We start from the raw sequence: 55,609 nt of genomic DNA, 5'->3' as shown, positions 1-55,609 counted from the left end.
ACTGATAGAAGACTTCACTCACAGGACAACTCGTCTCAGGAGGCTCTCGTGCGCCACGTTTCCGCCGCCCACTCGCTCGCCCGTCTCGCCACGGTCGCGCTCATCCCTGCCCTCCTCGTTGGTTGCGGCTCCGATGACACCGCCGACACCCCGCCGGAGACCCCCGCCCCCGCCGCTCCTGCGTCCCCCACTGTGACCTCCACGTCGGCGTCGAGCACCTCGTCGCCCGCGGCGACGACCTCCGCGTCGACTTCCGCGACGTCTTCGGCATCTGAGTCCTTAGAGCCGTCTTCTTCCAGCGCCACCACGACGTCCTCGGCGTCGCGCTCCTCGCGCGCGGACTCCGTGGAAGATGTCGCGGACATCTTTGGCACGCTAGCGCCCCGCTCGTTCTTCAACGAGCTAGAGGAATGCGACAGCGCGGGACTCAAGGATTCCTACAACTGCTCAGGCCCCGAGGTCGGCCAGTTCCAGTTCTCTAAATCCGAGACCAAGGCCGCGCAGACGACGCAGCTGCTCGAGGAGCTCAAGTCCTCGCGCCTGCTCTACAACGATGACGTGCGCCTCGTGGGTTGGACGATGTTCGGCTCCACCGCCATCATCACGGTCGTCGACAATGACGAGGGCCTCGTCATGCAGCAGATGACGAGCACCGACGAGCAGGATCCCAAGGACAAGATCCGCGAGCTCGGCCTCCTCGACGGCGTCGACGCCGCGGAAGAATAACCGACCGCGCCATGAAAGTCGGCGGGTTAAGGCTGGCAGGTCTTTACCTCGCCGCCGTGGGCGAAGGCGTCCATAGCTGCGACGGAATCCGCGATGGTGTCCACTGACGCAATGACCATGTCGCCGGTATCGCGGCTCATGGCTTCCGCGCAATTGCTGCTGGGCGCAAGGAAGAGTTCCGCGCCCGCGTCGCGCGCCGCGCGCACCTTGTGCACGATGCCGCCGATGGGGCCCACCGTGCCATCCTCGGCGATGGTGCCGGTGCCCGCCACGAAGTGACCGCCGGTGAGGTCGCCGGGCGAAAGCTTGTCGATGACGGCGAGCGAGAACATCATGCCGGCCGAAGGTCCGCCAATGTCTTGCAGGTTGTAGGTGACCTCGACGTCGGTGACCGGCTGGGAGGACATGAGGATGCCAAGCAGGGCCTTCTTCTTGTCATTCGGGTTCTCGCCGAGCGTCACGGTCGCAGTCTGCTCCTTGGCGTCCTTGGCAGCGTCGGCCTTGTCATCCGGCTGCGCGGACTCATCCGCCGCGCGCTTGAAGCCGAGTTTTACCTCGTCGCCCGGCGCCTTGGCCTGGATGAGCTTCTGCGCTTCCTCCGGCTTGGAGACGGCCTGCCCGTCGACGGAGGTGAGGATATCGCCGGCTTCGAGGGCTCCTGCGGCCGCGGCGTCATCCATAACCTTGGCAACGACAATTTCCACGGGTTTGCCCAGGTAGTCCATCGCGGCGACGGTCGCGGCAGACTCGGACTGGGTGAACTGGGCCTCGTTGGCCTCAGTGACTTCTTCCTGCGTCATATCCTGCGGGATGATCTGCTCGACGGGGACGATGGTGTCATCCGTCGAGGCCCAGCGCGCGATGACCTGCGCGAGCGACATGTTGGTGCGCACCGAGACCGTCGTCATATTGAGCTGGCCCTTGGGCTGCTCGACCTCAGTCTTGCCTTCCGTCGACTCGACGTCGACGACCTGGACGCCCTCAACCTCGCCGAGCGTATCCACGGTGGGACCGGGGCCCTCGGCAGCATAAGGCACGGTGAGCGAGATATCCGTGCCGGGAACGTGGTCGAGGCTCACGGCCGCAGCGAGCACGAGAACAGGGATGGCTCCCCAGGTCACAGTCCGCAGGCGGCGCTTCGATGCTGAATTCACGAATGAACAGCCTACCCGTGATCGCTCAAAGCGTTGTATTTCGAGACTGCATGCGACCCATCTGCCGCGCCTGGGCCGGTACATTGGGAAGGCATGAGCAATGGATTCGGTTTTTCCTTCCCCAACAACAATGGCGACGACGACGATGACAACAACCGCCGCGGCGACAACCCGTTTGGTGCGTTTGGATTCGGCGGCCCTGGCGCCGGTGGCTTGGGCGACATGCTCAACCAGTTCGGCCAGATGCTCTCCGGCATGGGCTCGTCCATGAATAACCCGGAGAATTCCGGCCCCGTGAACTTCGAGATGGCGCAGCGCATCGCGCGCCAGCAGCTCGGCACCACGGCCAAGCCCTCGGACGCGGATGTCCGCGCCGTCGAGGAGGCCGTGCGCTTGGCGGAGCTCTGGCTTGACGATGCCACCGCGCTGCCCACCGCAGGAGGGCGCGTCGCCGCATGGAGCTCGGAGGACTGGCTCGAGAACACCATGCCCATCTGGCAGCGTCTCGTGACGCCGGTTGCGGAGCATATGAATGAGGCACAGCTCGAATCCATGCCGGAGGAAGCCCGCGAGATGATGGGCCCGATGGCGAATATGATGCGCCAGATGTCCGGCATGAACACCGGCATGCAGCTGGGTGGCTCGCTGGCCGAGCTCGCCAAGTCCGCCATCACGGGCGCAGACTTCGGCCTGCCGGTCTCCCCGGCTGGTGTGACGGCGCTACTGCCGAAGAATATCGAGGCCATCTCGCGCGATCTCACGGTCCCGGCGCAGGAAATCCTCGTCTACATCGCGGCCCGCGAGGCCGCCCGCCAGCGCTTGTTCACCCACGTGCCGTGGCTTGTCGAGCGTGTCGTCTCCGCCGTGGAGGAATACGCCGTGGGCCTGGTCATCGACACCTCGCACATCGAGGAAGCCACGCGTGAGCTCAACCTCGAGTCCGGCGACCCGCAGGCCATCCAGGACGCGATGGCCAAGCTGCAGGGAATGGACCTCACGCCACGCATCACCTCGCGCAACGCGTCCGCCACCACGCGCCTGGAAACCCTCCTCGCGCTCGTCGAGGGCTGGGTCGACGTCGTCGTCACCGAGGCGCTCACGGAGCGCATTCCGTCCGTGGCGACCATGAATTCCGCGTGGGCGCGCCGCATCGCCTCCGGCGGCTCGGCCGAGCACGCGCTGAGCAAGGTCGTGGGCATCGAGATCGGTGCCCCGCAGATTGCCAAGGCCGCCGAGCTGTGGCGCCGCTCCACCATCGCGGTGGGCTCCACCAAGCGCGATACGGCCTGGGACCACCCGGACTTCCTGCCGACTGCAGAAAACATCGAGAACCCGGCCGAGTTCATCGATACGCTGCTCGATGACGCCCCGGCAGATGACTTCGAGGCCGAGTTCGCGAAGCTCGAGGAGATGCTCCGCGGTGAGGGTGGCGCCGAAGAGAAGGACAAGGACCCCGAGGACGACGAGTAGTCGTACCTCTCCCCTGCCCCGGGCCGGATGGCTGAGCTAGCGCTCGCCGCCCGGCCCGAAGCGTTGGTAGGCCTCGAGAAAGCCTTTCGCACGCTCGGCACGCGGCGCGCGGTCCGCCCACTCCCAGAACTCGCGGCTGTGGTTGGGCACAAAGGTATGCGTGAGTTCGTGGACGAGCACCGCATCCAGCACATAATCGGGCACGTGCTGAAGCCGATCGCTCACACGAATCGCGCCCGTGGACGTTGTGCAGCTCGCCCAGCGCGTGGTCATATTCCCCACCCATCGGATAGACGTCCACTGCGCGTGGCCCTCGAGGATTTCGGCGTTGAGACGTGCGGCGCGGTCGCTAAGGGCGGCATCGGAAAGCGGGGCGACCTTGCGCTTCTTCATGGCGCGCGCCAGCATGTCCTCCACGGCGCGCTCCTCCTCGGCCTTGGATAGGCGCGCGGGGATGCGGACCTCCAGCACGCGGCCTTTAAACCGCGCCTCGATGGTGCGGCGGCGCCGGGCGGAGCGAATGACTTTGACCGGCGGACGTGCGCTTTCTTCCATAGCGGGCAGTCTACCGCTGGCTCAGCTAGACTCGCAGTCGCACTGTTTAAACGCTAGGGGGAAGTGTCATGGGGGTTCTGTATCGCCGCACGCCCGGGGTCCGCATTATTGTGCGCGATCCCGGCGCCATCCAGTTCGGTTTCGACGCGACGCGCGCGGGGCTTATCGAAGTCGCCGATGCCGCCGCCGTGGCCCGTGCGCTGCGCCAGCTCGATGGTTCGGTCTCGCGCGAGCGCTTCGTTTATCAGCTGCGCGCGGCAGGCGTGGGCGACGGCGCTCCAAGCCTCGTGGACGAGCTCGTGTCCTTTGGTCTGTGGCAGCCGCTACGTCCGCCGGACGCCATCTACGTGCTGGGTATGTCTCCGCTTGCTCTACAGGTCTGCGATGCGCTGCGCGCGGATGGCTTCCGCGTGCGTCGGCCACGATTAGGCGAGCTCACCGCACACTACGTGCAGCGCATCGACCCGGACGTGCCCGTCCTGTGCATCGACGAGGACCGCCACATGGCCATGCTCGCGCGGATTATCCGCTCGATGCCCAGCACGTGGCTGCCGGTCACGACCTTCGATACCCGCGTGTTGCTGGGTCCCTTCCACACGCACGGCAAGGGGCCTTGCCCGCTGTGCTTTAGCCTGCACCGCACGGACGCGGACCCGCACTGGGTCACGGTGACGGACCAGCGGCATCCCACAGACTCGCTTGACTCCCTCGTGGCGCTGGCCGGTGTCGCGCACATCGTGGCCGCCGCGCGCCACCTCGTGGGAAGGCCAGGCCTGCCCGGCGCGACACCGGTGCGCTGGATGCCCGGCGAGGTACGCGAGATTGACGTCTTTGGCCGCACGCACCAGCAGTTCCTTGAGCCGCATGCGCGCTGCCCGGCGTGCTTCCAGGCGGAAGCCTAAAACGCACAAACCCCGGCCTTGTGCGGCCGGGGCGGTGCGCGATGTATTAGGAACGGACGAGAGCCGCGTCCTCTGCATCCTCTGCGGACTCCGGGTCGAGGATGCCCGCAACGCCATCTTCGGCAGCGTCCCAGGTGTCCTTGTCCCAGATGCCGGCACGCTTGGCCACGATGGTGGCGGCGAGCGACTGGCCGGTGACGTTGACCGCGGTGCGGCCCATGTCGATGATGGGCTCGATGGCGAGCAGCAGGCCGACGCCGGCGAGCGGCAGGCCCAGGGTGGACAGCGTCAGGGTGAGCATGACGGTCGCGCCCGTCGTGCCAGCCGTAGCAGCCGAGCCAATGACGGAGACGAAGATGATGAGCAGGTACTGCGTGAGCGTCAGGTCAATGCCGTAGAACTGTGCCACGAAGATGGAGGCGACGGCCGGATAGACGGAGGCGCAGCCGTCCATCTTGGTCGTCGCACCCAGCGGGATGGCGAAGGAAGCGTACTCGCTGGGCACGCCCATGGCGCGCTCGGTGACGTGCTCCGTCACGGGCATGACCCCCATGGAGGAACGGGTCACGAAGCCCAGCGAGAAGACCGGCCACACGCGCTTGTAGAAACCAAAAACGGACAGGCCGTTGAGCTTGAGCACCGCCGGGTAGACGACGCCGAGGACGAGTGCCAGGCCGATGTACATAGCGAGCACGAACTTGCCCAGGGAGCCAAGGGCGTCCCAGCCGTAGGTCGCGACGGCCTTGCCGATAAGAGCCGCGGTGCCAATCGGCGCCAGGCGGATGATCCACCACAGGATGACCTGGATGACCTTGAGGAAGGACTCGGTAAAGCGCAAGAACGGGTCCGCGGCCTTGCCAGCCTTCACAGCAGCGATGCCGATGGCCAGGGAGATAACGAGCAGCTGCAGCGCGCCAAAGCTCAGGGAGACCTCGCCATCGCTAAAGGATGCACCCAAGCCGATGAGGTTGCTGGGCAGCATGGACTGCAGGAATGCGGTCCACGAGCCGACGTGCGACGGGTCGGCGGCGGTAGCTGCATCGACGGAGGTGCCCACACCTGGCTTGAGAACGACGGCGACCAGGATGCCGACGAGTACGGAGAAGAACGCCGTGATGGCGAACCACACGAGCGTGGAAATGGCGAGCGAGGCCGCGTTGGTGACCTTGCGCAGGTTCGCCACGGAGGTAACGACCGCGGCAAAGATGAGCGGCGGGACCATGACCTTGAGCAGCTGGACGTACGCCGAGCCGATGCCTGTGAGCGTCGTCGTCAGCCAACTGGCGTCGTCCTCGGCGCGGCCGGCGTCCATGCCGGATGCGATAAAGCCCAGAATGAGGCCGATGATAAGGCCCGCGATGACCTGCGCGCCGAAGCCGGTGGCCCAGCCCGGCAGTCCGCGCTTGGTCTCCTGCGGCTGCGCGTTCGCAGTGGTGGTGTTACTCATGAGGAGTTCCTTTAAACAGCTTTGTACATTATTGAACCGTCTCGGCTATAAATTTTAGACCGATCGGTTTATTTACTTTCGGTACAACAGCCTAACCCCTCGTGCGCATTCCACCAATGCGGAGCGATGTTCGTCACAGTCGCTCGCACGGCAGCTTCCCCCAAAAATCCCTCCAGCACATATAAGCCCCTCGCCACACCGGCGAAAGCGCCTCTATATGTGCTGGACGTAGATCTCATACTCCGCTAGCCGGTCGGACCGATGCGAGCGCCCCAAGGGTCGTCGTACTGACGGGTGAAATAGTGGTGCCATCGCGTCACCATGCGGTGAAGCCGGCCGGCTAGATTGGGAGACTTCGCCGTGGCGATTTGTTCCACGACATCGCCAAGATGGTGCGCGACGCACGTGCCTGTGTAGCGCAACGTGGTCCAACCGCGAAGGACAGCATCATTGTTCTTCCAATGGGCGCGCACGACGGCGTCGGGCTTGGAGTGAAACTCGAAACCGTTAATTTCGACCGCTACCTGCATGTCGGGGAGAACGATATCCCATAGATAATCACCGATAAAGAAATTGGTGTCCACTCGCATTCCCCGAGCCTTCAGTGCACGCGCGACCTTAGCTTCAGCCCCAGAGTCCGTGAACAAGGCAGCCTGCGTGAGCAACCCGTGGGTATGACGCGGAAGTCGCTCGAAGCCACTGCGGTGGCGTTCGAGCAGGCGCCGGCCGCGCGCGTGGGCATAGTGGTGCTCCAGCGCTGCGAGTGCGAGGTCTCGAGGAGTATCAGTGTCAAAAGCCAGCAGCGGATGATGCACGCGTAAGTCACCCACGATCACATGGGTGCGCTGTGAGCGTCGTTTGACTGTGTAGAAAGCTGACGGCCCCAATTTCTGCCCGTATGCAACGCTCAAAGGGAATTCGAGCTCCTGTCCGAGATAGAGATGCGCCGCGCTCGTCCCAGTAGCGACAAGGCCCGGATGGCGGCGCTGCAACTCGTGCAAGAGTTCTACAGGCGTCGGCGTACCCCACACGTGAAAACCACGCGTGATGGCGGTGATTGTGCCTGCAGCAAGGTGTGTGCGCAGCTGATGGCACGTGAGACCAGAAACGATCTTCATATCTCCCCCGAGTTGTGCATTGAGCGTTGTGCCGTTCATCCTAACCCGGGAAGCGCGCCAACGCGCGCTAGCGGAAGTTCGACAGGATCTGCAGCACCTCGGCGCCGTAGTTATCCAGCTTCGTCGCGCCCACACCGGACACGCTGAGCAGCCCCGGGAAATCAGAGGGCATGGCTTCGGCGATATTCATAAGCGTCGCGTCGCTGAAGATGATGTACGGCGGCACCTTGTCCTGGCGGGCTCGGTCTGAGCGCCAGGCGCGCAACGAAGAGAAGACGTCCTCACTCATTCCACCGTCGCAGTGCTCGTGGCGGCCCAAGGCCTTCTCGTGCGGGGTGTCCAAGGCAAGGCGGCATACGCGGCAGCGCTTGGCGCGGGAAGTCCGACGGTTGCCGCGGGACTCTTCCAGCTCCGGCACGATGCCGTCGAGGAAGCGCGTGCGATTGCGCGTGGGCGCGGAATCCGGGTTCTTCGCCAGGGACCAGGAACACTGCAAGTGAATGCGGGCACGGGTCACGCCAACGTAGAAGAGGCGGCGCTCTTCTTCTACTTGCTCGTCGCCCGCGCGGATGGCGTGGCGAATGGGCATGGAGCCTTCCTGCAGACCGACGAGGAACACGGCGTCCCACTCCAAGCCCTTGGCGGCGTGGATGGAGGACAGCGTGACACCCTCGACGGTGGGCGGCTGCTTATTGGCCTGGCGCTGCTGAAGCTCCACGCATACGCCTGGCAAGTCGATGCCCGGGGCGTCGTGGACGATCTGCTCCACAAGTCCCACGAGCGCGCGCAAGGACTGCCAGCGCTCGCGTGCCTGAGCGCCGTCCGGTTCCGCAGCGGATAGGCCCAGCGGAGCAAAGGCCGCGCGCGCGATTGCCACGGGGTCATTGGGCAGGTCCGTGCGGCGGGTAGCGCGGATGAGCTCGCCCACGGCCTCGCGGACCTCGGAGCGCTCGAAGAAGCCCTCGCCACCGCGAACCTGGTAGACCACGCCTGCATCCGCAAGCGCTTCTTCAAAGGCGACGGACTGTGCATTGGTGCGGTAGAGAATCGCGATTTCCGAGGCCTTCACCCCCTCGTTGAGCAGGGTAAGAATCTGGCCGGTGACCTCACGGGCCTCGGCCGGCTCGGACTCGTAGGCGTGGTACTGCGGCTCCGGACCCGCCGGACGCATACCGGTGAGTTGGAGACGCGTGCCCGCAATGCGGCCATGTGCCTTAGCGATGACCTCATTCGCGAGATCCGTGATCTGCGGCGTCGAGCGGTAGTCGCGCTGGAGCTTGACCACCGTGGCGTTTTCATATGTGCGCGAGAAGTCGAGCAGGAAGCCCGGAGTTGCGCCGGTGAACGAGTAAATCGTCTGGTTGGCGTCACCGACCACGGTGAGGTCGTCGCGCTCCCCCAGCCAAGCATTCAACACGCGCTGTTGGAGCGGCGTGACGTCCTGATACTCGTCCACGACGAAGGTGCGGTACTGCTCGCGGAACTGCTCGGCAACACCTTGCGAGTTCTCAATCGCGCCCGCGGTATGGATGAGCACGTCCGAGAAATCCAAGAGCATGCCTTCCGGCTGCGTCTTCATCTCCTCGTAGCGGCGATAGGCCTGCGCGACCTTCGCCGGGTCCGAGGGAGTCTTGCGCTGGTACTTCGCGGCGGCAGCCGGGTACGCGTCGGCCGAGACGAGGAAGGACTTCGCCCAGTCAATCTCGCCAATGATGTCGCGGATCATTTCCGTGGACGGCTCCAGCCCCGCCGAGCGCACGGCACGCGCGACCATCGGGAACTTGTTACTCAACAGCTTCCACGGCAGGTCGCCCACAATCTGCGGCCAGAAGTACTTGAGCTGGCGCATGGCCGCCGCGTGGAAGGTACGCGCCTGCACGCCGCCCACCCCCAGCTGGCGCAGACGGTCGCGCATCTCGCCCGCCGCGCGATTGGTAAAGGTCACGGCGAGCACGCGCTGGGGGCTCACCATACCTTCGTCGCAGAGGTGCGCGATGCGATAGGTAATCGTGCGGGTCTTACCAGTGCCCGCACCAGCTAGGATGCACACCGGGCCACGCGGCGCGAGGGCCGCTTTTAGCTGGTCCTCGTCGAGGACAGACAAATCAAGCGCCACTGTTGTACCACTCCATGATCATTCTGTGTGCGATCGAACCGGGCGCCGCAAGCGGGACGCGCGGCAGCTCTGCGCGGGTCACCCAGCGGATCTCCGTAAGCTCCCCGTCGGTCTCAGCGACGGGCTCAAGGTCATTCGTCTGGCCCCAGAAGCCGAGCATGATGCTTCCCGATGCCGCCCACGGCTGCGAGCCCCAATACCGGACGTCGTGCACGCGCCGCCCCGTTTCTTCGAGCACCTCGCGTATAAAGGCTTCCTCGAGGGTTTCCCCCACATCGACGTAGCCGGCAGGCAGAGAGAAGAAGCCGCTGCGTTGCGCGTTGCGACCGAGAAGCAGATACTCGCGGTGGGTAACGACGCCGATGACGGCGGGATCGAGACGCGGGAAGACCTCAAGGCCCGCGGGCGTGCGGCCCACGATATTGCCGGAGGTATAGGTGAGCTCCTCGCCCGTGGACGGGTGGAAGTTATTGAGCTTGCGGTTGCGCCACAGCGCTACGCCGCGAGTGACGACGCGGTCGTGGGCGAAGTCCACCGGACGCAGCGTTTCGTAACCGGGGTGGGCCTCGAGGAATTCCCCGGTGACCTCGACGACGTGGTAGCCAGGCACAATCTTCACGGCCGGGCCGACGGTGGCTGCGCCACCACCAGGCAGGGCCGGCAGCTCGGGTAGCCAGACGGCTTCACCGTCCGGTTGGGCGACCACGAGGCCGCGCGCGGTGACGAGCAGAAACATGCCTTCCCCCTGGCTAGTCATGGGTTTTAATCATCATCCTCGTCGTCTTCGTCATCGTCCGTGAGCGGATCGTTGACGCTCGGCAGGTCATGCTTGATGTAGAGCAAGCGGTCGCCGGGCTTGAGCGCGGCGGCATCGTTAGTGTCGACGCGGTGGACCTCGTTATTACGCAGGACGGCGAGCACGATATCGGCGAGGTGGCGCGGGTTGGAGCCCACCTCGAAGTCGCGGACGGGACGCTCGGCAACGGAGAAGCCCTCGTTCGGGGAGAGCAGGTCCTCCATCATCTCCACCACGTTTGGCGTGACGGTGGCCAGGCCAAGGAGGCGGCCGGCGGTCTCCGCAGAGGTCACCACGTTGTTCGCGCCCGACTGCAGCAGCAGGTGGCGGTTCTCCGACTCACGGACAGACGCCACGACATTGGCCCGCGGCGCAAGCTCGCGCACGGAGAGCGTGCACAGCACCGCGGTATCGTCCGTGGACGGTGTCACGACGATGGAGCCCGCGTGCTCGACGCCGGCGATCTTCAGCACATCTTGCTTGGTACCCGAGCCGTAGATGGTGACCAGGCCGTGGTGCTCCGCGTTGGCGAGTGCCGCACGGTTATTGTCGATGACCACGATCTGGTTGGATGGCACGCCGTCCGCCAGCAGTGCGGCGACCGCGCCGGCGCCCTTGGTGCCATAGCCGATGACGACGGTGTGGTTCTTCAAGTTTTTCCTCCAGCGCTGGATTTCAACGGTCTTGCGGGTCTTTTCCGTCAGTACCGACAACGCGGTACCGACCAATAAAACAAGGAAGATAAGGCGGGCAGGGGTGATGATGATGAGGTTAACCAGGCGCGCTCCGGCCGAGACCGGGACGATATCGCCGTAACCCACTGTGGTGAGCGAAACGGACGAGTAATACGCCGCGTCGAGCATGGACAGGTTTTCAGAGTAGCCGTCGCGGTCGAAGTAGACCACGAGCGTGACAAAGATGAGCAGTAATAACGCCCACCACAAACGTCGCGCCAGCAACTTCCACGGGCTGTCAGTATGCGCGTGCGGAACGGTGATGACGTCAAGCAGGCCGTGATCCGGAAGGTGGTTGAGCTCAACCTGCGCCTTGATGCGTCGCGAGAGACGCCGGCCCATGCGCCGGGTTCTTCCGTTAGCCACGCCGAGACACCTTCCTTGCACGAAGACAGAAAACCTATAAGAGACAGTAAACCAGCTACCCTACCCTAGTCGCGCCGCAACGATTCACCAACCTTCTCACTCCTTATTCAACACGGCTCATTACGCGCGACGGCCACGCTGCGGACGCCGAACCTCAAGCAGCGCGGCGAGCTCCGCCCCTTGCGGCAGGTCCTCCGGCTGGAACGTGTCGTTGTCCGCGACGTAGTGGAACGCCGCCGCGACGGGCTTGCCATCGCGAGCGAGGCGACGCCACGCCTCGGCGTAGACCGCAAGCTGGATCTCCGCGTCGTGCAGGTCCCGGCCGGTGGGACGCCGGCCGGTCTTCCAGTCCACGATGAGCCAGCTGCCGTCCGGCTGCGCAAAGACGGCGTCCATGCGCCCGCGCACCACGGCGTGGCCCACGGTGATTTCAAAGGCCTGCTCCACGTAGTTCGGCGTCCGGTCCGCCCACGCAGACTCGAGGAACGCGTCCTTGAGCTCCTCCAGTGTTTCTTCCGGCACCGGCTCGCCGATGCCCGGCAGCTCCTCTTCACCGATGAGCTCACCGCCGCCAAAGCGGTCCTCGAGCCACGCGTGGAACGCCGTGCCGCGCTTGGCATACGCATTCGGCTTAAACGGCACGGGGCGACGCTGGCGGCGCGCAAACATGAGCTGGTCCTTCGAAATCGCCACGAGGTCCGAGGCTGTTAGCTCCGTGGGGACCTCGACCTCCACGACGGGCTCCTGCAGCGCGGCGTATTCCTCGATGAGCGCAGAAGCCTCGGACTCCCATTGCTCATAGAGCTCACCGGCACGCGCTGGCGGAAGCTCCCCGTCCGCAGCGGCGTCCATGGCTGCGGCAACGCGCTCGGCGCCAGCGAGAACCTCCGCCCGCGGGGCGAGCGCGGGGAAACGTCCTTCAGCCACGCTGTCGTCGACGGCAGGCTCAACCGGATCCACCGGCACCTCCCAGTGCACGACGAGATCCGGGTGCGCCGCGTGGAGTCTCTCAAGGTACTCGTACGGGCCCTTCTTCGCCTTGCCCCTCGCGCGGTTGGTACCGGAACCGGTGATGGTGAGCGTCTCCTCCGTGCGCGTCATCGCGACGTAGAACAAACGCGCGGCCTCCTCGGCCTGGCCCTGACGGTCGGCCTCGATGAAGGCCTTGCATGCCTTTTCGAATTCGCCGCGGTGCGTCGCGTCCCCGGCGTCGATGACATCATCGTCGCCTGGGACCTTCTCCATGACGGTAAGGAACGTCGAGGCCTGCGCTTTATACGTCGTCGAATCCGCATGGAGGACGCACACGTGCTGGAACTCGAGGCCCTTGGCCTTGTGCGCGGTCATGATCTGCACACGGTCGTGGCGCACGGGGACCTCGCCAGGCTTCAAGCCCTTTTCGTGCTCGCGCGCAAGCGCCAGGTAGTCGAGCAGGCCGGTAAGGCTCGCGCCCGTGTAACCAGCGACGACGTCTGCAAAGCTGTCCAGGTGCGTCGTGCCGCCCGCCTTGCCGCGCGCAAGGACCTCAGTACGGATATTGAAAAGCGCCTCGATGTCGGCGAAGATATCGCCCAAGGTCTTGCCCAGCGAGTACGTGCGCAGGTGACGCAGCTTCGCGGCGAGCTCCTCAATGCGAGCCAGGCCCGCCGGGGTGTAGCGCTCGCGCTCGGCGAGGTCGGCCACCGCGTCGCCCAGGCCCGGCACCTGGTCGGGGCCCTCCTCGATGAGTTCAGCGAGCTCCGCGCGCAGGTGCTCCACGGGGTCCGAATCCGCGGACCAGCGCACGCGCTCGGACTGCAGGTCAGCGAGATTGCGCGCACGGCCTTCGAGCGCCAATAGATCCTCCAGCCCCAGCCCCACGAGAGGGCCGGCGAGGATGCGCAGCGCCGCCGCCGTATCCTGCGGTCGCACAAGCATGGTTGCCAGCGCCACGAGGTCCTGGATCTCCGGCTCCCAGAGAAGTCCGCCCAAGCCCACAATCTCGTTGGGCACGCCGCGCGCATCGAGCGCCTGCGCGATGGCGGCCGAATGCGCGTTGGCACGCACAAGCACGGCTGCGCGGAACTCGCCGCCGTCAGCTTCCTTGTACTTTGTGCGCAGGTGGTCCGCGACGAATGCGATCTCTTCTTCCTCCGTCGCGAAGTAGCCCAGCTGAATCTCGCCGGGCTCGGCGCCCGGGCGCGCGGAAAGCGGATCCACCGGGCGTGGGCCGGAGCCGAAGACGCCGGTCGCCACGTCATTGGCCAGATCAAGCACCCGCGAGGGGTTGCGCCACGACGTGGTGAGCTGGTCCTTGGGCGCGGGCGAGCCATCCGCCTGCGGGAAGTCCTCCACGAAGGCGGCGAGGTTCTCGCTCGTGGCACCACGCCAGCCGTAGATGGCCTGCATGGGGTCGCCCACGGCAGTCACCGACAGGCCCTCGTGATAGCCGCCGCCGTAGAGGCCGCGCAGGAGCACGCGCTGGGCATGCGAGGTGTCCTGGTACTCGTCGAGGAGGACCACGCGGTAGCGGGCACGCTGCTGCGCGCCCACCGCGGGGTGCTCCGTGGCGAGCTTGGCCGCGGCAGCCATCTGCTCGCTAAAGGTGGTCACGCGCAGCTCGGCCTGACGCTCCTTGAGCTGGCGCAGCAGCGGCAGGTATTGCACGCGCAGGCGCTGCTTGTGAAGATACTTCTCCAGGTTCTGGCTGTACTCATTCTTCGAGCGCGGGGACTTGTCCAGGCTCGCGAGCTCCAGACGGAAGGCGCGCTCGTGTTCCTCGATGTCCGCAGGGTTTGACAGCGCCGAGTCCATGGAGTTGGACAGCGCGAGCAGCGTCGCGACCACCGTGGAGACCGTCTCATGAGCGATGAGCTCCCCATCCCAGTTGGTGACCACTTCGTGGGCAATCGCGTAATGCTCCGCGTCCGTGATGATCCGCGCGGTGGGCTCGACCGGCACGAGCAGGCCGTACTCGCGCACAAGGTCGCCCGCGTACGAGTCGTACGTGGAGACATTCACGGCCACATTCTCCACGGCCTCATAAGCCGGGCTGCCCGGCACGAGGAGCCCTGAGCCACGCAGCGTGAGCAGCTGGCGGCGGATGCGCTGCTCGAGCTGCTGCGCCGCCTTGCGCGTAAACGTGAGGCCCAGAACCTGTTCGGGGCGCACCAGGCCGTTGGCCACGAGGTAGATAACGCGCGAGGCCATCGTTTCCGTCTTGCCCGCACCCGCGCCGGCGACGACGAGCTTGGGGCCGAGCGGCCCCTCGATAACCTTGGCCTGCTCCGCGGTGGGCGGGAACTTCTTGCCCAGGCCGCGCGCGAGTTCGATGGGATCAAACTGGATCTCGGAGTTAGTCGACATCGGTGACCATCCTTCCTTCCGGGCGCACCGGGCATAAGGTGCGCACCTGGCAGCTATCGCACGTGGGGTTAATCCGCGCGGTAACCTGTGGCCCGCGCATTTCCTGGACGAGGCCCGGCAAGTAATCCGCGAAGGCCTGCAGCTCCTCCGGCGCCCATGCGGCTTGCTCCCGCACGGTGACGTCCTTGGCCTCGCTCGCCGGGTAGAAGAGCACGCCGCCGCCACGCTCGAGTCCCTTGCCGTCAGCCACGCGGACCTCGCCGTTGCGTTCCGTGAGCGTGCCGTGGGCCAGGGCCAGCTGATACGTCGCCAGCTGCGCGTGGTCCTGGGCTTCGGGGCCCGTCACGGCGTGCTTGCCGGTCTTGAGATCCGCCACGTAATACGCCGGGTTGTCCGCGTGATCGCGTTCCAACCGGTCGATATAGCCGTGAATGGTCACGCCTTCGGCGACGGTGACGTGGACGGGCACCTCAACGCCCACGAGTTCGAAGGCGCCGCGCGTCTGCGCCACCCAGGCGCGGGTGCGTTCGAGAAGCCGGTCGAACTGGGCGAGCTCAAAGTCGCGCTTCCACGCGGGTACATCGAGGATTTCCGCGAACGCACCGCGCGTAAGCTCAGCGGCCTCCGCTGCGTTAACGCCGCGGCCGAGGGCCTCGAGGAAGGCGTGCGCCATGGAACCACGCAGCAGCGCCATGGGCGTGCCTTCCTCCTCGCCGACGTTGCCCAGCACCGCGTTGAGCGGACACGCCAGCAGAGATTCCACGCGCGAGGGCGAGACGGTGGGCGGAATGCGCAGCTCGCCTTCCGATGCCACCGCACGGGCGCCCCACCACTGCGCCGGGTCAGCACCTGGCACGCCAGCGTGGGCCAAGCGCGCGAGCTGGCGGGTGGCCTGCTCGCGCTGGGTCTCTTCGGCCTCGGGGTCACAGACGATCCGGCGCAGGTGCGAAACAAAGGACGGCACGGACAGCACAGAGGTGACGAGCGGATTGAGCTCGCCCGGTTCCTCGCCCGCGCCACCTTTGAGGACGAGGCGCGGCAGATCCACGCCGACCGCCATTCCAGCGCCCGGCGCGTCTGGCACGTTGAGCCCCAGCTCGCGCGCCACGGCCGTGCGGCGCAGGCGCTCGTTCGCCTCCCGACGCGCAAGGCGGCCGGGCAGGTCGAGTCCCTGACCGGCGAACTCCGCAATAAAGCGGGAGGGCTCGAAGACCGCGTCACCCTCGGGAGCATCGATGGCGGCGATGAGCAGGCGCGCGCGGTGTCGCGACGTCGCGACGTGGAAGAGGCGACGCTCCTCCTGCAGGCGCGCGGCGAGGTGGCTCACCGGGACGTCCGGCTCAATGCCCTCGTCGAGGTAGTCGATGAGGTCTTCCTGCCCGAAGAGGGAGCCGGTCTCCCCCAGCGACGGCCACGTTCCTTCCTGGGCGCCGATGACCACGACGGTATCCCACTCGCGCCCCACAGCGCCGTGAGCGGAGAGGACCTCCACGGCCTGTGGCGTGGCGGAACGGCGGTCGCGCACGCCGGTGGGCAGCTCTTGTTCCTCGATGCTGATGAGGAAGGACTCGAGTGGCGCGTGCGGGTAACGCTCCGCGTAGTCGCCTGCCGCGTCGAAGAGCGCCATCATGGCATCCAGGTCGCGGTCCGCCTGGGAACCCGTCGCACCACCGCGCAGCGCTGCGGCCTGGAGACGGTCCGAGAGTCCCGTCGCGGACCATACAGCCCACAGCACGTCCTCGATGCTGCCGTCCAGTGCCGCGCGTCCGGCGTCGAGCACGCCGCGTACGCGCTCGAGGATGGCCTGCTCGCGGCCGGTGAGCAGACCACCGAAGTCCGGCAGCTCGCCGTCCAAGACCTCGCGGAGCGAATCGATGCCGCGGACCGTGGGGCGCCAGCGGCGCAGGCCGCGAATGAGGCGGCGCAGCGTCACGGGATCCGCGCCACCCACAGGGCCGGTGATGAGTTCCTCGAGTCCCACGTTGTCGAGCGGATCCGTGAGCGCCCGGACAGCCTGCAGCACCGCGGAGACGAGGCGCTGCTCTGAGAGCACGACGTCCGTGGGGCTGATGTGAACGGGCACGCCCGCGGCGAGCAGCGTGCGGCGTACCTGGCCGATCTCTCCGCCGCCACGCACGATGACGGCGATGTCCCCCCACGCCACGCCGTCTTCAAGGTGGCGGCGGCGCACGGCGTCCGCGACGACGTAGCGCTGCGTCGCGCGCGAGTCCGCGATCGCGATGCACGCGGGCGCGGGACGCCGGCGCGGCTCGTCCAACACGAGCTCGTGGACGGTGGGAAGCGCCGTGGCAAAGTCATCGAGGAATTCCTCATTCGCGCCACGGAAGGCAAAGACCGCCTGGTCCGGGTCGCCGCCCACGACGGCGAGCTCGGCCGAGCGCGCGAGCTCCGTGACCATGGCGCCGGAGAGGGGATCGAGCAGCTGCGCGTCGTCAACGATGACGGTGTGCCAGCGGTGCTCCGCCGTGAGTTGCGGCTGCTCCGCGACGATCGCGACAAGCTCCGCGGCGGAAAGCGACTTGCGGCCCGAGAGCGCCATGACCTCTTCATATTCGTGCATGAACCGGCCAGCGGCCGCCCACATGGGGCGCCGCCACTGCGTGCCCAGTTCTTCCAGGCGCGCCGGCGAGAGCCCACGCTCGTGCGCGCGGAGCATGAAGTCACGCAGCTGACGGGCAAACCCCACCATGCCGAGCGCCGGGCGCACGCTCTCCGGCCAGTCCACGCCCCCCGCGTCGACGTGGCCAGCGAGCAGCTCGCGGATGACGGCGTCCTGCTCCGCACCGGTGATAAGCCGCAGCTCATCGTCCATGCCGCCGCGCAGCAGTGCGAAGGCGAGCGAGTGGACGGAGCGGACCATGGTCGACGCCGCCGCATAATCCTCGAGCCGGCGCGCGATCTCGCGGCGCAGCAGCGCGCCCGATTCCTTGGAGGGTGCGACGACGAGGATGCCCGACGGATCTGCACCGGCCTCGATGCGCGCGATGACGGTATCGATGAGCAGGCTCGACACCCCCGTGCCCGCGGCTCCCGTCACACGCCACGCGCCGCGCTCCGGCAGGTCAAAGCCCCATTCGCGGTCCGCCGTGGATCCCACGGCAGCGGGGATGAGCCGCACCTCCGGCGAGGGCGGCAGCAGCACGCCAGTGCGCACCGCGCCGGTTGGGTCATACGCGTTCATACGGGTCCCACCTTTCCCGCCCTGCGGACGCTCCGCGTGGCGGCTGACAATCTGAACTTAAGCCAGTGTGCCACTCACCCGCGACACGAAAAGATCCTCCACCTCCGAGATCTTCGCACGCGTGTTCGCGCTCGCGGCGGGGTGCAGGTTATTAACGTGCCGACGGTAGGCCGCCGCACGCAGGAGGAGATGGTCGAAGCCCGCGATATACGCGAAGCGATCGCAAATGCCCGGATCCACCGCGTCGTTGATGAGCCCGTCCACGCACACGAGCGCCGTCGTATAGCCCCGCGGGCGCGGCGCCGCGGTGGGCACGATGTCGACGATGGTGGGCGGATTGGCGCCAGCGAAGATGGTCGTGGCGAGCAGGTCGGCGTGGCCGACGCCGAGCACGGGGGCATCGGCAAGCTCGGCCTCGGTGGCGGAGTAGGCCTCACCAGTCTCCTCCCACGCGGCGAGCTCGGCGCGCGCGAAAACATCGTCGCGCTGGGCCGGCAGAATGAGCCCGCTGAACTGCACCATCGCCGTGGCGAGGGCCTCCTCGACGCGCAGTCCCAGCTGCGCGGTCTCGTCCACGCGGCGCGCGAGCTGGCCCTCGACGAATTTCGTGGCCTTCCAGCCACCCACCGTGTGGCGGCCATTCGTGGCGAGCACAGGCCGGGCCACGCGGGCGCCAGCCACGGCGAGACGCTCACGGACCTTCGCGGACCAGCTAGCATAGGGCCCGGCCTGTGAGTAGACAACATCGCCGTAGCGCCAGCCGTTATCCCAGGCATAGCCCATGTGCTCTGGGCGCGCGGCGTCCTTCACAGGCGCGCGGAAAGCATAGAGAACGAGGTCATCGGGCTGAGCCATGCGGGAATCCTTAGAAGTTGAGACTGAAGTTTTACGCGGGGGCGTGGACGTCGAGGTTGGACGGATTGGGGTACGGCCACGGGTTGGGATGGCAGGTATCCGGGTTGTCCGGGTAGACCTCACCCGGTTCCTTAGCGAAGAGATCCGAGTTCTTCAGGCTGATGGTCTGCTGCATCATGATCGGCGCGAGTGCCCCATCCGCACCGCAGGGCTGGTGGGCCGCGTATCCGATGGCGTGGCCGAACTCATGGTTGATGAGGTACTGGCGGTAATTGCCCAGGTCGCCCTCGTAAGGCAGGGCACCGCGGACCCAGCGAGCCTCGTTGATAATGACGGTCGACGGCCCCGTGATCGTCGTGTGGCACGAGGTCTCGGTCTCCAGCTGCGCGCCGCACAGCTCCGCGGTCGTGGTGAGCGAGGTGAGACGGATGATCGTGTCCGGATTATCATCCGCGGCGACGTGGATGAACTTGAACGCCTTGTCATTCGACCACGAGCGCGGGTCAGACAGGGTGGCGTCGACCATCGCAGCAAACGCGTCATCCCCGCCGTAAGGCGCAGAGTCGATACCGTCTTCGACCTCGATGGCGTAGCGCACCGTGCGCTCCGTGCCCTCGCCGAATTCCAGGCCCGGCGTTCCTACCTGGTGGTAGGTCTTCTTCCCTGTTTCCGTAAACGCGCCGCCGGCAGGCAGCTCGTCCTTGGCCTGCTGGACCGCCGCGGCGTGCGCGGGGTCTGGGCCCTCGGCTGGGCTTTCCGATGCCCCCTCAGTCGCCGGCGCGTAGGTCCCCTCGGCGATGGACGCCGTGGGCTCCGCGTCGGGACGGAACACGTCCACGAGGACCCAGACAGTAATAATGGCCATCACGGGGATGGCCACTACGCGCCACCAGCCGTAGTCCTGGGCGAAGCGCACGATGGGATGGGTACCGCGCGCCTCACGTGCCTGCGGCCGGTGTGTGTTCGTCATGAACACATACTTTAGACGGGCTTATGCGCCCGCAAAACCGACGGTGGTCGGCTTCGTCACGCCGATCTCCGCGTAGACGACGCGATCGGTGCGGATGATGTACTTGCGGCCCTTGTCGTCCGCGAGCTCCAGCACGGAGTTATCCGCGAGCGCACCGTTAATCTGCTGGCTCAGCTCTTCCTGCGTACCCTCGGAGCGAATCACGAGCTCGCGTGCGGTGTCAGCGAATCCAATGCGGATATCCATACCAATTCTCCTTATATGTTCATCATGAGGTTTGATGGCCCCACTATAGCCCCACCCGCTACTATCGAGGTGTGTCTGAAAAGCAGCCTCAAGCCTCCACCACGCCCACGTTCGCGGAGCTCGGTGTCGCCGCAGAGATCGTCGATGCCCTGGCCAGCCGCGGAATCACGCACACGTTTGCCATCCAGGAGCTCACGTTGCCGATCGCGCTCAGCGGACACGATCTCATCGGTCAAGCCCGCACCGGCATGGGCAAGACGTTGGGTTTCGGCGTCCCACTCCTCGACCGCGTCTTCGACGACGCGGACATCGAGGAACTTGACGGCACTCCGCGGGCGCTCGTCGTCGTGCCCACGCGCGAGCTCGCCGTCCAAGTGGGCGAGGACCTCACACAGGCCGCTCGGCACCTGCCTATCACCGTCGCCACCATCTACGGCGGCCGCCCGTACGAGGCTCAGAAGGAACTGCTCAAATCCGGAGTCGACGTCGTCGTGGGCACCCCGGGCCGCCTGCTCGACCTGCACTCTCAGAAGGCGCTACACCTCGACCACGTGGCCATCTTGGTGCTCGACGAGGCAGATGAGATGCTCGATCTCGGCTTCCTGCCGGATATCGAAAAGCTGCTCGAGGCGCTCCACGGCAATCCGCACCAGACCATGCTCTTCTCCGCGACCATGCCCGGGCCCATTGTGACGCTTGCGCGCACGTTCCTCACCAAGCCGGTGCACATCCGCGCCGAGGGTGCCGAGGAATCCTTCACGCACGAGCAGATTAAGAAGGTCACCTTCCAGGCCCACAAGATGGACAAAGGTGCCGTCCTCGCCAAGGCCCTCCAGGCCGAGGGCCGCGGCAAGACCATCATCTTCACCCGCACCAAGCGCACCGCCGCGGAGGTCTCCCACGATCTCGCCCAGCGCGGCTTTACCGTCGGCGCCGTCCACGGCGACCTCGACCAGAAGGCCCGCGAGCGCTCCCTCCAGGCCTTCCGCGACGGCGAGGTCGACATTCTCGTCGCCACGGACGTCGCCGCCCGCGGCATCGACATCGACGACGTCACACACGTCTTCAACTACCAGGTCCCGGATGACCCGATGACCTTTATCCACCGCATCGGCCGCACCGGCCGCGCGGGTCACTCCGGCACGGCCGTGACCCTCGTGGGCTACGACGAGCTACCCAAGTGGCAGATCATCAACGACGAATTCGATCTGGGTCTGCCTACCCCGCCGCAGTGGTTTAGCACCTCCCCCGAGCTCGCCGAGGCCCTCGCTATCCCCGAGGACGTTTCTGAGACCGTCGGCCCTGCCACTAAGGTTATCGGGGCACCGCGTAGCCGCTCTCAGCGTGACGGCGGCCGCGGTTCCGCCCGCGACTGCGCTCGCCGCTCCGGCTCACGCACGCGCACCCGCACTACCCGTTCTCGAAGCTCGAGGAGCCGCCGCCGATGAGCCGCACCCCCATCCTGTCCGCCAGCCGCAAGGACTGGATCGCCACCGGCGTCATCACGGCCGTGTGCGCTCTCGCGGTGGGCGGCGCGTATTTCACGTCTGATATCCGCAGCGCCGCGCTCACCACGGAAAACACCCCTGGCGACGTGGAGGTCCAGGTCCTCGCCGAGGCCCCCAATAAGCTCGCGGAAGCCTACACGCTCGATAACGCCGGTGTCCCCGGCGAGCACAAGCCGCTCGTCACCGCCGGGCTCGTCATCACCAACGACGCGCGCACGGTCCATGCCACCAATCAGGATGGCTCTGAGGCGTGGTCCTACTCGCGCAAGAACGACGACATCTGCTCGCTCGGCACCGCCTGGAACAAGGTCGTCGTCACCTACCGCACCGGTGTGGGCTGCGGCGACGTTGTCTCCATCGATGCCGCTACCGGTCAGTACGCCAACACGCGCAGCGCCATCAACTCCGAAGACGTCGTCTCCGTGACGTCCAATGACCGCATCGGCACCGTGTCCACAGATCGCATTGACCTCTGGCGCTCGGATCTTGTGCGCACCGTCGAATACGGCGACGTGGAGGCACCCCAAGAGCCCGACATGCAGCCCAACGCGGACTGCACGATCAGCTCCGCGCTCACGCGCACCGAAAACGTGGCACTCACCGAGTCCTGCCCCAACGAGTCTGGCACCTGGATGCGCCTGATGAAGGGCACCCCGGAAGACTCCCGCAAGCCGGAGGTCACCACCAACGTGCAGCTACCCGAGGACGGCGCGCGTCTCGTCGCCATCGGCCAGGAAGCCGCCACCGCCTACGTGCCTGGCCCCACGCCCGCCCTGCGCTCCTTCGATAAAACCGGCACGGAAACCGCCACCCGCACCGTAGCCGAATCCCCCGCAGTGACTGAAGGCACCACGCCCTTCGCCCCGGCCACTGCGGATCTTCCGCACCACATGACCTGGTTCGACGGCACTCGCCTGTATCTGTTTACGCCAACGGAGCTCAAGGTCGACCGCGTCTTCGAGGACGCCATCGGCACGCCCGTCGCCGTGGGCGAGCGCATGCTCATGCCCACCGACAAGGGCATCGCCGTCGTCGATTGGGCCACCGGCGAGACCGAACGCACCATCCCCGTCGACCGCGGCGGCTACTCCGGCCCTGTCTACCTCGCCATGGCCGGCACCACCATCGTCGAGTCCCGCGGCGCACAGACCGTCGTCCTCACCGCCTCTTAACTCTCCTACATACAGAAAACTCCCCACAATCTGGTTTCTGATTTCTCAGTCCGGATTATGGGGAGCAGTTCATCCTGGTGGGGAATTGTGGATTCTGCTCAGCGCGTAGCTCTCAATAGAGACCTCGGAGCGCTCTAGTAATGCGAGACGCGCTTTAGTAGTGCGAAGCCGCCCACTGCGTCGAGGCAGGCACGAGCATGAGCAACCACAGCGCCACCGCGGCCGAGAGAAGCACGAGCACGCCCAGCGCAATGGCACCGCCACTCATCATCTGGAACGAGCTCGCCGCGAGGATGAATTGTACGAGCACAATCGCGCCGCGCCCCCAGCGCTTACCCTTCACCATGGCCACGGCGCCGAAGATAACGAAGCCGAATACGATGAACAAGAATATCGCCGTTCCGGTGCCGACCCAGCCGCTGGCCGCGGCATCGGAGACCATCGACTCATTCTTCGCACCCGTGACGTCACGGATGATGAGCACAATGCCAAAGATGATCACGGCGATGGCCTGCACCACGGCGATGCCGGCGCCGATGAGCACAGGTTGCGGCGCACGTTCTTTTTCCGGCGCGGCAGGGCTTGGGACGGGACGCTTCTTCTCATTCACGCGGACTATCTTAGCCACCGCAACGGCGTGCGCCGCCCACCGACCAACAGTCCTTGTCTCACTGGTCGCGCGCCTGCGCACCTGCGCCCGCACGCACCGACACACCCACGCATGTATGAACGCGTCTCCACTTTCCTCGTTTCGTGTACGCGTCCACGAGTTTGCCCAGCTGGAACGAATGTAATTCATACGCAAGCCACCGTTTACCTATCCCAAACGCACATCACATCCTCAACCTAGGACGCAACGGGGGCAACGGTTAAATGACAGATTTGACCTCAGAGCACTCATCCCACTCACCCCACCACGACAAAAACCCAAGGTCACACGATTTTAGGTCAGCCTAATTCGGCCCAAATATGCTTTTGCCAACAAATGCTTAGGGGGTAAATCCAGTGACGTTTACCACAATTTACCCCCTGACCCTAGCCAAGCCTGAGTTTTCGTGCGATTATCTTCAAGTACCGCAAAACAGGGAACGGTTAACCGCCCCTTAACTGCAGATTAACCTCCGAGAGGAAGTTAGTCTTCACCGCGAATGTTGCCATGGCGGCGTCGACGCGGCCTGGGCCTCGGATTTCTCCGCGGCTTGCAGGCCCCACTGCTCGCAGACCGGCCATTCGCACCTTATCCACTACAACCCGAGGTTCGTTGGCGCGTCCGCGTCTCGCACCTTCATCACACCGCTGTCAAAATTTGTTAGGAGATTTCAATCATGGATTGGCGCCACGAAGCTGTTTGCCGCGACGAAGACCCCGAGCTGTTCTTCCCGGTCGGTAACTCCGGCCCTGCCCTTACCCAAATCGCAAAGGCCAAGCTGGTCTGCAACCGTTGCCCGGTTGCTTCCCAGTGCCTCAAGTGGGCGCTCGAGTCCGGCCAGGATGCCGGCGTCTGGGGCGGCATGTCTGAGGAGGAGCGCCGCGCTCTCAAGCGCCGCCGTAACCGCGGCCGTGGCCGCGCTCGCGTCACCGTCTAAAATCTCTTAACCCGCCGCGATTTCCCCACCGGCAGGTCCAAACACTAAAGTCTGTGGGTAAGTAATTATCCGCTCACCAAATTAAACAAGGAGGCCGCCCATGTCTAAGCGTGGTCGTAAGCGTAAGGACCGCCGTAAGAAGAGTGCAAACCACGGCAAGCGTCCTAGCGCATAAGCACAGCATGTAAAACAAGGGCCCGACCTTTTGGTCGGGCCCTTGCTGTATGTCAAGCCATGTGACTGAGGCGATTTCCTCCTCACACCTAGAGATACTTTGACGCCTCACGCACGGACAGCGGCGCCATCTCGGCGCGGTGCGCGTCGACGAAAGCACCCACCCAGTCGGGATTCGTCTTCGAGTAATCGCGCAAGGCCCAGCCAATCGCCTTATTGATGAAGAACTCGCTCGAACCGAAGTTGGCTTCGATGATCTCAGCGAGCAGCTCGGTGTCCGTGTGCGTCTTTCGGCCACGCTGGTGGTCGATGGCAATGCGCCGCAGCCAGAAGTCCTCATCGCGCGCCCAGGCCCGCAGCACGTCATTGACGGAAGGATCACGCAGCGCGATGTCCCCCGCTACTTTGTCGAGCACGTCGATGGAATCCCACCAGGCCTTGGACTGTGCCAACGCGCGCAGACGCGGCACGTCAGCAGCGGACAAGCGCCCGCGGACCGCCACGAGGTAATCCAACGCGACGTACTGATACTCGCGCTCGTCCGCGTCCCAGCAGGCGTCCACGAAGTCCCAGTCCACGCCAGATTGAGCGCGCAGTTCTGTGAATACCGGCTTCGCGGCCGCGCGCAGCGCCGGGCGCGGAATGCCCAAGAAGGCGAAGCGCCCCCGCATGTAGGAGGACATGGCAGGGGCACGGGTGGCATCGGCAAGCAATGCCAACGCCGCAGAGAGTGCGGCGAACGTTACTGAGTCCACCGGACCTCCGTGCGGGAGATCTCAATGGTGATCTTCTGGCGTAATTGCTCAGGGGCTTGGGCGCCGCCGCAACACTTGCGGACCATGGCACGCACGATCTCCTCGGCCGCGAGGCGCTCAGAGCATTCCTGGCACTGCGCGATGTGCTCACGGATTTCCAGGGTGCGGGCCCGGCTCGTGTTCTCATCGAGGAGCTCACAAAAGAGAGCCTGAACCTCCGGGGAGGTACACGCGCCGCAGTTATGTCCTTGTGCGTGTTCCATTATTTATCCTCCATATCCGGGTGGTGCAATCCAATGCCTTGTTCGCGTGCTACGTCCTTCAACGCGCCGCGCAGTAATTTTCTTCCACGATGGAGGCGCGACATGACAGTTCCCAGCGGAGTGCCCATCACTTCCGCGATTTCCTTGTACGCCAACCCCACGACATCCGCGTAGTAGACCACCATGCGGTAGTCCTCCGGAAGGTCATTCATCGCATCCGAAATCGCACCATCCGGCATGCCGCGCAGGGCCTCGACCTCAGCGGATTCCAGTCCAGACGAGTCGTGTCCAGACGTGGTGTAGAGCTGCGAATCCGTGAGCTCATCCGCGGAGGACTCGTGCGGACGTCGCTTCGCCTTGCGGTAGGAGTTGATGTACGTATTCGTCATAATGCGGTACATCCACGCCTTGAGGTTGGTGCCCCGCGTGTACGAGTCAAAGGAGTTATACGCCTTGAGATAGGTCTCCTGGACCAAATCCTCCGCGTCCTGCGGGTTGCGCGTCATGCGCAGCGCGCCGCCATAGAGCTGGTCGAGCAACGGCATGGCCTGTTCCTCGAAGCTCGGGCTCTTTTCTTGTGTAGCCACGAAGTAGCAGTCCTCCTTTTTCTACTTACGCTGTTAAACCTCTACCCTACTGTTATGGCTAAAAAGAAGCCGCATGCGGCTACCCCGGCACTGAAAATCCTCGAAGACGCGGGCGTCGCGCACTCCGTTTCGACGTTTGAGGGCGGCACCGATCATTTCGGTGATACCGCGGCCGAAGCGCTGGGCATCGACCCCGACCGCATCTTCAAAACCCTCGTCATCGACCTCACCGCGGGCAAAGGCCCCAAGCGCGAGCTCGCCGTATGCGTGCTGCCGGTGAGCCACCAGCTCTCCCTCAAAAAGGCCGCAGCCGCCTTCGGCGTCTCCAAGGCCACCATGGCCCAGCCTGCCGATGCCTCCAAATCCTCTGGGTATATCCCCGGCGGCATCTCCCCGCTCGGCCAGAAGCATGTGCTGCCCACGGCCATGGATGAGACGGCGCTGCTCTTCGACACGGTCTTCTTCTCTGGCGGCAAGCGGGGACTGGACATCGAGATGAACGCCGAAGACCTGCCGAAAGTCCTCGACCTGCAGTTCGTCGACCTCGAGGCCGAATAGCGCTCTTGGAATCCGGCGGCGCGCCAGCGCCGCCGCTAGAACAATTTCTTCTCCGCGGGCCCCTCGATGAGCTCCGCGTAGTCATTGCGTACATTGCCCACCGCCGGGTCCGCCGGACGTGTGTGGAATCCGCGTAGCCCGCTGGGCTGGAGCAAGTCCTCGCTCGTATCGCCCTCGAGCCACGGGCGAATCTCCTCGGGCAGGAGGAACTTGGGCAGGCGGCCGTGGAGCCACTCCATCTCCTCCGTCGCCGCCGTCGTCACCATCGTCGCCGACAGCTTATCCAGACCGGTGGCCCAGAGTCCGGCCGCCCACAGCTGACCTTCGGGTGCGGTGACGTAATACGGCTGCTTCTTTCCGTCTTCGCCCGTGTGCCACTCGTAGTAGCCGTCGAGCGGGATGATGCAGCGGTTCTTCTTGTACGCGTCGCGGAAAGACGGCTTGGTCGCCACGGTCTCCGCCCGCGCGTTGAACAGCGGCGGGCCCTGCTCATCCTTCTTCCAGTGCGGCAGCAAGCCCCAGCGTGCAGGCTCGATGGCGGCGAGCGTCTCCTTCACGCGAATGATGGGGATGGTCTGCGTGGGCGCAATGTTGTAGCGCGCCGGCGGCAGGCTCTGCGGCGCGTGGACTTCGCTCACGCCGGGCCACTGCCCCACGGCGTCGAGAAGGGACTCGGGTTGGAATAAGACAAAGCGTCCGCACATGCCCTCTATTATGGACTGCATGCCAGATTTATGGACAGCCCCAGTCGCCCCCAGCCCGCTCGATGCCACCGTGCGCGTGCCGGGTTCGAAGTCCATCACGAACCGCGCGTTCATCCTCGCGGCGCTCGCAGACGGCCCCTCGGTCCTGCGCGCCCCGCTCGTCTCGCGCGACACGGACCTCATGTCCGCGGCGTTGCGCGCCATGGGCGTGGGCGTCGAGCAGGCCACCGGCGCCGACGGCGTCCCCGAGGTGCGCCTCACCCCAGGCCCGCTCCACGGTGCCACCATCGACTGCGGCCTGGCCGGCACGGTCATGCGCTTCCTGCCGCCGCAGGCCGCGCTTGCCAGTGCCCCCGTCACCGTCGACGGTGATCCCCAAGCGCGTCTGCGCCCCATGGGCACCATTCTCCAGGCGCTGCGCGACCTCGGCGTCGAGGTCGAGGGCGACGCGCTGCCATTTACGGTAACCTCGCACGGCATTCCGGAAGGCGGCACCGTCACTGTGGACGCCTCGGGCTCCTCGCAGTTCGTCTCCGGCCTGCTGCTCTCCGCGCCGCGCTATGCGCAAGGCATCACGGTCGTCCACGAGGGCGGCACGCTACCGTCGCTGCCCCACATTGAGATGACGTGCGCCATGCTCCGCGAGGCAGGCATCACCGTCGAGGAACACGCTGACGAACCGCGTCCATCCTGGACCGTTCACCCCGGCCCCATCGCCGCGCGCACGTGGGAGATCGAACCGGATCTTTCCAACGCCACTCCGTTCCTCGCCGCGGCGGCCGTCGCCGGCGGCACGGTGCGCATCCCCGGCTGGCCGTCCGCGACGACGCAGCCAGGCGACGCCTTCCGCGGCATCCTCGCCGAGATGGGCGCCGACGTCGCGTTGTCTGACGGCGTACTCGCTGTCACGGGCCCCGCGGGCGGGCGTCTGCGCGGCATCGAGCGCGATATGGGCGACATCGGCGAGCTCACGCCCACTGTCGCGGCGCTATGCGCGCTCGCGAACACGCCGTCGCGGCTCACGGGCATCGCGCACCTGCGCGGCCACGAGACGGACCGTCTCAAGGCTCTCGCGACGGAAATCAACAACCTGGGCGGCCGCGTGACCGAGCTGTCCGATGGTCTCGCCATCGAACCGGCGCCACTGCACGGCGGTGAATGGCATTCCTACGCGGACCACCGCATGGCGACGGCAGGCGCGATCCTCGGGCTGCACGTGCCGGGCGTCGAGGTGGACAACATCGCGACGACCTCAAAGACGCTGCCGGGATTCGAGCACATGTGGGAGGACATGCTCCATGGGTAGAAACGCCCGCGGACGCTCCGCCCGCGACTACGACGAGTCCGACGTCCACATCCGCCCGGGCAAGGGATCGCGCCCACGCACGAAAGATCGCCCCAAGCACAAGGACGCGAAGTTCGGCATGGTCATCACCAAGGATCGCGGCCGCTGGGGCGTGGCCCTCGATGACGGCCCCGTGGTGGTCTCCATGCGCGCTCGCGAGCTCGGTCGCACGCCCGTCGAGGTCGGCGACCGCGTCGGCGTCGTGGGCGACACGACGGGCCGCAAGGACACCCTCGCGCGCATCGTAAAGCTCGCGGAGCGCACCTCGGTCCTGCGCCGCACGGCGGACGACACAGACCCGTATGAGCGCATCGTCGTCGCGAACGCGGACCAGATGCTCATCGTCACCGCCGTGGCCGACCCGCCGCCGCGCTCCGGTTTCGTCGAGCGCGCCCTCATCGCGGCCTTCGTGGGCAACGTCTCGCCCATTCTCTGCCTCACGAAGACCGACCTCACAGACCCCACCCCGTTCGCAGAGGAATTCGCGGACCTTAACGTGCCCGTCGTCTACGCCGGCGTCGAGGACGGCCTCGAGGCGGTCGAATCCGCCATCGATAACCACATCACCGCCCTCATCGGACATTCTGGCGTGGGCAAGTCCACGCTCGTCAATCGCATCGTTCCCGACGCCAACCGCGAGACCGGCGAGGTTTCCGCAGTGGGCAAAGGCCGCCACACCTCCACGCAGTCTGTCGCGCTGCGTCTGCCCGGCGCGCCTGGGCCTTCCGGCTGGATCATCGATACCCCGGGCATTCGCTCCTTCGGCCTGGCCCACGTCGACGCGGATACCGTTATCAACGTCTTCGAGGATCTCGCCGCCGCGACCGAGCAGTGCCCGCGTGGTTGCACGCACGCCGGTCCCCCAGCAGACCCCGAATGCGGACTCGACGATCCGGAGCTCGTCCCGCCCGAAACCGCCACGGCCCGCCGCCGCGACGCCGTACGCAAACTGCTCGCCGCGCTGCGCACCAACGTCGAGTGGGAGATGTAGCCAGGCGGCAGCCTCCCTGCCGCGAAAGCAAGAACGGACCGAGTGACTCGTGCTAAGCCAATCGGTCCGTATGCGTTCAGCGAGAGCCGGTTCTTAGAAGGGAAGCTTCACGTTGCCCAGGTTGATTCCACCGTGCGAGACAACGTACGCAACGCCAGTGAATGCCGCCGTGCCCAAGAGCCCCAACAAGGTGTAGAGCAACTCATCCGGCATCTGGGACGAGGTGTTGGCTGCGTCCTTGGAGTTGCCGGTGTCCGGCTTGGTCTCGACGCTGTCATCTTTGGACGAATCGTACGGTTTGCCGTTCGCGCAGGCGTCGAGGGCATTCTTGTACGCCTTCTCGTGCTTCTGGATCTGCTTGATGACGGCAACGTTGCCCTTGTAGAGCGGAATGTCATCCTCAGCGACAGTCTGCGCATCCAAAGCATCCTGCTGGTCCTGCATGAGGTACACAAGGCCCTGAGCGCCGTTGAGCTTTTCGTCAAAGCTCGACTTCGTCTTCTTCGCATCCTTGATGTCGACGGAGAACGGCATGACCGATTCCTCGTTGACGTTATTCTTCTGCTCGACCGCAGCGTCCCACTCCTCCTGTTCGGAGAAGTTGAGGTTGAACTTACACGTCTTCTGGGACACGGAGGTGTCCAGTGCGGTGGCCGGGGCGACGAACAAAGTCGCGGCCACAGCGACGGAAGCGAGAGACGCAACAATGCGAGAGCGATACATGAGAGGTTTCCTTTCGGGCGGTAGTCACTTTCACCCTATCAAGGACCCCTCTCCCTCCGCGGGGACTCCCCACATCTGTTGGGGCCACGGTGCCACTGTGTGCGGGGCACACAACGAACGAGAACAGACGGCTAGAACTTGATGCCCTTGATGAGGTTCTGCAGCGCCGGAATTTTTGAGCCGAACGTGTTGTATGCCGCAAGGAGCAGGCTTACAACAGCCAGGATAACGCCGAGGATCGGCGCAGCCTTCGACTTCGAGGACGCGTCGAGGATACGCAGCCACGGCGTCGTGTTCTTATCCTCAGTCATATCTCCCTCAGAGGAGCCACCGTTGTCCTTGGAATCATCCGCGCCGTCGGAGTCATCATCCTCAGAACCCTCATCCTGCGAGCCTTCGCTCTGGGAGTCCTCTCTGTTCTTCGAGTTCTCGGAGTCTTGGGATTCGTCGCCCCCAGCCTCGGTTGAGTCGCCACCGGTAGTGGCGGGAGCCGTCGCCGTGGTCTCTGATTCGGTAGTGACGTCCTCGGCCAAGGCCGGAGCAACGGCCAGCAGAGAGCAGCTCGCCGCAGCAACGAGGGCGGTGGACAAACGCAAAGAGGAACGCATGATATCTAACCTTCCGGAGATAAAAATGACCCACGAGGGAATGAAATCTGGAGCCAGACTATCCCCCGCATCACACCAGATCAAGAACGCGGACCTGCAGGTGCAGGTCCGCGAGGTAAATAAATCTTCGCGTCAGCGCGACTCGATTAGAGCAGTTCCACGAGGAAAGGCAGCTCCGACGGGTCGTAGAACGCCATGAAGTTGTCCAGGGCATCACCAACGGCGAGCTCGGCATCCTCGTCGCCGAGATCGGCGGCATCGATAAGCTCCACGGCTTTCTTCGTTGCTTCTTCGGACTCCTCAATATCGACGTGGATCGCGGCGAGCTGCTCCGGGGTAAAAATCGCGGGCTCGAGCTTGACCACGGCCTCGCCCATGTCCGGCTGCGGGTGCACACACTCGACGGGAACGTCGAGGGAGATGACCACGCGGCGGTGCGGGAAGTCCGTCTCATCACCGATGGCCAGCAGGCGCAGCGAGCTCATCGCCGCTTCCTGGTACGCGGAGTAGGCGATCTCTTCCTCGTCGCCCTCCGTGTAGAACTCCTGGAGCGCCGGCGTCACGGCGAAGCCCCAGCCGCTGCGCGCGGCGAGCTTGCCATTCTCTTTGAGCTCCGTAAGCATTCCAAACGTCGCAGGAACGTAGACGCGCTCGGTCTTCGCTGCCACTAGAATTCGCCCTCAATGTCGAAGACGGCCTGGATTTCCACCGAGGTGCGGTCAAAAACCGTGTAGAGCATGCCCACCATGCCGAAGTCCACGGCGGCGCGGACGTTGAGGATGGAGTCGTCCACCATGACGCAGTCGTTGAGCGGAAGAGCGATGGCGTCCGCCGCAGCCTGGAACGCACCGCGCTCCGGCTTATCTGCGCCGACCTCGCCGGAGAGAACAACGGCATCCACGAAGCCGCGGTATTCCCACTCGCGGATGTGCTCGGCACCGGCTCCACCCGGGTCGTTGGACAAGATGGCGGTGGCAACACCGTTCGACTTAGCAGCGGCGAGCAGGGTGCGCCAGCGCTTTACTTCTTCCTCAGCGCCGTCTAGGACGCCCACGAAATCAACGATGAGTCCGCGCATAGTTGTGAGTATTCCTCCCAAGAGATCTAAACGGTGCTACACGCCGCCGCGACCAGCCCATACCGTGGCACGGACCTGGCTCGCCGCATTCGGAGCACTTGACTACACGCAGTATAACGGACAAATCCCCTGCGCGCCGCCACCCCTTACAGGAAACAGCCAGCAAATATACAGCTACTGCGTGGACGGCAGTTTCATGGCATGATGTCGGTTAACCATCACGCATGTACTCGTCTCTTCCTTTCCCACCGATTTCCTCCCCGGATATCCCTGGAGAACGACATGTACGCCCCCATCCCCGGGTTCACACACCTGCGCGTCTACGTGCCACCCGACCCCGTGCACTATAACCGCGCGGCTCCTCCCGATGAGGACCGGACGCGTCGGCGCACCCTCGAATTGGTTCACATAGTCCTCGAGGCTGCCGCTGGCCTTCGCCCACTCACGCATCTCAACAATGACCGCTTCAGCGCCGCCGTGATGCTCCACATCCGCGCCTGGTCCCGCGGCCGCTCGCAGCGCGCCATCGGCTGCCAGCTACTCTCGCTCCACTGCCAGCCCAGTGGCGAGTACTTCGGCTCGGCCTCGATGGGCGGCAATCGGCATGCGTTTACGGGTCGCTACGACGGTGAGGCCCTCACATCGTTCCGGCTCATTTAAGCTGCCGATGCCGCCGTGCGCGCCCGCAGTCTAGCTCAGCGATGTTATGTCCATGAGGTTTTGAACTTGGAGTCCAAAACCTCATGGACATAACTGTTCTAGGGCCTCAGCCCCTTTTATTATTAAGCCCCTCACCAAACCCCAGACCACACGGCCTGGGGTGTGTGCGCTGGATCGGCGTGCGTGCTGCGCGTAAAGAAGCACCCCGCACGGATGTTCTTGGAACTCCGTGCGGGGTGTTGTGGGTGACTGGCGGCGCTCGCCAGCTATGCGCCTTAGGCCTGAACGGTACCGTCGCCCTCAGCGGCGGCCTGGGCCTGCTGCTGTGCAAACTGCTTGCGCAGCATAAACAGCTGGCGGACGGTCTCTTCCTTGACAGCGTCGTTCATGGCATTGAACATGTCGCCGCCTTCCTTCTGGTACTCAACGAGCGGATCGCGCTGGGCCATGGCACGCAGTCCAATGCCCTCCTTGAGGTAATCCATCTCGTAGAGGTGCTCGCGCCACTTCTGGTCGATGATCGGCAGGATGATCATGCGCTCGGTGTTGCGCATCTGCGACTCGCCGCCGATGGCGGTGATAGCCTCTTCGAGCTGGTCGTACTGGGCGTTTGCGTCGTCCACGAGAGCCTGGCGCAGCTGCTCAGCAGTGAGCTCGCCGGCGGAGCCGTACTCGGTGCCGTCGATGAGCGACTGGTAATCCATGGAGGGGCCGTAGAGGGACTCAAGGGCGTTCCACAGCTCTTCGAGGTTCCAGTCCTCGACGTAGCCGGTGGCGGTGGCACCAGCAACGTACGCGGAGATGGTCTCGTCGATCATCTTGCGGATATTGTCCTTGATGTCGCCCGCGTCGAGAATGCGGTAACGCTCACCGTAGACAACCTTGCGCTGCTCGTTGAGCACTTCGTCGTACTTGAGGACGTTCTTACGCATTTCGAAGTTCTGGTTCTCCACCTGCGCCTGTGCGCCCTTGATGGAGTTGGAGACCATCTTTGCCTCAATCGGAACGTCGTCTGGGACGTTAAGACGGTTCATCATGTTCTCCATGGACTGACCCACGAAGCGGACCATGAGCTCGTCGCGCATGGACAGGTAGAAACGGGTCTCGCCCGGGTCGCCCTGGCGGCCACAACGACCACGCAGCTGATTGTCGATACGGCGGGACTCGTGACGCTCCGTGCCAAGGACGTAGAGACCGCCGGCCTCACGCACCTCGTCGCCGAGGCGCTTGGAACGAGCCTTCTCTTCCTCGATCTCGGCGTCCCACGCTTCCTGGTAGCGCTCTGCATCCTCGAACGGGTCAAGTCCGCGCTCGCGTAGCTTGTCGTCGAGGATAACTTCCGGGTTACCACCCAGCACGATATCGGTACCGCGGCCGGCCATGTTGGTCGCGACAGTGACGGTGCCCGGGCGGCCAGCGCGGGCAACGATCTTGCCTTCTTCTTCGTGGTGCTTTGCGTTAAGAACGGAGTGCTCGATGCCGCGACGCTTGAGCAGTTGCGACAGGTACTCGGAACGCTCGACGGAGGTAGTACCGACGAGGACCGGCTGGCCGGCCTCGACGTGCTCGACGATGTCGTCGACGACGGCTGCGAACTTCGCTTCCTGTGTCTTGTAGATGCGGTCCGAGTGGTCAATACGCTGGTTCGGACGGTTGGTCGGCACCGGCACAACGTCGAGACCGTAGGTGGAATGCAGCTCGGCAGCCTCGGTCTCAGCGGTACCGGTCATGCCAGAGATCTTGTCGTAAAGACGGAAGTAGTTCTGCAGCGTGACGGTTGCGAGAGTCTGGTTCTCGTTCTTAATCTCGACGCCTTCCTTGGCCTCGATGGCCTGGTGCATGCCCTCGTTATAGCGACGGCCAGCCAGGACACGGCCGGTGAAGGAGTCAACAATGAGGACCTCGCCGTTGCGGACGATGTAGTCCTTGTCGCGCTCGAAGAGCTCCTTAGCCTTGAGCGCGTTGTTGAGGTAGGACACGAGCTGCGAGTGCTCCGGAGCGTAGAGGTTGTCGATACCGAGCTGATCCTCGACGAACTCGACGCCTTCCTCGAGCACACCCACGGTGCGCTTCTTGTGGTCGACCTCGTAGTGAATGCCTTCACGCATACGCGGCGTAAGCTGTGCGAAGACGTTAAAGAACTGGGAGTTCGTATCCGTCGGGCCAGAAATAATGAGCGGGGTACGCGCCTCATCGATCAGGATAGAGTCCACCTCATCGACGATGCAGAAGTTGTGGCCGCGCTGAACGATGTCGTTCTTCGTGCGAACCATGTTGTCGCGCAGGTAGTCGAAGCCCAGCTCGTTGTTCGTACCGTACGTGATGTCGCAAGCGTAGGCTTCCTTGCGCTCATTCGGGCGCATCTCAGAGAGGATGACACCCACGGACAGACCGAGCCAGCGGTGGACACGGCCCATCATTTCCGCGTCACGCTTAGCCAGGTAGTCGTTGACCGTGACGATGTGAACACCCTTACCCTCAAGTGCATTGAGGTAAGCCGGCAGCAGCGAGGTCAGGGTCTTGCCCTCACCGGTGCGCATCTCGGCGACGTTGCCGAAGTGCAGGGCGGCACCGCCCATGATCTGCACCTTGTAATGCTTCTGGTCGAGCACGCGCCAGGCAGCCTCACGCACGGTGGCGAAGGCGTCGAGGAGGATATCGTTGAGCTCCGCGCCGTCCGCCAGCTTCTGCTTGAACTCATCGGTCTTTGCCTTGAGCTCTTCATCGGTCAGTGCGGAGTACTGCTCATCAAGGTCCATGACCTGCTGTGCCATCTTGTCGAGACGCTTGACGGTGCGTCCTTCACCGGCGCGCAGCAGCTTGGAGAGTCCAAACACGTAAAAAGTCCTTCTTGTCGCGGCAAAAAATAGTTAACTTCCATGCGATTATACGCGCATGGAGTGCCGGCCCTGCGCGAGCGGTACGGTACGCCGCGGGGCCGTGGATCGCGGCGACCGGAACGGGCCGCAGCAAACAACGAAAACTAGACTACCGCCCGCCCCGGCGTGGTGCCGGAAACGGGCGGTAGGAATTGAAGGGTGACTTACTTGTCAGCCTCAACCTCGTCGCTCAGCGAGATGATGCCGTAGTCGTACGCGTGGCGGCGGTAGACGACGGACGGACGCTGGGTCTCTTCGTCGATGAAGAGGTAGAAGTCGTGGCCAACCAGCTCCATCTCGGACAGGGCATCGTCGACGCTCATCGGAACAGCGGCGTGCACCTTGGTACGAACGATCTGGCCCGGACGCTGCTCCTCAATGGTCTCAGCGTACGGATCGACGTAGCGATCCTGCTGTGCAGCCTTAGCGGCAGCTTCCTGCTCGGCAACGAACTCAGCTGCGAGCTCGCCGGTGCCCTTCTGAGCGCGGTGGCCGGACTTGACCTTCTCGCGGCGGACCTTGACCTTACGCAGGGAGCGCTCCATCTTTGCCAAAGCGGTCTCCAGCGCAGCGTAGAACGAGTCCTCCTTAGCCTCGGCGCGAGCCAAGTGGCCCTTGCCAGTCGCGGTGATCTGCAGGCGCTCTGCCTCGGCGTCGCGACGTGGGTTCGGCTCGTGCTGCAGCTCCACATGGAAGAAGGTCAGCGTGGGATCGAGGCGCTCAATCTTGGCCAGCTTGCTCTTCACGCGTTCTGCGAAGTGCTCAGGAACCTCGACGTTACGACCAGTGATGGTGACCTGTGCATTGGACTCGACCTGTGGGTTGGTCATTGACTTCCTCCCTAGTAGATGGGGACAAACTATGAACCACGAGACCTCCACCTGCGGCAAACGTCCCGGATGAGTACCGGAATTCCTGCACCAAGTTCTGTGACTCGGCCATTTAGGTGGAACTCTTTGTGACACCCCTCATTGTAGCAGTGGTCATAACATGGCTTTCACGGATCCCCCTATCGGGTGCCACCATTCGGTGCTTTCAGGCGTCTGCCAGCGTCAGCCCTGCCCGAACGAGGGCCCCCGCGCCACGCACAGCGCTTGCCGATGCCGCCAACGTCGCACCCGTTGTCACGACATCGTCGACCAGCACGACGTGCGCCCCGCGCAGCTGCGCGCGGCTGCTCGGACGCAGCTCGATGGCATGGGCCATATTCTCCCAGCGCGCATCCGCGTCAAGACGGGACTGATCCGCGGCCGAGGAGCGAATACGCAGGCACGCCAGCACCTGCACGCGTAGCCCGGCACCCGGCGCCTCGGCGAGCGTACGCGCAGCATGCTCGCACATATGGAGCACCGGGTCGCCGCCGCGCTGGCGTGCAGAGCGCACGCGTGTGGGCGCGGGAACGAGCACGAGCTCGTGGGGAATCTCACCTCGTGCGTGAAGGTACCGAAGAGCGGCCGCCAGCACGGCACCCACGTAGGCACGCACCGTCTGATTGTTGTATTCCTTCATCGCCACGATGAGTGACCGGCGCATGCGGTCGTACGGCCCCAACGCGAAGACCGGCATACCTAGGGTACGAGGACGGTGACTGATAAGCCGCGGCGTGGCGCGCAGCTTCTCCCGACACGGTCCGCACAACACATCGCCCGCCGCACCGCAGCCCGCGCACGAGCGCGGGATGACCAACTCCCCCAGCCCCGAAAGAAGATTCCCCAGCACCAATCATCACCCCATGATCCTTCACCCCATGAATTCTTCTGCTGCCCGCAAGACTAGGCCAAAAGCCCACCATGCGCGCGCTGAACGCATGGGAGCCGCAGCCAGGGTTTCGGGGTGCCCGAGCGCGACGAAGCGCTACTTCGCGACAATGGGCGCCGAGCGCATGCCTTGGAGGCCGGGGACCTCGCGCCAGAAGGCGGAGGTGGAATCTTCCGCGGAGACCTGCAGCGTGGCGTGTGCATCCGTGGCGAAGATGGTCGTCTGCGTCGCGGCGACGGAGACGACCGGCGCCGTGATATTGCCGCTGGGCAACGTGGACACAGCGGAGCCGTCCTGCTCGACGCGCCACACCGGAGTGTCGGGGCTCGAGGTGCCCACGACGAGGGAGCCATCCGGCTGCCAGTCGAGGGACAGGGCCATGCCGCGCAACTCGCTGGCGATTTCCGTGACGTTCGCAATGCGGTGGGCGCCGCCGTCCTCGCGCACGGTCACGCCGGTGTAGATCTTGCCGCCGATGATGAGCGCGACGCGCGCACCTGAGGTAGACAGACGCAACACGGAGATTTCGCCGTCGATATCGTCGAGCGCCGATGTATCGACTTCGGTTTCGACGATGCGGCCCGTAGCGGAGGACTGCACGAAGCGCGAGACACGTTTGCCGTCGACGACGGCCCAGGCGGCCTCGCCGCTGTTTTCGAAGGACGGCCGCGAGATGGTGTCCGCTTCCACGGAACGCTGCGGCGTGCCATCGAGATCGCCCATCAGCAGCTGCGACTTACCGTCGCCGAGCTGCGTGACAGCCGCGACGGTGCCCTCCGTCGAGATTTCCGCAGATTCGAGTCGGCCGCTGCGCCCCATTAAGCCGCCCACCGGAGTGGCGATGGTGCCGGTAACGCTCAAAATATTGCCGCCGTTGAGGGCGTAAAGGTTGCTAGCCTCGGTCGCCGCTGCGCGCGGGTTGTACTCGGCAAAGTCATCCGTGGTCATCTCGACCATGCCCGGGACGAGGGCGGCGCCATCGGCGATGACCTTGTACGGGCCCGCGACGCCCGCGTTAGACAGCGTCCACACGAGCTCCGCGGCAAAGTGCACGCGCTCTTCTTCATCGAGACCGCTCAGGCCAGTAAAGCGGTAAGCACCGTCCTCGATGCCGGCGAAGGCCGCGTCGTTGCCCGTGAGCGTGGTCACGGCGGGCGCGAGCGTAGCAGACGGGCCTTGCATGAGCAGCGTGATGAGCTGCGAGTCCAAGGCGTCGCTGCCGGAGAATACCCAACGGCGGTCCGAGATGAGCGAGCGCTGGTCGCGGTCGAAGAAGTAAAGGCTTTCGGGTTGGTACTGATTGCGCAGCTCGTTGCGTTCGATGACGACGCCGGCGGGGAGATCGGAGATACGCCATTGCCCATCCACCATCTTCATCTTCACCGTCGCCTCATAGGCGCCATTTTCCGCGCGGTAGGCGCCGCCGTCCTCAAGTGACCCGATGACGTTGCCACGCACGGCGAAGGCGCGCTCCTCGGTGTCGGCTTCGGCTGCCGCAGACGCGGAGTTCAAGTCGATGGCGTCAACGAGAAGCACCGAGCCCCGGGGATCCCAGGACTGCGTGGCATCATCCGTGAGGAAGGCGCGTGCCGCGGCATAGTCGCCACTGGGGATGGCCGAGGCACGATAGAAGTCACGAAGCAGCAGGTCCGGCTCCTGGTCCGGCTGCGGACCAACCACGGGCACGGCTTCTTGCTGAGGGGCAAAAGAACGCAGCACCTGCGGCGCGGTATTCGACGGCAGCGTCGAGCAGCCAGCAAGGGCCACGACGCTAGCCACTGCCAACACGGTGCGTGCCGGACGGTAAAGCGACGTGCGGTGGCGCGGGTTGGGGAACACTATCATTCGCTCTCCTCCTCGGATCGGGTCGCCTTCTCCGCCAGCGTTTCCGGCTTCCGCATCTGGCCGGGAGACTCGGGCTCCTCGTCGTCGAGGTCGGCGCTGGCTGAGGCGGCTGACGCCGTGGCCTGCAGCGTGGAGCCCTCGGCCGAGCCGTCGGAGGGGGCATCGGCAAGCTCGGCCTGCACAGACGGCAGCTCGAGGGCGATGGGATCATGGTCAATCTCGGCGCTTGGGGTACGCGGCAGGATAAGGCGGAAGCGGGAGCCGACGCCGAAGATGCCCGTGGCATCGAGCGAGCCACCATGGAGGACGGCGTCCTCGCGCGCGATGGCAAGGCCCAAGCCCGTGCCGCCGGAGTGGCGCACGCGCGAGGCATCGGCACGCCAGAAGCGATTGAAGACGAGCTCTTCTTGGCCGTCCTTGAGACCCACGCCGTGGTCCGTGACGGCGATGCCCACGGCGTCCTCGGTCTCCGCGATATCGACGTCAACGGGGTTGCCCTCCGAGTGGTCGATGGCGTTGGCGAGCAGGTTGCGCAGGATGCGCTCGATGCGGCGCGAGTCGCCCTCGACCGTGACCGGGTCGTCTGGGACGTGGAAGCGCACCTCGACGCCGAGTTCCTCGGCCAGATGCGAGGTCTGCTGCCAGGCGGAGTCGACGCAGCTGCGGGCGTCGAGCTGGGCCTTAGACAGATCCGCGACGCCAGCGTCGTGGCGGGAAATCTCCAGGAGGTCCGCGAGCAGCGCCTCGAAGCGGTCAAGCTCGCGGGTCATAAGCTCCGTCGCACGGCGCGTGTGCGGCTCGAGCGAGTCAGCGTCCGCCGCAATGAGGTCCGCGGCCATGCGCACCGTGGTGAGCGGCGTACGCAGCTCGTGCGAGACGTCCGAGGTGAACTGGCGTTGCAGGTTGCCGTACTCCTCAAGCTGCGTAATTTGTTTGGACAGCTTCTCGGCCATGTCGTTGAAGGACGACGCAAGGCGGCCCATCTCATCCTCGCCCTCAACGACCATGCGCTCCCGCAGGTGGCCGGCGGCAAGGCGCTGGGCAATGCGCGAGGCCGAGCGCACCGGCGCGATGACTTGCTGGGTGGCCAGCCAGGCAATGCCGACGAGGAGGACGACGACCACGACGGCGGCGGCAGACAGAAGGCCGCGCATGAGCGCCATCGTGGATTCCTCGGACTCCATGGACAGCACGATGTAGACCTGCGTGCCGGGGATATCCGCGTGTGCCGGGGTACCCATGACGAGCGCGTTGTAGTTGCCACCGTTGGCCTGATCGATATTCGTGAATTGATACGCGATCTGGTCCTGGGCGACGAGGCTGCGCAAGTTATCTGGGATGCGGTACCCCTCGGGCGAGGTGGTCTGCGTGCCGTCCGAGTTCTGGACAACGATGACGGGCTCGAAGGCCGCGTGGGACTCGCCATCCGAGCCAAGCTGGGTGAGCGACGCGCGCGCCGAATTGATGCGCACCTGCACGGAATTGCCGGTTCCGGTGGCGCTGATCTGCTGCTCGACCGTGATGCGGGCGCGATCGATTTCCTGCTCTGCCGCGGACAGCTTCTGGTCGATGAGCCGCTGTGTGAGGACGGAAATGAGCGCGTAGGCAAGAATGAGCATGACCACCGAGGAGGCGGCCAAAATCATGCCAATGAAGCGCACCTGCAGGGAGGAGCGCCACGAGTCGAGGAACCGGTCCTTGATCCGGCTTAAGCGAGTGAGAATGATTTACTCCCCAGCTGCACCGGCACCGACCTTGCCGGTCTTATAGCCCACGCCGCGCACGGTGAGGACGATCTGCGGGTCTTCCGGATCGTGCTCGATCTTGGCGCGCAGGCGCTGGACGTGGACGTTGACAAGGCGCGTGTCCGAAGCATGGCGGTAGCCCCACACGGACTCGAGCAGTTCCTCGCGGGTGTGAACCTGGCCGGGCTTGCGGGCCATCTCAAGGAGCAGATCGAACTCGAGCGGCGTAAGCGAGATTTCCTCCCCATCGACGCGGCGGACGGTGTGCTCCGGGACGTCGATGATGAGGTCGCCGACCTCGATGAGCTCCTGGGAGGTCGACTCCGTGCGGCGCAGGCGGGCGCGGATACGGGCGACGAGCTCCTTCGGCTTGAAGGGCTTGGTGATGTAGTCATCCGCGCCGGACTCAAGGCCCAGCACGACGTCGACGGTGTCCGTCTTCGCGGTAAGCATGACGATCGGCACTGAGGAGGTGCGGCGGATGGCGCGGCAGATATCCACGCCATTCATGCCGGGGAGCATAAGGTCGAGCAAAATGAGGTCCGGCTGGTGCTCCTCAAAGGCCGGTACGGCCTGCGCGCCGTCGGTCACGGCAATGGGCTCAAGCCCCTCCGATTCCAGGACGATAGTGAGCATTTCCGAGATTGCCGGATCATCGTCGACGACCAAAATCTTAGGGGCCACAGTAAACCTCGTCTCCTTCTCAAATGTGGCGCTGCCTGCACAGCGCCTCTATCCCGCACTGCCCACCCACAGTGGCACGCGACCTCCCGCCAACCGGCGTGGTCGCACACTGAGGGCATGCAGCGTTTCCTACCCAGTATGTCGGATCGGAGCGCCCCGCGCGATGAGCGGCGCGCGTGCCTTCCCCATGCTGGGACTTTCAGGGCCGCCTAGATCGCGTCCTCGCTGCCAGCGCCGAAAAGCGCGCGCACGGCCTCGATGACGCGGTCGGCATCGCTGGTCACAAGCCACGGCCCGCCCCACTCTGCGGCGGCCAGGCGCCGGTAGGCTGCGGCCGTATGCGCCTGCAGCGCGTCGTCTTTTTCGTATTCGTCCTTAGCGCGCGTCGCGTCCTGTGCGGCGCGACCCGCGGCACGCTCGGCTGCGAGAGCCACGTCCGTGTCCAAGAAGATCTGCAGGTCCGGGTGCGGAAGCTTCAAGCGGCCGAACTCCAGATCGTAGACCCACTGCACGACTTCAGGGTTGCCTTCGGCGCCGCCCAGGCGCGCGGAGGAGTACGCAGCGTTCGACGCGACGTAGCGGTCGAGTATGACCAGCTCCCCGTCGCGCGGCGCGATGTCGTCGCGCGCGCCACAGCGGTCGAGCGCAAAAAGCGTCGCCATGGCGTACGGCGACTGTGTCATATCCCCCATGCGCCCATAGAGCGCCTCACGTGCGAGCTGCGCATGAATGGACACCTCGTAGCGCGGGAAGGCGATGACGCGCACCGGCACGTCGAGTGCCTCACGTAGGCGACCGACGAGAGTGTTCTTGCCCGCTCCGTCGATTCCCTCGATGGCGACAATCATGGCGTTCCTTTCCCTGTTGTCCTGCACAGCTTTCCTGCACAGCTTTCCTGCACAGCTTTCGTGCGGATTCGTGCGCGCGGCATTTTCAGCGTGCGCGCGATATCCTCCCCGCACTATACGGCGCAACGACACCGCGTACAGCGATAGCCTCGAGCCACAGAGGGGTAGCTCGCGAGAGACGTTGACACCCCCATGCGTTCAGCCTTCTGCCCTGCATACAGCGGTGTAATCCCCGCTCCGGCGCACTCCGAGCGACTATTCGCCCTCGCGCGCCGTGTCACGGCGGTCCCTAGGACAAAGCCTCGGTGAAGGGCTCGAGATCCACCTCATCCTCAACGGATTCCAGCAGCTCCGCAGCCTTTTCATGTAGTTCCTCGTCGCCAGAACCGGCGAGCGAACGAATGAACGGGTATTCGGTAATGATCTCCCCCGCCGTAAAAGGCGCGCCGGCCCAAATGGCGGCGATCGTCGCCGCAGCAAGGCCGTTGCTTTCCTCGTCACCAGAGGCATCGCCGCTGGCAGCAAGCATAACGGCGTCACGCACGGCCTCCACGATATCCTCATCTTCGAGGTCGGCCAGCTCATCGAGGAAGTCTGTATTCACGTCAGAGCTGAGGATGTGCTCATCCCAGGTACTCATATTCTCTCCTTTATCAAAGGTCTAGGCCAGACGGCGACCATGGTATTGTCGTTACCAACTTGTTACCACAGTCATGTCACGAGAGGAATACCGCAGGTGAAAGCCGATACGCGCCGCGCGCTCATCTTCATCGTTGTCGGTGTGCTTCTTGCCGCCGGCATCGGTGCAGTTGTGTGGCGCCTCGGGACCCCAGGGTCCTCTTCCTCTGATCCTGCCATGAATGAGGCCGTCGGCGCCGGTGACATAGACCTACGCAGCACCCAAGCTGCGGGTGACGATGTGCACGACCACGTCTACGCCACGGAAACCGGTGATAGCAGCAAGTCTGGCCGCAACGTGGCACCGCTGGCGGATGACCCTTTCTTGGCACCAAACGCCGTGTTCAACACGAAGAAGCTGGATGCCAACCCCACCACGTATTACCGCCCGGGCAATATCAGCGACGGCACCGTCCTGCCCACGTCAACCCGCGGCCCCTCGGCACGGACGCAGATTCCCGCCACCATGGCGCCTGGTGCGACTGCGGCCCCCACGACTGTCATCACCGCGGTGACGGGCGACCTGCACCCGGGCGCGCCGACTTCCATTGGTACCTTGCCCACCAATGCGCCGGCCCCCGCGCCTAGCCCACGCGACTCCACGTCCAGGTCTGATGACCCGGCTCCGGCGCCCACCCATGCGCCCACGTCACAGCAGCCGACGCCGCGGCCCACCATTGAGATCCCCACGGATAAGCCGGCAGAAGGCCCCACGCGTGACGAGGACACGCCTGCTACCTCGACGGACGAGACCACTCCGGTCGAGCCCACGGAGACCACAAGCACGCAAGACACGCCGACGACCGCCACGAACGGCCACACCTCGCCGGCGAACGAACCCACGAGCGCCGACTCGCCACAGCCCACGGCTGACTCCCCCACCGCTGAGACCACCGGCGTGCACACGACCACGCAGGCGGATCCGCAAGAGCCCACGGAGCTGGCCAACTAGCGCGCACCAAGAACGCATTCGGCCCCGCTGTCTCCTTCGTTGTCAACGAAGGAAAGGCAGCGGGGCCATGGGCGTGTGCGGCGCCGTACGCGACCGGAACGAGGCGCGAACTAGGCGCGCGCGACGAAGAGCTGTGCCGGGGCGGCGGCAGCGGAGTCAACGGTGACCGTGACGGGACCGTCCGTAACGGGCAGCCAAGCGGCCTCGCCCGGAGCCAGAGAGGTCTCACCCAGCGTCACGGTGCCGTGCGTGCACAGCGCGATGGCCGGGCCGGTGGGGTTGAGCGTGCCCGTGGCACCAGCCGGCAACTCGTAGCGGTCGACGGTGAACTCGTCGGCCGGGGTGATGTATTCCTCGGCCACCGTGGCGGCCACAGAAAGGCCATCGCCCAGCTGTTGCGGGTGCACACGCGGCTCCTCGAGCGCGGCGAATTTGAGGACCTTGACGAGCTCGGGCACATCGACGTACTTGGGCGTCAAACCGCCACGCAGCACGTTATCCGAGTTCGCCATGACCTCCACGCCGAGGCCGTGGACGTAGGCGTGGAGCTGGCCTGCGTCGAGATAGACAGCCTCGCCCGGCGCGAGCTCGATGTGGTTGAGCAACAGCGCGCCCAGCACGCCGATATCGCCCGGGTACTGCTCGTTGATGTGGAGGACCGTATCCATGACGCGCGACATCCAGCCTTCCGGCACGCGCGGGGCCGCAGCGACGATGGCGTCGATGAGCTCGCGGCGTGCGGCAGAGGGAATGGTAATCCACGTCGTAAACAGCGCACGCAGGTTACCTTCCTCCGCGTCCGGGGTCTCCTCCGGCGAAAGCATGGACTGGTAGCGGTCGAGCTCCAGGCACTCGAGAGCAGCGAAGAGCTCGCGCGTGCGCGCCAGCGGGCGGAAGCCCGCCATGGCGTAGAAGGGGCTGAGCGCAATGATGATCTCCGGCTTGTGGGAGCCGTCCTTGTAGTTGCGCTTCGCGTCATCGAGCGCGATGCCCAACGCATTCTCACGGGCAAAGCCTTCCGCGGCCTGCTCCGGTGAGGGGTGCGCCTGCAAGGACAAGACGTCGTCTGCTGCCAAAATCTTCATGAGGAACGGCAGGCCGCCGGCCCACGGTGCGACACTGCGCGGGTCCGCGTCGATGACCTCGTCAAGGCGCGCGCCCGTCTCCGCGATCGTCGAGGGATCCCCAGGGTGGGCGCCGTACCACAGCTCGGCGAGGGGCTGGCCCGAAGGCTCAGAGCCCACGAGCTCGGGGATGAGCGTCCGTGAGCCCCAGGAATAGCGGCGTGCGGCAGGGACAATCTTGTCCATGAAGTCTCCTCTCAATCCGAGCTAGTGCTCGGAGGCATGAAAAGCTGTCGCGGCTAGGGCGCGCACAAGCAACTGCAAGGGATGTGCTGCGGCCGTAGAAGCCGTGACTGCGATATACGTGGGCGGCGTCGTTGATGCGCTGGAACCGGAATATTCAGCGGAATCCGGTTCTTCAACCGACGCCATAGGATAATCCTGACTCGGGGCACCCGCCAAGCCCTGCGGGCTCTCGGGTGCGCCATCCCAGATAAGCACCTTTGACAGTACCATTGGCGGACCGTCAAGGAAGGGATCGTAGAACGGGTCGGCGCGATCCGCGCCCTGTCCCGTGCTCTCCGCGGCGCGGCGCTCGAGCACCGACGGGACCAGCTCCGGCTCGACGTAGGTGCCGCCCAATCCGCCTGCTGCCCACAGCGCCGCGGCGACCTGCGCCACGGCACCGCCAGTGTGGATAACGTGCGTTCCTTCCACGGCGTTGCGCAGCGCACGCGCAGGGTTGACCGCCGCGTCACGCTCCGGGGAGAGCATCTCCAGTTCCTGGTCGAGCTCGTCCGCCAGCCCCACGAGGTACTCCGTGGTCACCGTCGCCGGCTGATGGAAGGCATGGAAGATAGCCTCCAGTCCCGCGATATAGCGCGCGGGCGAGGTTCCTTCGGCCGTGGGCAGGGCCTCGATGATAAGCGTGCCCTCTGCGTCTCGAGCGTCCTCGGCCAGCGGGCCGCGCGCAGGGCCCAAGTACACGGTCTGCGCACCGCGCCGCGCGGCGGTGAGCAGCGCCTGCGAGGCCCAGTCACAGGAGCCTCGCTCGCCCAGCACGACCACTGTGTCGAGTGCTCCCACGAAGGCGGGCAGCTGTTGCGTCACCACAACGGGAACACCGGTCTGCTGGTCCGCCACACATTGCGCGCACGCGCGCGCCACAGCGTCCGTGGGCAGCAGGACGACGGCGCGCGGTGTCGCACCAAAGAGCAAGGATTCCAGGGCGGAGGTTGCCCCCGACAAGACGCGTACCTGGGCGCCTTCGTGCGCGACGTCGAAGAAGCGGACGGTTTCCGGGTCATAGTCGCTGGAACCAGACCAGTATCCCGGCTCCGCAGCCTCGTGAGAACCGTCACCGCCCAGCTCGGGGCGGTCCTCCCAGTTCGAAGTGTTCATGGTCCCCCACCCTATACTGATCTCCCATGACATATCCTGTGATTTTGGTAGGCGGCGGCCCCGGCACATGGGACCTCATCACCGTCCGTGGCCTGCGCGCGCTCGAGCAAGCAGAGGTCATCCTCGCCGATCACCTCGGGCCTGCCGCACAGCTCGAGGATTTCCTCGATACCTCCGATAAAGAGATCATCGATGTTTCCAAGCTCCCCTATAGGAAATCCATCTCGCAGGAGAAGATCAACGAGCTGCTCATCGAGCACGCTCGCGCCGGCAAGCGCGTCGTGCGTCTCAAGGGCGGCGATCCTTATGTCTTCGGCCGCGGCTTCGAGGAGCTGCAGGCGCTCACGAACGCAGGCCTTGCCTGCGAGGTCGTCCCCGGCGTCACCTCCGCGATTTCCGTCCCGGCGCTCGCAGGCGTGCCCGTCACCCAGCGCGGCGTCGTCCACGCCTTCACGGTCGTCTCCGGCCACCTCGCCCCCGGCCATCCCAAGTCCCTCGTGGACTGGGAGGCGCTCGCCCGATCCGGCGCCACGCTCAGCGTCATCATGGGAGTGAAGAACGCCGGGAAAATCGCCGAGGCCCTCCTGGCTGGCGGTCGTCCCGGGTCTACCCCGGTCGCCGTCATTCAGGAGGGCACCATGTCGGGTGAGCGCACCTTCCGCACCACGCTCGAGGGCCTGGGCGCGCTCATGGAGGGCGAGGCCATCGCCCCGCCCGCCGTTTACGTCATCGGCGAGGTCGCCGGACTGTAGGCATACTCCCGCGCGCTTGCCGATGCCCCCTCACGCGCAGCGTCGTCTTCTCCCTCGCGCGCAGCGTCGTCTTCTCCCTCGTCCGCCGCAGGCTCCACGGTCGCACCGTGGAGATCCGCGGTATCCGCTTCCTTGCGCGCCGCCCGGTAGGCCAGCGTGCCGCGGACGGTGAGCGTCACACCCACCACGCCGAGGACCACGAGGACCCACGCCGGCGCATCGACGACCTTGGGCACGTTGAGCACGACAATGGCCGTGCCCACCACCCCGCCCAGCGCGACCGGGTTAATACGCGAGATAAGCCACGCTGCGATAGGCGCCGCGATAACGCCACCCACGAGCAAAGCCGCGACGGCCGCAGCGTGCGCGACGATCTCGTCCCACAGTCCCAGCACGAAGCCGAGCGTCGCACCCAAGGTCACGAGGAACTCCGAGGCGCTCACCGTGCCCACAATACGACGGGGCTGCTCGCGGCCGATCGCCATGAGTGTCGACGTGGACACCGGGCCCCAGCCGCCGCCACCAGTGGCGTCGACGAAGCCACCCACGCTGCCCAGCCCAATGAGGAAGGGCGTCGAATGCATGCGTCCGGCCTGAGGGTCGCGGCGCACGCGGCCGCGCGAGAAGCGCCACACGAGGTTGCAGCCAATCGCAGTGAGGATGGCCCCGGTCACCGGCGCCGCCGCATCCGTGGAGATCCGCGACAGGACCGTCGCTCCCAGGAATCCGGCAATGCCGCCGGGCACGCCAAGGCGCACCACCGTGGGCCAGTGCACGTTGCCAAAGCGCCAATGGGAGGCACCGGAGACCAACGTGGTGCCCAACTCTGCCGCATGCACGATGGCGGACGCCTGTGCAGGGCCAAGGCCCGCGAGCAACAGCACCGTCGTGGACGTGACGCCAAAGCCCATACCAATGCCACCGTCGACCAGTTGCGCGGCGAAGCCCGCCAGTGCAATAAGAATAAGCGTGCGCATATTAATTCCTTACTGTGACAGAGGTAGCGTGGCCCCGCAACGGGAAGCGCACGGGGGCGACTTGTCCGCTGTGACGGGCATGGACCACCCCGGGGGCGCCACCGCGCGCACGGGCCGCGACAATGGGCGCAAGTGCCGCGCCGAGGGGCTCAGGAACGCCGCCGTCGTAGGTCTTTCCAATGCGATGCACGCCGCGCGGCTCGAGCAGGTCAAGTAACAGGCCCGGCGCGACGAAGAGCGGGAGCACCTCGGCGCTGCCATGCGTCGCACACTGGGCATCCACGCCGGCCAGGCCATACGGGGTGCCCGCCGCCTTCGTGGCGAAGATGCACGAGGTCGACTGCCCCGTGAGATCCCCCACGCGCACCGCGAGCCGCTCGACAGCGGCGTTGGCCTGCGCATTCGAGGAACCCACGGAATAGATCACGAGGTGCGCGCTCGGATCGTGCACGCGAGCTGCAAGCAGTGCCGCGATATCGGAACCCGTGCCCAGCACGGGCGCGACGCGCAAGTCCACGCCGGTGAGCTCAGAGGCTTCCGCCGCAACCGTGGGCACGTCCACGCGGGCGTGGTAGCCCTCAGTAAAGAGCAAGGGCACGACCGTTGCCTGCGTCTCGCCGGCCAAGGCGAGCGTGAGGGCGGCATCGGCAAGCGTGGGCGCGGTGAAGTCCAAGTACGCGGCGCGGGTGACCTCGCCGGTGAGATCTTCGGTAGCCCGGGCGAGCTCCTCTACTGCACCGGCCGCGGCAGGGTGCCGCGAACCGTGGGATAAGACGATGATCGCCATGACGGGGAATCCTTTATGACTGGGGACGGGCGGAATGTCCGTGCCGGCGCAGGGAGTCCTGCAGGGCTTGGGCAGCGGACGGGGTGGCGGACGCCGCCACGGGGGCGTCGTCTTGGCCGTGGAACATGACGGAGAAGACGCGCAGGCACGCGCTGCAGCGCCACGCGAAATCGCCTTCCTCATCCGGGAAGAGCGACTCGGACGCGCAGTACGGGCAGTACGCCGGGTGGTTGCGGTTCGGGTTGGGCTCGCGGCGGAAACGCATTACTTCAGCAGCTCCTCGTCGGCGCGCACGACCCAGTCACGGAACTGCTCGCCGGGCTCGCTGTTCTCCTTGAAGTTCGTGACGACGCGGGTGACGTACTCGCCCACCTCATCCGCGATGACCTTGTGGCCGCGCAGCTTGCGACCCCAGGCCTCCTCGCCCAAGCCGAGCGCGCCGCCCAAGTGCACCTGGAAGCCCTCAACGCGGTTGCCCTCGTCGTCCGTGACGGTCTGGCCCTTGAATCCGATATCGGAGACCTGCGAGCGAGCGCACGCGTTAGGGCAGCCGTTGAGCGAGATGGAAATCGGCACGTCGAGGTCGCCCACACGCTCCTCGAGCTCATCGACGAGCTGGATGGCGCGCGCCTTCGTCGTCGCGTGCGCGAGCTTGCAGAACTCCAGGCCGGTGCAGGAGATGATGCCGCGGCGGAACTCGGAGGGTTCCGGGTACAGGCCGGTCTCATTAAGCGCAGCCTTGAGCGGCTCGATTACTTCTTCCTTGATATCGAGGAAGAGCAATTCCTTCATGGGCGTGGTGCGGATGCGCTCGACGCCGAAGCGGTCTGCGACGTCCGCGATGGCGATGAGCTGCTCACCCGTCGCGTGGCCGACCGTCGGCTTGACACCCACGTAGTAGTTGCCGTCCTGTTGCTTGTGGACACCGAGGTGGTCGCGATTGCCCAGGTGCGGGGCGACCGGCTCCGCGCGCTCGAGCGGCGCGTCAAGGTACTCGGTTTCGAGCACCTCGCGGAACTTGTCGATGCCCCACTCGGCGACGAGGAACTTGAGGCGCGCGCGGTTACGCAGACGGCGGAAGCCATAGTCACGGAAGATGCTCACCACACCGTGCCAGACCTCCGGCACGCGCTCAAGCGGGACGAAGACGCCGAGCGAGCGCGCGAGCATGGGGTTGGTGGACAAGCCGCCGCCCACGAAGCAGTCGAAGCCCTTGCCGAGCTCGGGGTGCTCGCGACCGACGAAGGCGATGTCCTGAATCTCGTGCGTCACGTCCTGACGGGCGTTGCCGGAAATCGCGGTCTTAAACTTGCGGGGCAGGTTCTGCACGTCGTCGGAGAGCAGGTACTTCTCCGTAATCTGGTCGATAGCCCAGGTGCCGTCGATAATCTCGTCTTCCGCGACGCCGGCGACGGGCGAGCCGAGGATGACGCGCGGGACGTCACCGCAGCCCATGAGCGTGGACAGGCCCACCTTCTCCAGCTTCTCCCAGATAGTGGGGACGTCCTCGATCTGAATCCAGTGCAGCTGAATATTCTGGCGGTCCGTAAAGTCCGCGGTCGAGCGGGCGTAGTCGCGCGAAATCTCGCCCACGGTGCGCAGCTGCTCCGGGGTGACGCGGCCGCCATCGAAGCGCACGCGCATCATGAAGTACTCGTCCTGCAGCTCGGTATTGCTCAGCGTGGAAGTGAGCTCGCCGCCTAGGTTCTGCTTGCGCTGGGTATAGAGGCCTAGCCACTTAAAGCGTGGCGCCAGGTCTTCGGCCGGGATGGAGCTAAAGCCCTCCTTGGAGTAAATGTCGATGACGCGCTGGCGCGCGGACAGGCCCGGGTCCTCCTGCTTAATGACCTCGTCCTGGTTCAGCGGCTCGGTGCCGTCAATCTTCCACTGGCCTTCCGGCTTCTTTTTCCTTGTGCGGGGCGTGCGCTCGCGGGTCGCGGTCGTCATGGGGTGCTGTCTCCTGAATGCTCATCGATGCCGCCGTGTGCGAGTGGCGGTCACGTGCGTTGTGCTGTGTTTTTGTCGTTCCGGCGGCGCGGGATATATGGCCCACACCACAACTGGATTGGCAACCACGCTAGTGAAACAACATGGTTCAAACAATATAGACAGCTTGGTCTTTAAAATTCATACCGTATTACCTGCCACTTTGGGACGAATGAAATTGGGGGACTTGCCCACCCACGCAAAGATGAGTTCAATAGGACGCGCATACCGTATGCCCCTAGCCTGGGCATTCGGCACTATGATGGATATATTTATGAACAGATACGTCTAGTTGCGCACCGAAGCACTAGACACGAGACCACTGTGGAAAGGGATCTTTCATGACTTCACCCCTGCGCGTCGCCGTCATTGGCGCTGGCCCTGCCGGAATTTACGCCTCCGACATCCTCGTCAAGAAACTCTCCGGCAACGTCCAGATTGACCTCATCGAGCAGATGCCGGCCCCCTTCGGCCTCATCCGCTACGGCGTGGCTCCGGACCACCCGCGCATCAAGGGCATTATCAAGTCCCTCCACCGCGTCATGGAAACCGAGCAGATCCGTCTGCTCACCAATATCCACGTCGGCCGCGACGTGACTGTCGAGGAACTCCAGGACTACTACGACGCTATCGTCTTCGCGACGGGCGCCGTGGGCGACCGCCACCTCAACATCCCAGGCGTCGACCTCGAAGGCGTCCACGGCGCCGGCGAGTTCGTGGGCTTCTACGACGGCAACCCGCGCTTCAAGCGTGACTGGGACCTCTCCGCTACCGAGGTCGCCGTCGTCGGCGTGGGCAACGTTGGCCTCGACGTCGCCCGCATCCTCGCGAAGACGGGCGACGAGCTCCACGTCACCGAGATCGCGGACAACGTGTACGAGTCCCTGAAGAAGAACAAGGCAGAGACTGTCCGCGTCTTCGGCCGCCGCGGCCCAGCCCAGGCAAAGTTCACCCCGCAGGAGCTCAAAGAGCTCGACCACTCCCCGACTATCAACGTCGTTGTCGACCCAGAAGACATCGACTACGACGAGGCCTCGCTGGAAGCTCGCTCTAACTCCAAGTCCCAGGACCTCGTGTGCCAGGTGCTCGAGCAGTACGCCATCCGCGAGCCTAAGGAGGCTCCGCACACGCTGCAGATTCATCTCTTCGAGCAGCCCGTGGAAATCCTGGGCGAAAACGGCAAGGTGACCGGCATCAAGACCGAGCGCACCGCCCTCAACGGCGACGGTTCCGTCTCCGGCACCGGAAAGTTCACCGAGTGGCCGGTCCAGGCCGTCTACCTCGCCGTCGGCTACCGTTCGGACCCGATCGAGTCCGTGCCGTTCAACGATGACCGCCACGTCATCAACAACGACGGCGGCCACGTCACCTCCCTCGACGGCGAGGTCGTCCCTGGCCTCTACGCCACCGGCTGGGTCAAGCGCGGCCCCGTGGGCCTTATCGGCAACACCAAGTCCGACGCCACCGAGACCATCGGCATGCTCGTCGCCGACTATGAGGCAGGCAAGCTCTCCCACTCCCACGGCGAGGACTTCACCGAGCTGCTCAAGGATAAGAGCGTGGACTACCTCACCTGGGACGGCTGGAAGAACCTCGATGCCGCCGAGCGCGCCGCAGGCGAGGCCGAAGGCCGCGAGCGCAAGAAGTTCGTCGAGTGGGAAGACATGGTCTCCCAGTCGCACAACTACCAGATCTAGGCTTTCCAGCCCCGACACCACCGCCGCCCCGCGGTCCGCTTCGTGCGGACGGCGGGGCGGCGCGGTATTTTCTGCACCCCGGTCGAGTGCACGGGGGTCGTCTTTGGGTTGTATGGCTTCAGGCCGGCAGCGAGGGCCTGAGATGATAAAAACTCACAGTACACAAAACCGCCGGCCTGGAAACCAGGACGGCGGCGAGCGGCGCGAAGCGAGCTACGCGCGAATGATGGCGAGGACCTCGTCAACGATTGCTTGGACTTCCTCGGCGGTCTTGGCCTCGACGTTGAGGCGCAGGAGCGGCTCGGTGTTGGAGGCGCGCACGTTGAACCAGGCCTCGGTATCCTTGAGCTGCACGGTCACGCCATCGAGCTCGTCAACGGACTCGATCTTGTCAGCCAGCGCGTCGAGCACGGCCTGCGTCGCTGCCTTCTGGTCGGCGACGGTGGAGTTGATCTCACCGGAGGCCTCGTAGCGAGAGTAGTCCGCCATGAGCTCGGAGAGCGGCTTGTCGGACTCGCCCAGGGCCGCCAGGACGTGCATCGCGGCGAGCATGCCGGAGTCCGCGTTCCAGAACTCCTGGAAGTAGTAGTGCGCGGAGTGCTCGCCACCGAAGACGGCCTTCTCCTTGGCCATCTGAGCCTTGATGAAGGAGTGGCCCACACGCGTGCGCACGGCCTTGCCGCCGTTCTCCGCGATCATCTCCGGCACCGTCTTCGAGGTGATGAGGTTGTGGATGATCGTCGCACCCGGGAATTTCTTGAGGTAGCGCTCTGCAACGAGCGCGCAGATAGCCGAGGGGCTCACCGGGTGGCCCTTCTCGTCCACGACGAAGCAGCGGTCCGCGTCACCGTCGAAGGCCAGTCCGATATCGGCGCCTTGCTCGACGACGAACTTCTGCAGGTCGACGAGATTCTTCGGATCCAGTGGGTTGGCCTCGTGGTGAGGGAACGTGCCGTCGAGCTCGAAGTAGAGCGGGCGCAGGTCGAAGGGCAGGCCCTCGAATACCTCGGGGACGGTGTGGCCACCCATGCCATTGGCGGCATCGGCAGCAATGACGAGCGGACGGGACGCCTCGAGCGGCACCAGGCCGCGCAGGAACTCCGCGTAGTCCGGCAGGACCTCGCGCTCGGTGATGGTGCCAGGCGCACCGTCGAAAGCGGGCACGCCCTCGACGAGCATGTCCTTGATGGTCTCCAGACCGGTCTCCTGGCCCACCGGCACGGCGCCAGCGCGGCAGAGCTTAATGCCGTTGTACTTGGCCGGATTGTGGGAGGCGGTGAACATCGCGCCCGCGTGGTTCAGGGAACCTGCCGCGAAGTACAGCTCGTCGGTGGACGTGAGATTCAGCTTGATGACGTCGAGGCCTTGGGAGACGACGCCCTCCGCAAAAGCCTGGGACAGCGCCGGCGAGGACGGGCGCATGTCGTGGCCGATGGCGACGGTGGTCTCACCCTCGCCGCGCAGGATGGACGCGTACGCCGCACCCGTGTCCCGAACGAGGTCTTCGTCGATATCCTCGCCCACGACGCCACGCACGTCATAAGCCTTAATCACTGCATTGAGCTGTTCACGAGTTCGCATAAGCCCCAAGTGTAGCCCCCATTTTCGGCGAACCGAACACGCGACGGCCCGGCGTCACACTTAGCCAGCGTCTTTATGGCGAGCTTTCAGCTATTCCCCAGGCTGTCCAGGCTCCCGAGCGTCGCTCGCGTCCGCGTCGTCCGCATCCGGGACGACGTGGAGATGCGCGCGCCGCGCCGCCCGCACGTCAGCCACGCGCCGCATGCGGAAGACCGGGTGATTAGACCGCGCCGGATCCGCACCATCAAAGGTGGGCTCGTAGTCGATGGGATCGCGCGCGCCCTCATCGTTTACTTCATCCGTGACGCGTCCGCCGGCGCCGACGGCCTCGGCTAACGCTAGGAGATCATCGTCATCATCGAGCTCCACGCGGTCCACGCGTACGAGTTCCCAGCCATGCGGCGCAGTAATCCGCGAGGAGTGGTGTTCGCACAGGTCCCAGCTGTGCGGATCTTTCTCCTCGCTCAGGGGACCCACGACGGCGGTTTGCTCCGCGTAGGCATATGTGAGCGTTGCTACGGCAGGGCGGCCGCAGCCAGGACGCGAGCAGTGTCGTTCGGCGGGTCGTTGGTGAGTCACGGTCCCCTAGTCTAGTGCCCACCGGCCCAAAGTTGGGCAGGCCCGCGCGCGGCGTGGTTGCCTCCGCGACGTGTGTGCGCCGCCTACAATCTACGGCCATGACCACCGCGCGCCCCCACATTCGCCCGTTCCGTGACCGGCGTGGACGCGGCGCGCGCGGGCCCCTTCTCCCCCAGCAGAGCCCGCGCTTCCGCAGCCGCTCCGAGCTTTTCGATGCCGCCGTGCTTGAGGCTTACGCACCCCTCCAGAATTCCTATGCCCGGGAGCTCTCCGGCGTGGACATCGCCGTCGACACCGTGCCACGCATGCGCCTGCGTGCCGATATGACGGTTCTGCCGGATGAAATCATCGCTGACGGCCCAGTGCCGCTGGGGCGTCTGCTTCCCGCCGGCGTCGACGTCCGGGGACGTCCCACACGCGCCCGCTTCGTCGTTTTCCGCATGCCCATTGAGGAGCGCACCACCAACCACGCCGAGCGCGCAGAGCTGCTGTCCACCGTGCTCACCGCGCTTGTGGCGACGTACCTCAACGTCGAGCCGCAGGATATCGACTCTCGGTTCAACTGGTAAGCGTCACGCTCTAGCTGCAGAAAACCCGAAAAATCCCCTTTCGGGGACCTTCACCGTCGCGCTCGCCTTGTGGCGAGCGCTTTTATACGCCGCGTACGCGGGCGTTTAGCCTA

At 65.1% G+C, this 55,609-nt stretch carries 53 protein-coding genes (1 of these 53 cut by a window edge); 15 read left to right on the top strand and 38 right to left on the bottom strand.

Translation table 11 applies throughout. From position 1 onward, the window contains the following. The first annotated feature begins 48 nt into the window (after positions 1-48). Positions 49-726: a hypothetical protein gene (locus HMPREF0307_RS01435; protein ID WP_070594164.1), complete on the top strand. Its 678-nt coding sequence runs from the start codon at positions 49-51 to the stop codon at positions 724-726. A 26-nt stretch (positions 727-752) separates the two neighbouring features. Here the strand turns inward: HMPREF0307_RS01435 and HMPREF0307_RS01430 are convergent, their stop codons facing one another. Continuing rightward, positions 753-1,880, bottom strand: coding sequence for a YlbL family protein (locus HMPREF0307_RS01430; protein ID WP_066485533.1), 1,128 nt, complete (start codon positions 1,878-1,880; stop codon positions 753-755). A 93-nt stretch (positions 1,881-1,973) separates the two neighbouring features. Between HMPREF0307_RS01430 and HMPREF0307_RS01425 the strand changes: the two genes are divergently transcribed. Continuing rightward, the gene (locus HMPREF0307_RS01425) at positions 1,974-3,350 is read left to right on the top strand and encodes a zinc-dependent metalloprotease (protein ID WP_066485531.1); all 1,377 of its coding nucleotides are present in this window, start codon (positions 1,974-1,976) and stop codon (positions 3,348-3,350) included. Between the two features lie 36 nt (positions 3,351-3,386). Here the strand turns inward: HMPREF0307_RS01425 and HMPREF0307_RS01420 are convergent, their stop codons facing one another. Beyond that, positions 3,387-3,905, bottom strand: a complete 519-nt coding sequence (locus HMPREF0307_RS01420) for a M48 metallopeptidase family protein (protein WP_066485529.1) — start codon at positions 3,903-3,905, stop codon at positions 3,387-3,389. A 68-nt stretch (positions 3,906-3,973) separates the two neighbouring features. Between HMPREF0307_RS01420 and HMPREF0307_RS01415 the strand changes: the two genes are divergently transcribed. Then, positions 3,974-4,807 carry a hypothetical protein gene (locus HMPREF0307_RS01415; protein WP_066485519.1) on the top strand — a complete coding sequence of 278 codons (834 nt, stop codon included), beginning with the start codon at positions 3,974-3,976 and terminating at the stop codon, positions 4,805-4,807. Positions 4,808-4,853: 46 nt separating this feature from the next. Here HMPREF0307_RS01415 and HMPREF0307_RS01410 read toward each other — a convergent pair whose 3' ends face one another. The 10 genes from HMPREF0307_RS01410 to HMPREF0307_RS01365 form a co-directional block, all read right to left on the bottom strand. Further along, positions 4,854-6,254 (bottom strand): dicarboxylate/amino acid:cation symporter, encoded by a 1,401-nt coding sequence (locus HMPREF0307_RS01410; RefSeq protein ID WP_066485516.1) that lies wholly within the window; start codon positions 6,252-6,254, stop codon positions 4,854-4,856. 245 nt (positions 6,255-6,499) lie between these two features. After that, a complete protein-coding gene (locus tag HMPREF0307_RS12795; RefSeq protein WP_141759150.1) occupies positions 6,500-7,372 on the bottom strand; it encodes an endonuclease domain-containing protein in 873 nt (290 codons plus the stop codon). Between the two features lie 67 nt (positions 7,373-7,439). Continuing rightward, positions 7,440-9,488, bottom strand: coding sequence for an ATP-dependent DNA helicase UvrD2 (locus HMPREF0307_RS01400; protein WP_066485503.1), 2,049 nt, complete (start codon positions 9,486-9,488; stop codon positions 7,440-7,442). Then, positions 9,478-10,245: an NAD(+) diphosphatase gene (locus HMPREF0307_RS01395; protein WP_230384195.1), complete on the bottom strand. Its 768-nt coding sequence runs from the start codon at positions 10,243-10,245 to the stop codon at positions 9,478-9,480. The genes HMPREF0307_RS01400 and HMPREF0307_RS01395 overlap by 11 nt, the downstream gene beginning before the upstream one ends. Before the next feature lie 5 nt (positions 10,246-10,250). Next, positions 10,251-11,360, bottom strand: a complete 1,110-nt coding sequence (locus HMPREF0307_RS01390) for a potassium channel family protein (RefSeq protein WP_066485499.1) — start codon at positions 11,358-11,360, stop codon at positions 10,251-10,253. A 144-nt stretch (positions 11,361-11,504) separates the two neighbouring features. Next, the gene (locus HMPREF0307_RS01385) at positions 11,505-14,729 is read right to left on the bottom strand and encodes an ATP-dependent helicase (RefSeq protein ID WP_066485497.1); all 3,225 of its coding nucleotides are present in this window, start codon (positions 14,727-14,729) and stop codon (positions 11,505-11,507) included. After that, a complete protein-coding gene (locus HMPREF0307_RS01380) occupies positions 14,719-17,931 on the bottom strand; it encodes an ATP-dependent helicase (RefSeq protein WP_082723166.1) in 3,213 nt (1,070 codons plus the stop codon). Before HMPREF0307_RS01380 ends, HMPREF0307_RS01385 begins: the two co-directional genes overlap by 11 nt. A 57-nt stretch (positions 17,932-17,988) precedes the next feature. After that, positions 17,989-18,786 carry a hypothetical protein gene (locus HMPREF0307_RS01375; protein WP_066485491.1) on the bottom strand — a complete coding sequence of 266 codons (798 nt, stop codon included), beginning with the start codon at positions 18,784-18,786 and terminating at the stop codon, positions 17,989-17,991. 31 nt (positions 18,787-18,817) lie between these two features. After that, the gene (locus tag HMPREF0307_RS01370; RefSeq protein WP_066485489.1) at positions 18,818-19,756 is read right to left on the bottom strand and encodes a DUF3152 domain-containing protein; all 939 of its coding nucleotides are present in this window, start codon (positions 19,754-19,756) and stop codon (positions 18,818-18,820) included. Positions 19,757-19,777: 21 nt separating this feature from the next. Beyond that, complete coding sequence (locus tag HMPREF0307_RS01365; protein ID WP_066485487.1) at positions 19,778-20,002, bottom strand: DUF3107 domain-containing protein; 225 nt, start codon at positions 20,000-20,002, stop codon at positions 19,778-19,780. Between the two features lie 71 nt (positions 20,003-20,073). Between HMPREF0307_RS01365 and HMPREF0307_RS01360 the strand changes: the two genes are divergently transcribed. Together HMPREF0307_RS01360 and HMPREF0307_RS01355 are read left to right on the top strand one after the other, a co-directional pair. Further along, a complete protein-coding gene (locus HMPREF0307_RS01360) occupies positions 20,074-21,450 on the top strand; it encodes a DEAD/DEAH box helicase (RefSeq protein ID WP_066485483.1) in 1,377 nt (458 codons plus the stop codon). After that, positions 21,447-22,682: an Rv3212 family protein gene (locus HMPREF0307_RS01355; protein ID WP_066485473.1), complete on the top strand. Its 1,236-nt coding sequence runs from the start codon at positions 21,447-21,449 to the stop codon at positions 22,680-22,682. Before HMPREF0307_RS01360 ends, HMPREF0307_RS01355 begins: the two co-directional genes overlap by 4 nt. Positions 22,683-22,836: 154 nt before the next feature. Here HMPREF0307_RS01355 and HMPREF0307_RS01350 read toward each other — a convergent pair whose 3' ends face one another. Next, positions 22,837-23,292, bottom strand: a complete 456-nt coding sequence (locus HMPREF0307_RS01350) for a YbjO family protein (protein ID WP_066485472.1) — start codon at positions 23,290-23,292, stop codon at positions 22,837-22,839. A 715-nt stretch (positions 23,293-24,007) separates the two neighbouring features. Between HMPREF0307_RS01350 and HMPREF0307_RS01345 the strand changes: the two genes are divergently transcribed. Both HMPREF0307_RS01345 and HMPREF0307_RS13515 read left to right on the top strand, forming a co-directional pair. Further along, positions 24,008-24,268 carry a WhiB family transcriptional regulator gene (locus HMPREF0307_RS01345; RefSeq protein ID WP_066485471.1) on the top strand — a complete coding sequence of 87 codons (261 nt, stop codon included), beginning with the start codon at positions 24,008-24,010 and terminating at the stop codon, positions 24,266-24,268. A gap of 100 nt (positions 24,269-24,368) precedes the next feature. Continuing rightward, entirely contained in the window at positions 24,369-24,443 is a 75-nt protein-coding gene (locus HMPREF0307_RS13515) for a 50S ribosomal protein bL37 (RefSeq protein WP_096030696.1), read from the top strand. Positions 24,444-24,531: 88 nt separating this feature from the next. On the opposite strand, the gene HMPREF0307_RS01340 is transcribed toward HMPREF0307_RS13515, so the two are convergent. The 3 genes from HMPREF0307_RS01340 to HMPREF0307_RS01330 are packed head-to-tail and all read right to left on the bottom strand — an operon-like array spanning position 24,532 to position 26,047. Continuing rightward, positions 24,532-25,197 carry a DNA alkylation repair protein gene (locus HMPREF0307_RS01340; RefSeq protein WP_068801499.1) on the bottom strand — a complete coding sequence of 222 codons (666 nt, stop codon included), beginning with the start codon at positions 25,195-25,197 and terminating at the stop codon, positions 24,532-24,534. Further along, positions 25,185-25,460 (bottom strand): mycothiol system anti-sigma-R factor, encoded by a 276-nt coding sequence (rsrA, locus tag HMPREF0307_RS01335; protein ID WP_066485470.1) that lies wholly within the window; start codon positions 25,458-25,460, stop codon positions 25,185-25,187. Before rsrA ends, HMPREF0307_RS01340 begins: the two co-directional genes overlap by 13 nt. Beyond that, positions 25,460-26,047, bottom strand: a complete 588-nt coding sequence (locus HMPREF0307_RS01330) for a sigma-70 family RNA polymerase sigma factor (protein ID WP_077210037.1) — start codon at positions 26,045-26,047, stop codon at positions 25,460-25,462. Before HMPREF0307_RS01330 ends, rsrA begins: the two co-directional genes overlap by 1 nt. 54 nt (positions 26,048-26,101) lie before the next feature. On the opposite strand from HMPREF0307_RS01330, the gene ybaK reads away from it, so the two are divergent. Further along, positions 26,102-26,605, top strand: a complete 504-nt coding sequence (ybaK, locus tag HMPREF0307_RS01325; RefSeq protein ID WP_066485461.1) for a Cys-tRNA(Pro) deacylase — start codon at positions 26,102-26,104, stop codon at positions 26,603-26,605. A 35-nt stretch (positions 26,606-26,640) separates the two neighbouring features. Here ybaK and HMPREF0307_RS01320 read toward each other — a convergent pair whose 3' ends face one another. After that, positions 26,641-27,309, bottom strand: coding sequence for an SOS response-associated peptidase (locus HMPREF0307_RS01320; protein ID WP_066485458.1), 669 nt, complete (start codon positions 27,307-27,309; stop codon positions 26,641-26,643). Here HMPREF0307_RS01320 and aroA point away from each other — a divergent pair. Next, positions 27,308-28,615 carry a 3-phosphoshikimate 1-carboxyvinyltransferase gene (gene aroA, locus HMPREF0307_RS01315; RefSeq protein WP_066485455.1) on the top strand — a complete coding sequence of 436 codons (1,308 nt, stop codon included), beginning with the start codon at positions 27,308-27,310 and terminating at the stop codon, positions 28,613-28,615. The genes HMPREF0307_RS01320 and aroA overlap by 2 nt on opposite strands. Next, positions 28,608-29,645 (top strand): ribosome small subunit-dependent GTPase A, encoded by a 1,038-nt coding sequence (gene rsgA, locus HMPREF0307_RS01310; RefSeq protein ID WP_066485452.1) that lies wholly within the window; start codon positions 28,608-28,610, stop codon positions 29,643-29,645. The genes aroA and rsgA overlap by 8 nt, the downstream gene beginning before the upstream one ends. A gap of 93 nt (positions 29,646-29,738) precedes the next feature. Here rsgA and HMPREF0307_RS01305 read toward each other — a convergent pair whose 3' ends face one another. From HMPREF0307_RS01305 to HMPREF0307_RS01290, 4 genes are all read right to left on the bottom strand, one after another. Then, positions 29,739-30,368 carry a hypothetical protein gene (locus tag HMPREF0307_RS01305; RefSeq protein ID WP_066485448.1) on the bottom strand — a complete coding sequence of 210 codons (630 nt, stop codon included), beginning with the start codon at positions 30,366-30,368 and terminating at the stop codon, positions 29,739-29,741. A gap of 131 nt (positions 30,369-30,499) precedes the next feature. Then, positions 30,500-30,976, bottom strand: coding sequence for a hypothetical protein (locus HMPREF0307_RS01300; RefSeq protein ID WP_066485444.1), 477 nt, complete (start codon positions 30,974-30,976; stop codon positions 30,500-30,502). A 146-nt stretch (positions 30,977-31,122) separates the two neighbouring features. Further along, complete coding sequence (locus tag HMPREF0307_RS01295; protein WP_066485612.1) at positions 31,123-31,599, bottom strand: DUF6912 family protein; 477 nt, start codon at positions 31,597-31,599, stop codon at positions 31,123-31,125. A gap of 44 nt (positions 31,600-31,643) precedes the next feature. Further along, positions 31,644-32,054 carry an HAD family hydrolase gene (locus HMPREF0307_RS01290; RefSeq protein ID WP_066485435.1) on the bottom strand — a complete coding sequence of 137 codons (411 nt, stop codon included), beginning with the start codon at positions 32,052-32,054 and terminating at the stop codon, positions 31,644-31,646. Between the two features lie 282 nt (positions 32,055-32,336). On the opposite strand from HMPREF0307_RS01290, the gene HMPREF0307_RS01285 reads away from it, so the two are divergent. Continuing rightward, positions 32,337-32,714 carry a hypothetical protein gene (locus tag HMPREF0307_RS01285; RefSeq protein WP_066485427.1) on the top strand — a complete coding sequence of 126 codons (378 nt, stop codon included), beginning with the start codon at positions 32,337-32,339 and terminating at the stop codon, positions 32,712-32,714. A 275-nt stretch (positions 32,715-32,989) separates the two neighbouring features. On the opposite strand, the gene secA is transcribed toward HMPREF0307_RS01285, so the two are convergent. The 8 genes from secA to HMPREF0307_RS01245 all read right to left on the bottom strand — a co-directional run bounded on the left by secA (position 32,990) and on the right by HMPREF0307_RS01245 (position 43,113). Further along, positions 32,990-35,551, bottom strand: a complete 2,562-nt coding sequence (gene secA / locus HMPREF0307_RS01280; RefSeq protein ID WP_066485424.1) for a preprotein translocase subunit SecA — start codon at positions 35,549-35,551, stop codon at positions 32,990-32,992. Between the two features lie 206 nt (positions 35,552-35,757). Continuing rightward, positions 35,758-36,423, bottom strand: a complete 666-nt coding sequence (gene hpf, locus HMPREF0307_RS01275; protein ID WP_066485415.1) for a ribosome hibernation-promoting factor, HPF/YfiA family — start codon at positions 36,421-36,423, stop codon at positions 35,758-35,760. Between the two features lie 205 nt (positions 36,424-36,628). Next, positions 36,629-37,159: a ComF family protein gene (locus tag HMPREF0307_RS01270; protein WP_230384196.1), complete on the bottom strand. Its 531-nt coding sequence runs from the start codon at positions 37,157-37,159 to the stop codon at positions 36,629-36,631. A 288-nt stretch (positions 37,160-37,447) separates the two neighbouring features. Continuing rightward, on the bottom strand, positions 37,448-39,196 hold the full coding sequence (gene lpqB / locus HMPREF0307_RS01265; protein ID WP_066485411.1) for an MtrAB system accessory lipoprotein LpqB: 1,749 nt from the start codon (positions 39,194-39,196) through the stop codon (positions 37,448-37,450). Further along, positions 39,193-40,842: an MtrAB system histidine kinase MtrB gene (gene mtrB, locus HMPREF0307_RS01260; protein WP_082723172.1), complete on the bottom strand. Its 1,650-nt coding sequence runs from the start codon at positions 40,840-40,842 to the stop codon at positions 39,193-39,195. The genes lpqB and mtrB overlap by 4 nt, the downstream gene beginning before the upstream one ends. An 81-nt stretch (positions 40,843-40,923) precedes the next feature. Then, positions 40,924-41,625: an MtrAB system response regulator MtrA gene (gene mtrA / locus HMPREF0307_RS01255; RefSeq protein ID WP_066485394.1), complete on the bottom strand. Its 702-nt coding sequence runs from the start codon at positions 41,623-41,625 to the stop codon at positions 40,924-40,926. A 209-nt stretch (positions 41,626-41,834) separates the two neighbouring features. Then, positions 41,835-42,473, bottom strand: a complete 639-nt coding sequence (locus HMPREF0307_RS01250; protein WP_066485393.1) for a dTMP kinase — start codon at positions 42,471-42,473, stop codon at positions 41,835-41,837. Between the two features lie 289 nt (positions 42,474-42,762). Then, positions 42,763-43,113 (bottom strand): DUF4259 domain-containing protein, encoded by a 351-nt coding sequence (locus tag HMPREF0307_RS01245; protein WP_066485392.1) that lies wholly within the window; start codon positions 43,111-43,113, stop codon positions 42,763-42,765. 96 nt (positions 43,114-43,209) lie between these two features. Here HMPREF0307_RS01245 and HMPREF0307_RS01240 point away from each other — a divergent pair, with 96 nt between their 5' ends. Next, a complete protein-coding gene (locus tag HMPREF0307_RS01240) occupies positions 43,210-44,103 on the top strand; it encodes a hypothetical protein (protein ID WP_066485388.1) in 894 nt (297 codons plus the stop codon). 110 nt (positions 44,104-44,213) lie between these two features. On the opposite strand, the gene manA is transcribed toward HMPREF0307_RS01240, so the two are convergent. Then, positions 44,214-45,413: a mannose-6-phosphate isomerase, class I gene (manA, locus tag HMPREF0307_RS01235; protein WP_066485381.1), complete on the bottom strand. Its 1,200-nt coding sequence runs from the start codon at positions 45,411-45,413 to the stop codon at positions 44,214-44,216. 21 nt (positions 45,414-45,434) lie between these two features. Continuing rightward, a complete protein-coding gene (locus HMPREF0307_RS01230) occupies positions 45,435-46,568 on the bottom strand; it encodes a hypothetical protein (RefSeq protein ID WP_066485377.1) in 1,134 nt (377 codons plus the stop codon). 26 nt (positions 46,569-46,594) lie between these two features. Between HMPREF0307_RS01230 and cobA the strand changes: the two genes are divergently transcribed. Continuing rightward, complete coding sequence (cobA, locus tag HMPREF0307_RS01225; RefSeq protein ID WP_082723165.1) at positions 46,595-47,320, top strand: uroporphyrinogen-III C-methyltransferase; 726 nt, start codon at positions 46,595-46,597, stop codon at positions 47,318-47,320. On the opposite strand, the gene HMPREF0307_RS01220 is transcribed toward cobA, so the two are convergent. The 4 genes from HMPREF0307_RS01220 to HMPREF0307_RS01205 are packed head-to-tail and all read right to left on the bottom strand — an operon-like array spanning position 47,290 to position 51,031. Continuing rightward, positions 47,290-48,297, bottom strand: coding sequence for a sulfite exporter TauE/SafE family protein (locus HMPREF0307_RS01220; RefSeq protein ID WP_082723164.1), 1,008 nt, complete (start codon positions 48,295-48,297; stop codon positions 47,290-47,292). The genes cobA and HMPREF0307_RS01220 overlap by 31 nt on opposite strands. 1 nt (position 48,298) lies before the next feature. Then, positions 48,299-49,084, bottom strand: coding sequence for a sirohydrochlorin chelatase (locus tag HMPREF0307_RS01215; RefSeq protein ID WP_066485362.1), 786 nt, complete (start codon positions 49,082-49,084; stop codon positions 48,299-48,301). A gap of 13 nt (positions 49,085-49,097) precedes the next feature. Then, positions 49,098-49,349 (bottom strand): hypothetical protein, encoded by a 252-nt coding sequence (locus HMPREF0307_RS01210; protein ID WP_066485354.1) that lies wholly within the window; start codon positions 49,347-49,349, stop codon positions 49,098-49,100. Next, positions 49,349-51,031 carry a nitrite/sulfite reductase gene (locus tag HMPREF0307_RS01205; RefSeq protein ID WP_066485349.1) on the bottom strand — a complete coding sequence of 561 codons (1,683 nt, stop codon included), beginning with the start codon at positions 51,029-51,031 and terminating at the stop codon, positions 49,349-49,351. The genes HMPREF0307_RS01210 and HMPREF0307_RS01205 overlap by 1 nt, the downstream gene beginning before the upstream one ends. 380 nt (positions 51,032-51,411) lie before the next feature. On the opposite strand from HMPREF0307_RS01205, the gene HMPREF0307_RS01200 reads away from it, so the two are divergent. Next, positions 51,412-52,767 carry an FAD-dependent oxidoreductase gene (locus tag HMPREF0307_RS01200; RefSeq protein WP_066485343.1) on the top strand — a complete coding sequence of 452 codons (1,356 nt, stop codon included), beginning with the start codon at positions 51,412-51,414 and terminating at the stop codon, positions 52,765-52,767. Between the two features lie 213 nt (positions 52,768-52,980). Here HMPREF0307_RS01200 and HMPREF0307_RS01195 read toward each other — a convergent pair whose 3' ends face one another. Beyond that, the gene (locus HMPREF0307_RS01195; RefSeq protein WP_066485340.1) at positions 52,981-54,348 is read right to left on the bottom strand and encodes a phosphomannomutase/phosphoglucomutase; all 1,368 of its coding nucleotides are present in this window, start codon (positions 54,346-54,348) and stop codon (positions 52,981-52,983) included. 90 nt (positions 54,349-54,438) lie between these two features. Further along, a complete protein-coding gene (locus tag HMPREF0307_RS01190) occupies positions 54,439-54,927 on the bottom strand; it encodes a DUF3499 domain-containing protein (RefSeq protein WP_066485336.1) in 489 nt (162 codons plus the stop codon). A gap of 98 nt (positions 54,928-55,025) precedes the next feature. Here HMPREF0307_RS01190 and HMPREF0307_RS01185 point away from each other — a divergent pair, with 98 nt between their 5' ends. Continuing rightward, a complete protein-coding gene (locus HMPREF0307_RS01185) occupies positions 55,026-55,496 on the top strand; it encodes a metallopeptidase family protein (protein ID WP_066485330.1) in 471 nt (156 codons plus the stop codon). Positions 55,497-55,601: 105 nt separating this feature from the next. Here HMPREF0307_RS01185 and HMPREF0307_RS01180 read toward each other — a convergent pair whose 3' ends face one another. After that, on the bottom strand, positions 55,602-55,609 hold the 3' portion of the coding sequence (locus HMPREF0307_RS01180; protein WP_066485327.1) for a WhiB family transcriptional regulator. It continues 292 nt past the right edge of the window; the window shows 8 of its 300 coding nt (coding positions 293-300); the start codon falls outside the window, past its right edge — the gene reads right to left on this strand; its stop codon occupies positions 55,602-55,604.

The organism is Corynebacterium sp. DNF00584 (genome assembly GCF_001552965.1).
Taxonomy (GTDB): domain Bacteria; phylum Actinomycetota; class Actinomycetes; order Mycobacteriales; family Mycobacteriaceae; genus Corynebacterium; species Corynebacterium phoceense.
Note: the sequence above shows the minus strand (reverse complement) of the source record. Positions and strands in the feature narration are given on the sequence as shown.

Bases quoted from the DNA above. Each gene is read 5' to 3' on its own strand.
- HMPREF0307_RS01220 (WP_082723164.1), bottom strand. From the start codon at position 48,297: ATGCGCACGCTTATTCTTATTGCACTGGCGGGCTTCGCCGCGCAACTG.
- HMPREF0307_RS01370 (WP_066485489.1), bottom strand. From the start codon at position 19,756: ATGACGAACACACACCGGCCGCAGGCACGTGAGGCGCGCGGTACCCAT.
- HMPREF0307_RS01425 (WP_066485531.1), top strand. From the start codon at position 1,974: ATGAGCAATGGATTCGGTTTTTCCTTCCCCAACAACAATGGCGACGAC.
- HMPREF0307_RS01270 (WP_230384196.1), bottom strand. From the start codon at position 37,159: ATGCCGGTCTTCGCGTTGGGGCCGTACGACCGCATGCGCCGGTCACTC.
- HMPREF0307_RS01245 (WP_066485392.1), bottom strand. From the start codon at position 43,113: ATGAGTACCTGGGATGAGCACATCCTCAGCTCTGACGTGAATACAGAC.
- HMPREF0307_RS01210 (WP_066485354.1), bottom strand. From the start codon at position 49,349: ATGCGTTTCCGCCGCGAGCCCAACCCGAACCGCAACCACCCGGCGTAC.
- HMPREF0307_RS01385 (WP_066485497.1), bottom strand. From the start codon at position 14,729: ATGTCGACTAACTCCGAGATCCAGTTTGATCCCATCGAACTCGCGCGC.
- hpf (WP_066485415.1), bottom strand. From the start codon at position 36,423: ATGACCAACCCACAGGTCGAGTCCAATGCACAGGTCACCATCACTGGT.
- HMPREF0307_RS12795 (WP_141759150.1), bottom strand. From the start codon at position 7,372: ATGAAGATCGTTTCTGGTCTCACGTGCCATCAGCTGCGCACACACCTT.
- mtrB (WP_082723172.1), bottom strand. From the start codon at position 40,842: ATGATTTTGGCCGCCTCCTCGGTGGTCATGCTCATTCTTGCCTACGCG.
- HMPREF0307_RS01380 (WP_082723166.1), bottom strand. From the start codon at position 17,931: ATGAACGCGTATGACCCAACCGGCGCGGTGCGCACTGGCGTGCTGCTG.
- rsgA (WP_066485452.1), top strand. From the start codon at position 28,608: ATGGGTAGAAACGCCCGCGGACGCTCCGCCCGCGACTACGACGAGTCC.
- HMPREF0307_RS01395 (WP_230384195.1), bottom strand. From the start codon at position 10,245: ATGACTAGCCAGGGGGAAGGCATGTTTCTGCTCGTCACCGCGCGCGGC.
- HMPREF0307_RS01250 (WP_066485393.1), bottom strand. From the start codon at position 42,473: ATGATTGTCGCCATCGAGGGAATCGACGGAGCGGGCAAGAACACTCTC.
- HMPREF0307_RS01200 (WP_066485343.1), top strand. From the start codon at position 51,412: ATGACTTCACCCCTGCGCGTCGCCGTCATTGGCGCTGGCCCTGCCGGA.
- HMPREF0307_RS01415 (WP_066485519.1), top strand. From the start codon at position 3,974: ATGGGGGTTCTGTATCGCCGCACGCCCGGGGTCCGCATTATTGTGCGC.
- HMPREF0307_RS01185 (WP_066485330.1), top strand. From the start codon at position 55,026: ATGACCACCGCGCGCCCCCACATTCGCCCGTTCCGTGACCGGCGTGGA.
- HMPREF0307_RS01205 (WP_066485349.1), bottom strand. From the start codon at position 51,031: ATGACGACCGCGACCCGCGAGCGCACGCCCCGCACAAGGAAAAAGAAG.
- HMPREF0307_RS01215 (WP_066485362.1), bottom strand. From the start codon at position 49,084: ATGGCGATCATCGTCTTATCCCACGGTTCGCGGCACCCTGCCGCGGCC.
- aroA (WP_066485455.1), top strand. From the start codon at position 27,308: ATGCCCTCTATTATGGACTGCATGCCAGATTTATGGACAGCCCCAGTC.
- HMPREF0307_RS01290 (WP_066485435.1), bottom strand. From the start codon at position 32,054: ATGCGCGGACTCATCGTTGATTTCGTGGGCGTCCTAGACGGCGCTGAG.
- lpqB (WP_066485411.1), bottom strand. From the start codon at position 39,196: ATGATAGTGTTCCCCAACCCGCGCCACCGCACGTCGCTTTACCGTCCG.
- HMPREF0307_RS01230 (WP_066485377.1), bottom strand. From the start codon at position 46,568: ATGAACACTTCGAACTGGGAGGACCGCCCCGAGCTGGGCGGTGACGGT.
- HMPREF0307_RS01355 (WP_066485473.1), top strand. From the start codon at position 21,447: ATGAGCCGCACCCCCATCCTGTCCGCCAGCCGCAAGGACTGGATCGCC.
- HMPREF0307_RS01420 (WP_066485529.1), bottom strand. From the start codon at position 3,905: ATGGAAGAAAGCGCACGTCCGCCGGTCAAAGTCATTCGCTCCGCCCGG.
- HMPREF0307_RS01320 (WP_066485458.1), bottom strand. From the start codon at position 27,309: ATGTGCGGACGCTTTGTCTTATTCCAACCCGAGTCCCTTCTCGACGCC.
- HMPREF0307_RS01305 (WP_066485448.1), bottom strand. From the start codon at position 30,368: ATGTATCGCTCTCGCATTGTTGCGTCTCTCGCTTCCGTCGCTGTGGCC.
- manA (WP_066485381.1), bottom strand. From the start codon at position 45,413: ATGGACAAGATTGTCCCTGCCGCACGCCGCTATTCCTGGGGCTCACGG.
- HMPREF0307_RS01300 (WP_066485444.1), bottom strand. From the start codon at position 30,976: ATGCGTTCCTCTTTGCGTTTGTCCACCGCCCTCGTTGCTGCGGCGAGC.
- cobA (WP_082723165.1), top strand. From the start codon at position 46,595: ATGACATATCCTGTGATTTTGGTAGGCGGCGGCCCCGGCACATGGGAC.
- HMPREF0307_RS01295 (WP_066485612.1), bottom strand. From the start codon at position 31,599: ATGCTTACGGAGCTCAAAGAGAATGGCAAGCTCGCCGCGCGCAGCGGC.
- rsrA (WP_066485470.1), bottom strand. From the start codon at position 25,460: ATGGAACACGCACAAGGACATAACTGCGGCGCGTGTACCTCCCCGGAG.
- HMPREF0307_RS01365 (WP_066485487.1), bottom strand. From the start codon at position 20,002: ATGGATATCCGCATTGGATTCGCTGACACCGCACGCGAGCTCGTGATT.
- HMPREF0307_RS01375 (WP_066485491.1), bottom strand. From the start codon at position 18,786: ATGGCTCAGCCCGATGACCTCGTTCTCTATGCTTTCCGCGCGCCTGTG.
- HMPREF0307_RS01285 (WP_066485427.1), top strand. From the start codon at position 32,337: ATGTACGCCCCCATCCCCGGGTTCACACACCTGCGCGTCTACGTGCCA.
- HMPREF0307_RS01345 (WP_066485471.1), top strand. From the start codon at position 24,008: ATGGATTGGCGCCACGAAGCTGTTTGCCGCGACGAAGACCCCGAGCTG.
- HMPREF0307_RS01390 (WP_066485499.1), bottom strand. From the start codon at position 11,360: ATGGGCCGGCGTCTCTCGCGACGCATCAAGGCGCAGGTTGAGCTCAAC.
- HMPREF0307_RS01195 (WP_066485340.1), bottom strand. From the start codon at position 54,348: ATGCGAACTCGTGAACAGCTCAATGCAGTGATTAAGGCTTATGACGTG.
- ybaK (WP_066485461.1), top strand. From the start codon at position 26,102: ATGGCTAAAAAGAAGCCGCATGCGGCTACCCCGGCACTGAAAATCCTC.
- HMPREF0307_RS01410 (WP_066485516.1), bottom strand. From the start codon at position 6,254: ATGAGTAACACCACCACTGCGAACGCGCAGCCGCAGGAGACCAAGCGC.